We start from the raw sequence: 57,671 nt of genomic DNA, 5'->3' as shown, positions 1-57,671 counted from the left end.
CCTTGACTTCAGCCTCTTTCTTCACACTGAAAACGGGTTTCCAGCATATAGACATAGTCATCCCCGAATAAGAAATTTTTTTAAAGTGTCCATTATTCGGGTATAGTTCATACATGACCGTTACCAGCCTTTTTTGTATCGATTTTTAAATAATGAAAGGAAAAAATCATGGAATAAATGTTATTTGCAGTTTTTATAAAAACTCTTTATATCTCTTTCAGCATTTAGGGCATTCTGATTAATATGTGGTTGCAGAAAAATAATCTTCTAAAACTTATTACCTTTCGAAACCATTCTTAGACGAGCTTTTGTGTTACTTTTATAAAATATGGGCAAAATATCCATTGTAATCACAAATAAAAGAGGTTACTATTCTAGCGGTAACTTTACTAGTGGCAAATTCACTGGAAGCGTGCCCATATTGTCTAAATTCATCAGGAGGTTACATATGCGATATGTTATTTCTATCTTAGGTATTTTTGTTGTATTGTTTTTGGCTTGGTTGGCAAGCTCCAATCGAAAAGAGATAAAATTCAAACCAATTATTACGATGATTGTCATTCAAATTCTTTTATCATTGTTGCTGTTAAATACAGAATTTGGCTTAATCATCATCAAGGGCATAGCTGCTATTTTTAACAAATTGCTTGAATTCGCGAGTGAAGGGATTTCCTTTGTATTTGGCGGCATGGCGAACGAGGGAGAGGCTCCTTTCTTTTTAAATGTATTGCTGCCAATTATATTTATTTCTGCATTAATTGGGATTCTTCAGCATCTGAAAATCTTGCCATTCATTATGAAGGGAATCGGATTTTTATTAAGTAAAGTGAACGGAATGGGCAAACTTGAATCATATAATGCAGTTGCTTCACTGATGGTCGGGCAATCGGAGGTTTTCATCACATTAAAAAAACAACTTGGCTTGCTTTCGAACCAGCGTTTGTATACTCTATGCGCTTCAGCGATGTCGACTGTATCGATGTCTATAGTTGGTGCTTATATGACGATGCTGGAGCCAAAGTATATTGTCACAGCTTTAGTTTTAAATTTATTTGGGGGCTTTATCATAGCAACCATTATTAATCCGTACGAGATTGATCCAAGTGAGGATATATTAGAAATACAGGAGCAGAAAAAGCAATCCTTCTTTGAAATGCTCGGTGAATATATCCTTGATGGTTTTAAGGTAGCTATTATCGTCGGGGCTATGCTGATTGGGTTCATTGCATTAATGGCGGGATTCAATTATGTATTTGAGCTAATATTTAATATCTCTTTCCAAAAAATATTAGGTTATCTATTTGCTCCAATTGCCTTTATTATGGGAATTCCTTTCTCAGAAGCGGTTAGTGCCGGGGGGATTATGGCGACTAAACTGTTGACCAATGAATTTGTCGCGATGCTGGATTTATCCGGAGGCAATTATCACTTTAGTGACCGAACAATGGGAATTCTTTCTGTATTCCTGGTTTCCTTTGCCAACTTTTCGTCTATTGGTATTATTGTCGGGGCTGTCAAAAGTCTGAATGAAAAGCAGGGGAATGCTGTTGCACGTTTTGGCTTGAAGCTGTTATATGGCGCCACACTTGTAAGCATCCTTTCAAGTATCATTGTTAGTTTCGTTTTATAAAACATGCTAGGTAATCACGACGTGTTGGTCGTTGAAATGGAAAACAACGGCCGTGGAAAAGCAATCTATCCTCAATAATATGGTACTGGTTGCATTATAAATCCTTATGAAAAAGGCAGTGGGAGCGAACCACTGCCTTTTGCTAATAATGTAACCTCATTAACAGATCTTTAATTTTCTTATTAATTATTAATGTATCCTCAAATTTTTTCCTACTCTCTGCTAAAGCAATATCATGATAAAAAAGCAACTTTCATAAAAAATGCCTTTACGAAACACAGAGACAATTTAATACCCATTTACAAAGTCGGCGATTGTTTCTCTTTCATCTTCTGTAAGTTTCCTTTTTACGCACTTTTCGTATTCTGCGATGATTTTCTGTTTATCACCACCGCAAATATCTGTATATTTCGCAATGGTTCTAAGCTTAGCAGCTTCCTTATTAAATTCCTCTTTTGAAATCGGCTTTTGATGCGAAGGTATATATGTATCCGCGTCAAATGATTCTAACTCATCTAATAGCCGCAGCGTTTCCTTGATTGTATAGTTTTCTTTTGCGGAAAAAATATCAGGATAAATACAGTCACCAAGAAAGAGAATCTTTTCTTCTTCGATATACACGATTACTGAATCTGCAGCGTGGTCCCCTCCGACGTGTTGGACGATACAAGTTATCCCACCAAGGTCCATTTCCACTCGTTTTTCAAAAGTTAAATCCGGCAAGACAATCGTGATATCTCGGTGATCCGTGAATTCCTCCTTGATGGCCTTCGCACAAAATTCAATTTCCGATCCTTCTTTCACTCGTGCATCTAATGCCTCGTCTGACCATGAAAGCGGAATGAGCTTCTCCATTTCTTTTTTCGTTTTTTTGGAAGCCATAGAAACTGTATGAGATAATGCTGACAGACCAAAAATATGATCCCAATGCCAGTGAGTAAGAACCACCATATCAGGAGCAGGGACCCCTCTTTTTAAAAGTTCTTTCAGAAAGTAATTTGCATGATCTTCCGAGTTGCCTGCATCAATCATTAATGTCTTGTTATTGCCTACTACCATCCCTAGAATGGGCCGGTCGGTTAACGATATTGGAGTAATGTACCAAAAACTCTTACCTATTTTTTTAATTGAATGCATAACGGGTGCCTACTTTCTTTTATACTATTTTAAATCGAATAGCAGTTGTTTACTCATGGGAGAATCTTTCAAAAAACGGCCTCTATCTATGGTAAGGAGATCTGTGGAATTTTGTATTTCAACTCTTAGATATTAATATGCTTTAACGTATTTATTTACAAAATTAGCAAGATCCTTCAAGAATGATTTACTTTTAACTGTCGTGCACTGGGAAATTGTATAAAAAAATAAATGGGTTCGAGAGTCTTTTATCAATTCCCGAACTCATTTATTCTTGTTAATATACCCTATCTTTCCAACCTGCTTCGCTCTAATACAAAAATATAGAAACGATTATTGGGACGAAACCAGGCTGAAAATTTCATCTTCCTTTATTTCGTCGATTTGATAAACAGCTTGACCGAGTAACTTTGATGACTTTTGGTTATAACTTGCTTTTGTATGTGCATCCTCAACGATAATCGATTTATTTTTCATACGTTTCCTTTCAAGAACCGTTTTCACCATTTTATAAGTCCACATCTATGAAACCGTTATGCTTTCTTCAGTTTCCCCTGAATCATACCGATAATGGCTGGCAGCACAGAAATGAAGATAATGGCTAAGAGAACTGTTGAAAAATTGTCTTTGATAATCGGAATATTGCCAAAGAAGTAGCCTAATATCGTACAGATGCCTACCCATAATGCGGCACCAACCACATTATAAATCAAGAAATAACGGTAGTTCATCCGGCTCGCTCCTGCAATAAAAGGAATGAACGTACGAATAAACGGCATAAAACGGGCGATCAAAATTGTTTTTCCCCCATGCTTGTTAAAGAATTCCTCAGCTTTCATCATTTTATCTTGGTTAATCAATTTTCCCATAAAACTTCCATTTGAGATCGTAGTCCCTACTTTCCTGCCGATATGATAATTTACAGTATCCCCAATTACCGCTGCGGCAAAAAAGATAATGAATAATAAAATAATGTTAAATGCCCCCATCGCAGCAAGAGCACCGCTAGCAAACAGTAAAGAATCACCCGGTAAGAAAGGGAAAATCACAATTCCCGTTTCTACAAATACGATTAAAAACAAAATTCCATATGACCACCCGCCAAAGTTTTTGATGATTTCAACTAGATGTTCATCAATATGCAGGATGAAATCAATAATATTTTGAATGATTGTCAAAGCTGTACCCACTTTCATAGTAATGTAGTCTTTTTTATTTTCATCTACATATTATCAGAAACACATAAAAAATGTTTAATAAAGGAACACTTATTTGTATTTTTTATAGTAAAAATCGAAACAATTTTTCTCTGGCTCAAGCAAAGTATCATTCTATTTCGCACAAAAAAATGCTGCATTTTTAATCCCACCAAAAATACCATACGGAAGAATGAATAAGTGTTCCTGCAAGTGAATTTACTGTTCCCACCCCTTGCAGGACTATATCACCACAAAATCCAAACTGTTCCCACGCAAGTAATTCTGATTCTTCTTGTGTCTTAGGAGGATTTTCGACAAAAAATTCCCATACATCTGTGGTTACTAAAGCCGGAATAGCTCCATATTTTTCATACCAATATTTGAATACTGCCACTTGTTCCTCTGGCATAGGACATTCATTAAACCCTCCCATTGGAACCCATGCAGCTACCTCCCAAGGATGATCCGTGGGAACCTTTGCGATAATTATTTTCTTATTTATTACCTCTTCTATTGATAGAAAATGATCCGGCTGTTCCTCTAACGAGAACTCGCCAGTAATATCATCGTCATCTTCTTCCATGGACATCGCTTCATCAAGAAGTCTCTTTAACAAAGCCTTTACATCAATATCCTTTGATTTCTTTATGATACTCTCTCGGTCATCCTTTGAGTATCCTTCATCCGCCTCGGTATCAACGATTTCTAGCATCATCTCTGAAGGGATAATGATAAGTGGTGTATATCCTTCTTTCTTGCCTTCCTGGAGAGCTTGATGATAATTTTTCATAACACTTTTAACATCCTTCTCTTCAATTACCGAACAGTCGCAACCCAATTTAGCCTTTATTTTTTCAATATAAGCTTTCTCTTCTGCTTTTTCCTGAATTTGTCAAATATACTCACGTTCTTCATCTCCTATAGGCTTTGTTACCGGATAAAGATAATCATATTTATAAATCCATTGAAATACAAATATTTCCTCTAAGAAAGGAAACAATCTAAAAATGTTCGGTAGCTTTTTGGGGATAAAAAGATCACTAATGATGGTAATAGCGAATCGGATATATTTTTAAAAGCAAAAGCTAAAGATAGCATTGATAAAATTAAAATACCTGCTAAGAAATGGATAGTTTTTTCCTATTAGTTATTGACAAAAAACTAAAAAAATACTAAAGTCTTATATTGATAATGATTATCAATATCATTTTCAAGAAGATTGAGATGATACCTATTATTAAGGAGGATCCTAAGTTGAAAAAATTAATTATACCTTTCATTTTAATTTTGTTTCTTGTTCTTAGTGCCTGTGGCCATAGCACAAAGAGCGAGTCAGCAGGGGCTGCAAGTAAAGAGGACAAAAGCAAAACGATTACATACCAATCTGAAAATGGCCCTATTAAAGTACCTGCTCATCCAAAAAGAGTAGTTGTTTTGACTGGCAATGCAGGCGATTTAATTGCACTTGGTGTTAATATCGTAGGGGTGGATGAATGGGCTAAGAAAAGTCCATTATTTAAAGATCAATTAAAAGATGTTCCAGCCGTGTCAGATGAGAATTTAGAGAAAATTATTGAATTAAAACCAGATTTAATTATTGGATCAAATGATAATAAAAACCTGGATAAATTGAAACAAATTGCTCCGACAGTTACCTATACTTATAATAAAGTAGATTATTTAACACAGCACTTAGAAATTGGCAAGTTGGTAAATAAAGAAAAAGAAGCTCAAAGCTGGATTGATGACTTCAAAAAACGTGCAAATACTGTAGGAAATGAAATTAAAGCAAAAATTGGCGAAGATTCAACGGTAACTGTAATGGAAAGTTATGATAAGGATATGGGTATTTTGGGTGATAGTTGGGGAAGAGGCACAGAAGTTCTTTATAAAGCAATGGGTCTGAAAATGCCTGAAAAAGTAAAGGAGATGACAAGTAAAGAAGGATACTACATGATTTCTTTTGAGGTATTACCTGACTATGTTGGGGACTACCTAATTGTTAGTAAATACAATGATCAAGATAATTCCTACCAACAGACGGATCTATATAAAGGAATGCCCGCTGTGAAGAACGACCATGTAATTGAAGTGGATGGAAATGCCTTTATGTTTAACGATCCCATATCTTTAGATTACCAATTGAAATATTTTGAAGAGCACTTTTTAAAATAGTCAGAGAACCGTATGGACAGTTCTGGAAGTGACATTCAAATAATAAATTTTGTGTTATGGACCACTAGGTACGTCCTCGTGGTCTTCCTTGGATAGGTATTCTGTATGATTTAATTTAACCGTCTTACCCCTTCATCAATCATTTCATTCATATCTAAACTTCATTCAGCTGTAGATGAAGCAGTTGCCTAATTCATTACACAAGTAGGATTTTCCTTCCTAAATAACCTCGAGCTTCTATAAATAATCCTTTTTATTTCCCGTAAATTTTCCAATATTCCATCTAAAAAACCCCTTTTACTTATGGTAAGGCTCACCATTGAACTAAAGTGCCTGTCACTGCCCGCCTAATGTCGATAAATTCGAAAAAATACGTGTGGGTGACAGGCACATATTTTATTGACTCTTGATACGGATACTTGTTTTACGGGATGGCTTAATTTCTTCCTCCGCGAGCATTTGATCTGCCTTTCTTTTGTCTTTGTTCATTTGGCTGCTTATTCGTATCATTTCTTTTTTCTTTGTGCGCATTCGAGTCTTTTACCATATTTATTCCCTCCGCTATCCCTTAAAAATGTTATTCAGCAACAGCAAGTATTATCATAACCGAAATATGTTTGATTATTCAGTGGCAAGCAAACGTTTAGTTTAGCGAAATTTTAGCTCACAGCACTTTTTCTTCGGATACACCAATGACTTCAACACCATAAATAATAAAAAGCAAGCCAGTTTTTGTTTAATCAAAATTGGCTTGCTTTTACTATACTAGAAAAACTGCACTTACTTATGGTACGGTTCCCCCCGATTAATCCGAAAGCTCCGGTAAATCTGCTCCACTAAAATCAGCCTCATAAGCTGATGAGGGAACGTCATTTTTGAGAAGGACAGTGTATCGTTCGCCCGGTTCATCACATCTTTGTGAAGGCCGAGGGAGCCACCGATGATAAAGGCAATTTTACTTTTGCCGTATGTCGCAAGTTGGTCGAGATTTTTGGCGAGTTCCTCGGATGTTTTCATTTTACCTTCAATAGCCAGCGCAATGACATGGGTGTCTGGGCTGATTTTGGCAAGAATTCGTTCACTTTCCTTTTGTTTGACTTGCTCCATTTCTGTTATACTTAGTTCTTCGGGTGCTTTTTCGTCTGCAACTTCAATGATTTCGATTTTAGCGTAAGCAGAAAGACGTTTAATATATTCGGCGATTCCTTGCTTTAAATATTTTTCCTTCAGCTTCCCAACAGTTACGATTGTAATATTCACAGCATTTCCTCACTTTACAAACAGGTTGTCCACAAAACTATCCACATATCCACAAATCTGAATATTCCCTTTTATTTCAGACTGAAAATTTAGTCAAATTTTCTTTTTTACGCAAAATGACGACTTATAGCAAAAAAAATCGAACCATCTTGCATCAAATAGCCTAAAAAAAGAGTGAACCTGTGTATAAGTCGCCTTTTTTGACTTATCCACAGGTTATTTTTCTATTTTTCCGAAAAGTTATGCACATACTCACAATAACTATCCACATCTTGTAGGGGAATATTAGTTTGCTACTACATATTCTGCCTCGTTTTGACAATATTCACACGAGCGCTTTTCGCCTTCTAGCTTTTCAATTTTCGGAGCCGTTTCATATTCATCTACGATAATATCCAGTGCTAGCTCTGTATGTTCTTGACAGCAATAAATCATTCTATCCGCTCCTTTGCTTGTATAGTTTACCATGAAAAAGCGCAGAAAAGCATTGGGCTTTTCTGCGTCTTCTACTTACATAGACCCCTCAGTAGTGAGTGTCGTTGTCTCTTGGTGCAGTTTTCCATCTCGATAAAAATGCACGACCATTTTGTCGCCGACCTTTTTCTTTGTATACATATACTTACGAAGCTCTAAAATATCATGTACCTTTTGATCGTCGAGCTGCACAATAACGTCAAATTCCTGCAGTCCAGCTTTTGCAGCTGGTGTATTTGGATACACCTGCTCGACCATTGCCCCATCTGTAATATTTTTTGGGAGCTTCAATGTTTCCTGCTGATGATATGCTGGTACTTCATTTACATTTCTGAGCGTTACGCCCATCGCCGGACGAACCATTTTTCCTTGCGTTTCTAAACTATTGATAATTGGTTTAGCAAAATTAATGGGGATCGATAATCCAATTCCTTCTACCGACTGCTCGGCAATTTTCATAGAGTTAATGCCGACAACCTGTCCGGCAATATTCACAAGGGCCCCTCCGCTATTACCCGGATTGATGGCCGCATCTGTCTGGAGTACTTCCGCCTGCCAATCAACTTGCCCATCATTATTAATATCAACTGGGATGGCACGCTCCAGCCCTGAGATGACTCCCTGTGTCACTGATCCGGAAAATTCCAGACCGAGCGGATTTCCGATAGCAATGACTGGTTCTCCAATTTTCAATGCGTCTGAGTCACCAAATTCCGCTACTTTCTTTACACTTCTTGCGTCAATTTCAATAACGGCTAAGTCACTCCAAATATCTGTTCCACGAAGTTTTGCAGGGACTTTCGTTCCGTCTGCCAATGTAACTTCAAGCTGCTGTGCACCTTGGACAACGTGATTATTCGTGACTATGTAGGCTTTGTCACCGGCTTTTTTATAGATAACACCAGAACCTGTCCCGGCCGGCTGGTTAGATTCACCTTCCCAGAAGCTACCGGATTGAATATTTGTAATCCCGACGACTGCATCCTGTGCTTTATCAACGGCTTTCGTCACATCTGTGGTGACGTTAAGCGAAACATTTTGGCCTTTTGGCTGCTCCTTATTCGGTTCAATTTGAACGTTTTCACTTTGTTGTTCGTTTGGTAATACATCATAATCGGCCAGCTTAGGAAGCGCTAAAATTACAAGCAGTGCCCCTATAATAATTCCGGCCAAGCTGGCTAGGAAGTAGCCGCTCTTTCTAGGGCCTCGCTGATATCGACCATCAGCTCTGCCATCATCATAATAGCCCAAACACCTCACCCTTTCCAATACATACTCTCAGTTATTTTCCCCATGTAGCACAAATTATAACGTTCCCGTTGAAAAATTCAACAAAAATGCAATACAAAGAGGCCTGTCTGACAAATCTTCAGGCAGGCCTTTTTCATTAAAGCTCTGTTAATACAGTTGGCACTTTCGGATCGGTGTGTAAGAGCTCAAATTGCTCTCCGACCGGCATATCCTTCATTTCAAGCGTTTGTGTCACACTCATTTTTGCTAAATCTTTCATATTATTATCCTGGCTCAAATGGGCGAGATAAATACGCTTTGTCCGGTCCCCGATTACATCGCTCATAGCAACGGCAGCATCTTCATTAGATACATGGCCAAAGTCGCCTAAAATGCGGCGCTTAATATTCCACGGATACCGACCTACACGCAGCATTTGAACGTCGTGATTGCTTTCAAATACGTAGGCATCCGCATTGTTAATCACGCCTTTCATCCGATCGCTGACATAGCCTGTATCTGTAATTAATGCCAGCTTCCTGCCTTCATGGTGGAAAACATAAAACATTGGTTCGGCTGCATCATGAGACACACCGAATGACTCAATATCCAAATTCCCAAAGCTTTGCACCGTTTCCATATCAAATGTAAATTTCTGTTCCGTATCAATATTTCCCGTCAGCTTGTCCATTGCCTGCCACGTCTTTTCATTTGCATAAATCGGCAGTTTATACTTTCTAGCTAGCACACCTAGCCCTTTAATATGGTCACTATGTTCATGTGTTACGAGAATGCCCGTCAAGTTTTTAATTTCGCGGTCAATGGATGCAAACAGCCCTTCCATTTGTTTGCCGCTTAATCCGGCATCTACTAAAAACGCCTGATCTTCCGTTTCCACGTAGAAAGCATTTCCTGTACTACCGCTTGCCAGAACGCTAAAACGCAAAGTCATGTTGCTTCACTCCATCTATCATCAGCTGTTTTCCTCATTCTTATAGATCGATCCGTCAAAAGCATTTACAAACATTTTTTCTGTTTTTTCGCCGTTTTTAATTTTAAAGTACCAAGTAGGTGTCAATACTTGTAGTTCCGTCAAATGTACAAAAGTGTAATAACCGAGCTCTACATCAGAAATTTTGCTGTTAGGCTTAATTAAACCATTTTTATAAAGCGTTTGAATGGCCTGGTGGGCAGATATAATACTCTCCTCTTGACCATTCTCTTTCAGGTCCTCCAACATGGTCTGCTTATAGCCGATAATTTCGTTATTGCTGTTCAACTGAACTTCAAGCCTGCCATTTTTAATTTCAAACAGCTTCTTATCCTTATAGTGCTGATAAAAAATAGCCGTATTTTTTTCGCTATCAAGCTCCCAGTATTGATATTGATCACCGAAAATAACCTCTGTTTCAACAAATGCTTTAAGGTCTTCCAGCTTCTTCTCCCCCAGCTTGATTGGCTTTTGCAGATGGCTTTCTAAAACAGTTTGATTGTCCGGAAACTTAACCGTCTGGTTCTGCAAGAGACTGACCTCTTTTTTGGTAAAGCTTTTTGTTTTTGCCGTGAGAATCGTTTCTTCGCTTACTTCTTCGGGTAATTTTCCATATTCAATATTGTAAGATTTTAATTTATCTTCAATTGAAGCTTCCTTAATAAATTCAAATTGGCTGGCACTATGCTTATTAAGAAACACGGCTAGAAGGAAGATGTCCAAAATGAGGAAAACAGTAATGAAGATTGTTTTTGTTTTACTCCAATCCATGGACTTTTCCCTCCGTCTTCTCAGTGAATGAAAGATGCTTCCAGCGCCCTCCATACTTATAAAACCAGGAAGGCTCAAGAACGAGTATTTTGGATGATTCCGGATCTGGAAGCAGCTGGTATCCTACCGCCATATCTTCTAGCAATGCGGGTTTAAAGTGCTCCAATTTTTTTACTTGTTTTAATGCAGATGCGCTGTCCGGCAGTGTAACCTCTTCTCCTTCGGATGGCAAGGAGATATCAAGCGTAAAATAAGGACGGGTATACTTATAAATTTTGTCTTGTCCCCATACTTGTACGATTTCTGCCATGTCTTGATCTGCTGACATGCTTTGGCCGTCAAACACCGGTAATCCATTTTTAAACAAACGGTAACCAATTTCAGAAGACCCTGGAGTCGCCTTGAACAGTCGATATTGATCCGTCCATCCGCTATGCTCATTAATAAATTTAATACTTTTATCTAATAGGTCATGCAAACTTCCGGGATTATTAATTTCAGACTCTTTGGCTGGATTGACATAGAAAATCATCCTCTTAAGGTAATCAACCTTCATTAATGTAGAGCCGTCTGTGTATTCTTCACCATTAGTTTTTAAGCCTTTTTTTACTAAACTCGGATCACTAAACAGCAAATCCTTAAAGTCCTCTATATCAATTTCATCCGGCAAGTATTTATAACTGGATAGCACCGGCTGCTTTTCTGGAAGGAACAATTGTTCATTTGCGGCAAGCGGATAATGAACATATGGCTCCCACTTTTCCGCATCCTTAATAAATTGCTTTTTAAATGCTGAAAGGTTTGTTGAGGAGGCTTCACTTCGAAAAACAAGACGCTCCTTTGTCGATACGAAATAGACAGTTGCCTGCTTCTCTCTCGTATTTATATTAGTGATAATAATTCGGTCAAACACCGCATTCGGTACAGAGTCATCTTCAAATGTCGTAATGGTGCTCATTGTGTAAAAAGGAATAAAAGCAGGAAACAAGAGTTCCAGGCGATTTTCGCCATGGAGTAACTCACCAAATTCCTTTTCTGTTATTCTGCTTGATACATCTACGGTGTTTGTAAATGTCCATGTTTGTATTTCTTTCATGATTTCATCTACTTCTATATCTCTTGTAGAACCATAATGCTCATCATCCTTATGAAACAGCACGGTAGACGGCTTAACTAAGTGAGAAGCTTCTTTTGTCTCACTGATTGAAGATACTTCATGAATATTATCTCTTTTGATAGTGTCGTAATTTGGTTGGTAACTCCATATACTCAAAGTCAGGATAATGCTGATTGCCACAAGCAGCGCTAACCCGATTGATTTTATTTTTTCATAGTTCATGACCAATCATCCTCTTGAGACAGTTCGTATGGAAGCGTAAAGAAAATCGTTGTTCCCTTGCCTTCAGCACTCGTTGCCCAAATGTGGCCTTCATGGGCAGTAATGATTTCTTTCGCAATTGCTAATCCGAGGCCAGTTCCGCCCATTTTACGGGAACGCGCCCGATCAACACGGTAAAAGCGCTCAAAAATCCTCTCAAGATTTTTCTTCGGTATCCCCATTCCCTGATCGCGGATACTAATTTCAATCTGATCGCTTTTTTCTTCAACTTTAAAAGTAATCTGTCCGCCTTCAGGTGAATACTTTAATGCGTTAGAAATAATGTTATCAATTACCTGTGTTAATTTATCGGTATCAATTTCGACATAAATGGGATAGCGAGGTAATTTGCGTTTAAAGGTAACATCCTGCGACTTCGTCATCTCAAACCGGTCAATAATCCGGTTAAAGAACTCTGTGAAGTCCACGTCCTTTTTCGTTAGCTGATAATCGCGGCTGTCGAATTTCGATAGCTGCAACAGATCATTAACGAGACGAATCATCCGCTCTGTTTCAGTCTGGGTGACCTCAAGAAAATGAGGAGCAATATCCGCATCCTGCCATGCTCCATCCGCCAGAGCTTCTAAATAACTTCTCATCGTTGTAAGCGGTGTTCTTAATTCATGAGATACGTTGGCAACAAACTCACGGCGATCCATCTCAATTTTTTCCTGTTCGGTTATGTCATGAAGAACCGCAATCAAACCATTGACAAATCCGGTATCTTTTTGAATAACGGAAAAATTGGCACGCAAAACATACGGCTGGTCATCGTTGCTGTAATCTAAAATGACTGAATCTTGCTCGTTAAGTAAATCATCAAACGTATATTCCTTTTCAAGGCCGAGCAAATTAGTGATCGTCTGTGAAATAACTGTTTCACGTGAAACATTTAACAGCTTTGCAGCCGGCTCGTTAATTAAAATAACTCTTCCTTTTCGATCGGTAGCAATAACCCCATCAGTCATATAAGAAAGCACTGAAGACAGCTTTCTTCTTTCTCCTTCAGTCGTCGCCTGTGCTTCCTGTAGACGCTTCGTTAAATTATTAAATGTAATCGCCAGTTCACCAATTTCATCCTGTCCATATACTTTTACCTTGCGGGAAAAGTTCCCCTTTCCGAGTGCCACAGCCTGACGGCGCATGTCACTGATCGGACGGGTAATTGTCCGTGCCAGCAAAATTCCAAGAATAGCTGTTAATCCTAAGGCAAGAGCAGTAGCTGAAAACAAGATTTCATTAATGTCTTCCAACTGGCCAAACACGGTTTCCACTTTGCCAATTAAATAGACGGCTCCAATAACTTCTCGATTGGAAATGATCGGAGAGGTATAGACCCAAATCCGTTTATTCGATTGCTGGTCAATATACATTTTATCTTCTTCAGCGCCGAGAGAAAGCGTCCGCTTCACAGAAATGTCAGTAATTCTCTGGCCAATGATCCCCTGCCTATTGGAATCAGAAGTGCCGATAATACGGCTACGGTGGTCAATAACACGTACTTCTGATACGTCTGGTCCTGCAAAATCATCCAGTATTCTCCGGATATCCTGCTCAAGAGTCGGGGTTTCTTCTGTCCGTTCCTTCAGCATTTCTTCCCTTAAATTATATTCAAGAAGATTGACTCGTTCTTGAAGGGAGGTTTTAAAATTTGTAAGAAGCTTTTCTTCGAGTTCTCTTACAAAATACACTCCGATAATTTGCATAGCAAACAAAATAAGCAATACATAAATTAATACAAACTTCAGTTGTATCGACTGAAAAAAGCCAACTCGTTTCATGTACGTTACTCCTGTTCAGGATTGCGCAAGTAATAGCCTACTCCTCGCCTTGTCACAATCCATGAAGGATGACTTGGATTATCTTCAATTTTTTCACGGAGACGGCGAACGGTTACGTCGACTGTACGGACATCTCCATAGTAGTCGTAACCCCATACTGTTTGCAGCAAATGCTCTCTTGTCATTACTTGTCCAATATGCTTTGCTAAATAATGAAGCAATTCAAATTCCCGGTGCGTCAATTCAATCGTTTCACCGCGTTTAGAAACAACGTAAGCATCCGGATGGATCGTCAGGGTTCCCACTGAAATCTCATTCGTGTCTTCTTCTTCTTCCGATTGTGGTGGTGCCGCCTGGTGTCGACGCAAGTTAGCTTTCACACGGGCGATCAATTCCCTGGTGCTGAATGGCTTTGTTACATAGTCATCTGCACCTAGCTCAAGGCCAAGCACTTTGTCAATTTCCGAATCTTTCGCTGTCAGCATGACAATCGGCATCTCGTGTTTTTTTCGCACTTCCCGGCACACTTCCATGCCATCCCGTCCCGGAAGCATAATATCAAGCAATATTAAATCAGGCTGCAGTTCCTCCACCATTTCTACCGCTTGATCGCCATCATAAGCACAGTGGACATCATAGCCTTCTTTTTTAAGATTAAACTGCAGAATATCTGCAATCGGCCTCTCATCATCGACAACTAATATTTTCTTTTGCATGTTCTTCTCCTCACTTCTTCATTCTAAAAACATTCAATTTAAGAAAAGATGATTCTACTATTTTAACATATTTCCTATAGAAAGCTGTTTGTTCTATCCGTTTAAGAAAAAAATGGTAAATACTACTGCAAACAGGCCGTTGTGAAAACAAACGACCCGGTATCTTTACACTATTAAAATGGCTCCTCAATAACTTTATCATGAAAAGCTTTGGTTTTCATCTTTTTCAGGCAACTGGATTTTTTTTCTTTACAATAAAAAAAGCACCGCGAGAGTTATCATCGTCGCAATGCTTCTTTGATGGCTCAGGACGGAATCGAACCGCCGACACATGGATTTTCAGTCCATTGCTCTACCGACTGAGCTACTGAGCCATAATAAAATATTTCACATACTCCTATTCATTTGTCCATCCATCCGCTTTCAACAAGTAAAAGCAAGCGGCAAACTCAAGGGTTTGCTAAAGCATCGCTTCGGAGTTTACTCCATCGTGCTTTACGATTGAGCCCTAATAAAAAATGATGCGGCCAACATTGAAGTCGATTCAGGAAGTTTTGGCCGTCATCTGGGAAAATAGGATTCATTAAATTAAACGGTTATTAAAATGGCGGTCCGGACGGGACTCGAACCCGCGACCTCCTGCGTGACAGGCAGGCATTCTAACCAACTGAACTACCGGACCACTTTAAAGAATAATGGGTTGTCTAGCTACAGGCGCTAGTGGCGTACATTAATTCACTCTTTCTTGAGAGAGTTCTCATCGAAAGCTCTAATGCATTAACGCACTGAACGAGCGCCTTTCGCTTTTCTCCAAATGACCCCTACGGGATTCGAACCCGTGTTACCGCCGTGAAAGGGCGGTGTCTTAACCGCTTGACCAAGGGGCCACTTTACATAAAAATGGTGAGCCATGAAGGACTCGAACCTTCGACCCTCTGATTAAAAGTCAGATGCTCTACCAACTGAGCTAATGGCTCGCAGTTATGCTTGTTCTTAACAACGTTGTTAATATTATCACATAGTTAAATAGCTGACAACAGGTTTTTGAAAAAAATTGTCGAAAAAAATAAAGTGATTTGAAAACAATTAAAAAACCTAATAAACAATCATTTAAATGAGCAAGAGAAGCCTAAGACCTGTTTTTTTGTTAAAATAAGTAAAAAAATCCCTTCAATTATCTTGCAAAAAAATCCGTTTTCTCTCTTGAGAAAACGGATTTTTTGTACGCTTACTTTCTTTATCTAAAGAAGTATATGTCGAAAATAAGCGATTTTAAGGTTTTTAAATTCAGAAATGGACAGCTATTTTCTTCTTATGCCCATACACTGCGAATAACATTTGTCTGGTTGCGATCCGGACCTACTGAGAATGTAGACAATGGAATACCGGTAAGCTGAGATACACGCTCTAAATAATGGCGTGCATTGTCAGGAAGTTCACTCAACGCTCTGCAGCCAGTAATATCTTCCGTCCAGCCTGGAAGCTCCTCATAGATTGGTGTGCATTTAGATAAAATGTTCAAGTTTGCTGGATACTCTTCAATCACTTTATCTTCGTAACGGTAAGCAACACAGATTTTTAATGTTTCAATACCTGTTAATACATCAATGGAATTAAGAGAAAGATCTGTCAAACCACTGACGCGGCGGGCATGACGCACAACTACGCTGTCAAACCAGCCAACACGGCGTGGACGGCCTGTCGTTGTTCCATATTCGCGGCCTACTTCACGGATCTGATGACCAATTTCATCATGAAGCTCCGTTGGAAATGGGCCATCTCCTACACGGCTTGTGTAAGCTTTCGCTACTCCTACCACATGATTAATTTTGGTTGGGCCGACACCGGAACCAATAGTTACACCGCCCGCAACTGGGTTAGAAGAGGTAACAAATGGATATGTACCTTGGTCAATGTCCAGCATAACGCCTTGAGCGCCTTCAAATAATACACGGCGTCCGTCATCTAAAGCATCGTTTAAGACAACTGATGTATCGCATACATATTGTTTGATTTGCTGGCCGTATTCATAATATTCATCAAGAATATCTGCCATTTTGAACCCTTCCGTTTCATAGAAACGCTCAAGCAAGCGATTTTTCTCTTCTAAGTTGCGAGTTAATTTTTCCTCAAACGCCTGGCGGTCTAATAGATCCGCTATACGGATGCCTACCCGAGCCGCTTTGTCCATATAAGCAGGGCCAATGCCTTTTTTAGTCGTGCCGATTTTGTTATCACCTTTGCGTGCTTCTTCCACTTCATCAATTTTTAAGTGGTAAGGAAGGATCACATGTGCACGGTTGCTGATACGCAAATTATCTGTAGAGACATTATGGTCATGCAAGTACTTTAATTCCTGAATTAATGCTTTCGGATCAACGACCATACCATTGCCGATTACACAAATTTTATCGCTATAGAAGATACCAGATGGAATCAAATGAAGCTTATACGTAACATTATTGAATTTAATTGTATGTCCTGCATTGTTACCGCCTTGGTAACGAGCTACTACTTCTGCATTTTCTGAAAGGAAATCAGTAATCTTTCCTTTTCCTTCATCGCCCCACTGTGTTCCAACAACTACTACTGACGACATAATAAGCACCTCCGAAGGGTCCATTAGTTTGTTAATTTTTTATACCAGATTTATTTTAACAGGTTAAAACTAAAGAAGTCAATCGAAGAACACGAACGTTTTCTTAGACAAAAATCAATTTGTTCGTAAAAAAGAGAACCGGCAGTCGGTGCTGCCAGTTCCTCCTTTCGTTACCCTGTTTCATCAAAACGCCGTTCCAGGTTGACGAACTTGTTATACTCTTTAACAAAAGCGAGCTGAACAGTGCCAACTGGGCCATTCCGCTGCTTTGCTATAATGATTTCGATAATATTTTTGTTTTCCGATTCTTTATCATAATAATCATCTCGATACAAGAAAGCAACAATATCTGCATCTTGCTCAATAGATCCCGATTCACGGATATCAGACATCATCGGACGCTTATCCTGACGCTGCTCCACGCCACGAGAAAGCTGGGAAAGAGCAATGACCGGAACTTCTAGTTCACGGGCAAGCGCCTTGAGGGAGCGCGAGATCTCTGAGACCTCCTGCTGGCGGTTCTCACCTGAACGACCGCTGCCCTGAATAAGCTGCAAGTAATCTATTAAAATCATACCCAGGCCATGCTCCTGCTTTAAACGACGGCATTTTGAACGGATTTCTCCAATGCGCACGCCCGGTGTATCATCAATATAAATTCCTGAATTCGACAAACTTCCCATCGCCATTGTCAGCTTGCGCCAATCTTCATCTGTCAAGGAACCTGTACGCAAGTTTTGAGCGTTAATGTTGCCTTCTGCACAGAGCATCCGCATAACAAGCTGCTCCGCTCCCATCTCCAAACTGAAAATCGCCACGTTTTCATCTGTCTTTGTAGCAACGTTTTGGGCAATATTTAACGCAAACGCCGTTTTACCGACGGAAGGACGCGCTGCTACAATAATCAGGTCATTGCGCTGAAAACCGGCAGTCATGTGATCAAGTTCAGCAAATCCAGTCGGGATTCCAGTCACATCCCCCTTCCGGTTATGAAGCATTTCAATATTATCATACGTACGCACGAGTACATCTTTTATATTATGAAAAGCGCTTGTATTTTTTCGCTGAGCCACTTCCATGATGCTTTTTTCTGCTTCATTTAATAAAGCATCTACTTCATCTTCACGGTTATAGCCTTCTTGAGCAATTGTTGTGGCCGTACGAATCAACCGTCGTAAAAGCGACTTTTCTTCGACGATGCGGGCATAATATTCAATATTGGCTGCCGTTGGCACCGATTCAGCCAGCTCCGTTAAATAGGTTACACCGCCAACATCTTCCAAGTCTTTGGCTGCAGCCAGCTCTTCTGTCACGGTAACAACGTCGACTGCTTTTCCATGATCATTAAGCTTGAGCATCGTATTATATATTTTTTGGTGAGCAGTCCGGTAGTAGTCTTCTGGAATGAGAATCTCAGAAGCTACTGTTAAAGCTGCAGGCTCCAAAAAAATAGCACCAAGTACCGCTTGCTCCGCTTCAATGCTTTGCGGCGGGATCCGGTCGGTTAACAACTCACTCATCACTTAAACCTCCTTGCAGGAAGCGTTGTTTCTTTCTTCGCTAACTGTCTATTTGTCAAAAAAAAGTGACCAGAAAGATCCGATCACATGTTTTCAACCTTATTATTTTAGCATGAAATGATTTATTTTTCTTCAGTAACATGAACTTTTAATGTGGCAGATACTTCATTATGAAGTTTAACCGGCACATTTGTATAGCCAAGCGCCCGAATTCCTTCAGGTAGATCCATTTTACGCTTATCAATTTTTATATTGTGTGTCTTTTTCAGTTCTTCTGCAATTTGCTTTGTTGTAACAGAACCGAACAGCCGGCCGCCTTCGCCAGACTTTGCTTTAATTTCTACTGTTAATTCTTCCATTACCGCTTTTAATTTCTTCGCTTCTTCCAACTCTTGCTGAGCAAGCTCCACTTCTTTTTTCTTCTGGGCTTCCAGCGTCTTTTTGTTCCCTGCCGTCGCTTCCACTGCCAATCCGTTTTTAATTAAAAAATTATGGGCATATCCATCCGCCACATTTTTTACTTCGCCCTTTTTTCCTTTTCCTTTTACGTCTTGTAAGAAGATTACTTTCATTCTTCGTTGCCTCCTTCATATAAATCAGTTATAACCTGCTGAAGCATTTCTTCCGCTTCTTCAACAGTCACATCTTTTAATTGAGTGGCCGCATTCGATAAATGGCCGCCACCTCGTAACTGTTCCATAATTACCTGCACATTTACTTCTCCAAGTGAACGAGCACTGATTCCTACTGTATCCGGCTCTCTCCTGGCGACAACAAACGAAGCTTGCACTCCATCCATCGCAAGCAATGTATCGGCTGCCTGAGCAATTAAAACAGAGTCGTATACTTGAGCTTGATCTCCTTTGGCAATCGCGATGCCATCCTTATAGAAATAGACGGTCTCAATAATTTGTGAACGTTGAATATACGTATCAATATCTTCCTTCAGGAACTTTTGGACAAGCACTGTGTCCGCACCTCGGGCGCGCAAATAAGACGCAGCATCAAAAGTTCTTGAACCGGTGCGCAACGAAAAGCTTTTCGTATCTACAATAATACCGGCTAATAGTGCAGTTGCTTCGAGCATCGAGAGCTTGCTGACCTTCGGCTGATACTCAAGCAATTCCGTAATAAGCTCTGCAGTGGAAGATGCGTACGGCTCCATGTAAACGAGCAGCGGATTCTTCACAAACTCTTCTCCACGGCGGTGATGGTCAATAACGACTACTTTGTCCACTTTTTGAAGCAGCTTCTCCTCAATAACCATGGATGGTTTATGAGTATCGACTACGACAAGGAGAGTATTTTCCGTCGCTAGATCGAATGCTTCTTCTGGAGCAATAATGCGCGAGTAAAGATCCGGGTTCTTTTTTGTTTCTGCCATTAACCGCTTGACAGCCGTGTCCATCTCAGAAAAATCAAGGACAATATATCCTTCGCGATCGTTCATTTCTGCTACACGCCGAATTCCCATGGAAGCGCCCAGCGCATCCATGTCTGGATATTTATGGCCCATGACAATCACTTTGTCGCTCTCCATTACGAGCTCACGCAGAGCATGAGAAATGACTCGTGCTCTGACACGTGTTCTTTTTTCCATTGGATTGGTCTTGCCTCCATAGAACTTTACCTTTCCATTGAGTTGCTTCAAAGCAGCCTGATCTCCACCGCGACCAAGAGCAAGATCCAGACTAGATTGAGCAAGGGTTCCCAGTTCAGGAAGAGACAGCTCTCCGTGACCGACACCAATGCTTAACGTCAATGACGCAGCCTGCTTCGCTGTGCGTTCTCTTACTTCATCTAAAATCGAAAACTTTGTTTCTTCGAGCTTCCGCAGTATTTTTTCATTGAGTACAGCAAAAAAGCGCTCTGAAGAAATCCGTTTTAAAAAAATCCCGTGCTCTAAGGCCCAATCATTTAAAATAGAGGTTACCATACTATTTAAGCTGCTTCTTGTCTGATCATCCATTCCCTGTGTTAAATCGTCATAGTTATCTAAATAAATAATCGATAAAACGGTTTGCTCCTCCAAAAACCTTCTTGCAGTTTCCTCTTGCTCAGTTACATCGAACAAGTAGAGAAGCTTTTCTTTCGGCTTGATGATCACGTCAAACTTCCGATCGTGCAGCTCTATCACATCGCCCTTTTCGTTTTTAATAATGGTAATGAGAGAATCGGCAAGCTCATGCAACGATTTCCCTACCAATGCTTCTTCCTTAAAGTAAGAAGAGAAAAAGGTGTTAGCCCACTCTATGTAGTAATCATCATTATACAGAAGGATTCCAATCGGCATCTCCATGAGTGCCTCTTCCCCTACACGCTTTAATCGGTAAGAGAGAGTCGTAACATGGCGCTCAACCTCTCCGTGTATACTATCCTCCGCTTTGATCAGCAGAAAAAGCAGCCCCCCGCTTATAATAAACCCCGCGAGTGCTACCGGCCAATTATAAGTAGCAAGTACGGCAAAAACAATAATTAAAACTGCCAGTAAACCATATAACGGAAATTGTATTTTCCGCCTGCTATAATAAGAAAGCATCATTTCAGCTCCTAGAAATAAAAGTAGCCTAAACAAATTATCTTTTCCGTTGAAGGCGTTGCCGCAAGTCGAATCCTAAGTCAATTATACCTAATAATCTCACAATATAAAGGAGCGGAAGGAAGAGAATTGAAAAAACTGTTAGCAAAATTGGAAGAATCTTCGGCCATTTTTTCAAATGAGCTATAAAGTAAAGAAATGATAATCCTTGAAGCAGCAAACAAAATTGCAGCATAAACATAATATTTATGTAGGAAAAGTACCACATGCTTCCCTTCTCTGGTACTGCAACCAAGCTCATCACCAACAAGATAATATAGTACCATAAAATACTTTTCGGCACGTGCCATTCTCTAAAAGGCTTAAACTTCGGCACATCCACACCCATTTTCTTGGCAATTGGAAAGTTAATAGCCATGAGAATTAATATGGAACCTAACGAGAAAAGCACAAGCAAACTCGGCATCAGTGCGGTCAAGTAATCAAATACTTCTTGGGCCTGCTCGATTGCCGCTTCCGGGAGAGGATTTCCCATGCTTTCCATTAACTTGGCAGAATCCTCATAGGATTGTTTGAATGACGCGCTTATATCAACCGCTTGATCTCCTGCCACACCCATAATCGTTACATATAAAACAACTATATTCAGCAAAAAAATTAAACTTCCTGCCATAAATATAGAAAATTTGTCCCGATTTTTTTGAATCATATTTCCCATAATTGTTCCTGTCATAATAAACAACAATGCAAATGGCACTGCTGGCAGACCGCCGAGTAGCAAAGAAATAATCAAACAGATGGCGGCAAAGCTTATAGCCGTTCGTGCTGGATACTTAGCACTGTACGCTAAAAAAGGAAGAAGAAGAAAAAGACTGGCTATCATCCCCAAACCTGGAATATACAGCGTTAGTGTGAATAAAACGGCAAAAATAATGGCCCTTTTTACTCCTTCGGTTATCATTTTTTTATTGTCCACTCAAACACCTCATTAACAATCTCTTTGCTGTCATCGAGTAACTTTCCTCTATTATTACATGATTGACATCCTTATTATTTTATCCTGCTTTGGTCATTCATTCAACTGTTCGGACCTGCACAAAAGACTGCCGCAATCTTTTCCGGCAGTCTTTTTCGCACCTATCAACTTTTATAAGTTAAAGTGATGAATAGATTCTAGCAGTTCCCGATTCAATTCATTCAGCTTCTCGGCTGCTGTTGTAACGGATTGTACGGTCTGCATCTGGTTATCCGTATGATTCCTAACCTCCTCACAAGCTGCGACAGCATATGAGGAAAGTTCAGCCATATCACCAACTAAAGACAACAGTTCATCCTTTTTTCCTGTAACTTGCTGAATATCTTGATGAACGTCCGAAACAGCTTCCTTCATTTTATCCATAAGGGCAGAGTTTTTCTGAAAAATAGCATTTGCTTGTTTAACTGCTTTTGTTTGTTTAGAAAAGTTTTCCTTTGTTTGGTAGATTTGCGCAATAGCCTGTTCGGAGCCCTCGTGAATATTGACAATCCTTCCTTTAATTTCTTGTGCTGCATAGTTAGATTGTTCAGCAAGCTTGCGAACTTCTTGAGCAACGACAGAAAAACCCTTTCCATGCTCACCAGCTCTCGCTGCTTCAATGCTGGCGTTGAGTGCAAGCAAATTTGTTTGAGAAGATATATCAGTGATGGCTTGAACAATATTTCCAATTTCCTCGATTTTATAACCAAGCTCTGTTATTACCTCTTCTGTTGTATCAATAAACCTTTCAGATATATGATTTGATTCTTGTAAATATTGAATTTGATCAAAACCGGCCCGGTTCGCCCGCCCGGCATCTTCAGCAAAAGCTGCCATGATCTCTGCTTTTGCTGAAACAGCATTAATAATTTCTCCAAATTCCCCCGACTGTTCCTTTGCCTTTCTTGCTTCCTCTGCTGAACGCACAGCCCCTGCCGCAATTTCATTAATAGCTGCAAATGTTTGCTCACTGGCCCGACTGGAGTCTTCAGCTGTTAATGTTAATTCATTCATGGATTCTCTTACATTATGAGCTGACTGTGAAACTACTACGATAATATGGCTCATGCTGTCGATCATGTTGTTAAAGCTATAACCAAGTTGTGCAACTTCATCCCGGCCTTTTACTTTTACTTTCGTATGTAAGTTTCCTTTAGCTACCTCACCAACAGACTGATTCAGCTTCTCAATTGGTTTGGTGATTTTGGAAGATAAATAGTAAATAAAAACGATAATAACGAGCAATATAGAAAGAGCAGTAACAATTAATATATCTCGGATCCCCTTCGAAACGCTCAATAATTCGCTTTTCTGGTAGACAGCGCCTGCCTTCCAATGTGTGCGGTCAATCGTCTCATAAACAAATAATTCTTTTCCCTTTTCATCCCCCACAATGCCGCTTTCCTTCCCGCTGTCAGCCACTTGCTTAAACAAAGGGAAGTTTGTTAAGTTCTTGCCTTTTTCTTTTGGATGCACAATGGCATCCCCGTTTTTTCCATAATAATCGGGTAACCCTCATAGCCAATTTTTAAATCATTAATATGGTTAGTTAAGCTTGTCAAATTAATGTCTGCGCCAATGACTCCCAGCCATTGATCTCCCCTATACACTGCTTTAGAAACAGTAATTACATACGCACCGGATTTATTTTGATAAGGATCACTCCAAGCGGTCAACTTCGGCTTTTGTTTAGCAGCTTTAAACCATTCTTCTACAGTAGGATCGTAATTTGCCGGCAAACTAACTGATGGAGCCATTTTAAATTGCTTGTCAGGGGATACATAATAAACAGTGAGTACATCCTTATATAAATAAGTATATTCATTTAAAATTTCTTGCAGCCCTCTCTCTGCTGCCTGCTTCTCTTTTATTGCAGCAGAATCTGTTATGCTTTCTCCGTAAGCTGTTACTTGTTCGCTTGCTGAAAGCAGCTGAATGCTTTCCTCGTACTTTCTTAAGAATTGCTGAATAGAATGCTCCAGTTCCTTCACAATGCCTTTCGTCTGCTGCATTACATCCCCTTTAGTCTTTTCTTCTGCTTGCCATCCAATAAAAAAGATCAGGAAAGAAAAAGAAAGAATTATCAAAATAGAAATAGGTACAATGAACTTCAATCGAATGGATTTCAGTTTCAGCCCCACCTTCCCTCGCATTATTCTTCGATTATAGTCTTTTGTACCCAAGGTAATATTAACTGGTTGTAAAACTATTATTAATTTTATAAAGGGAGGGTTCATTAATAGAAAGTAGTTTTAAATAAAAAAGACCCGCCCTAAAAAGGCGAGTCGCAAAATGTATAGAACACCCACTTTAAAGACAGTCAAGAAGCGCTCTTTTAGCTGTGCAGCTTAAAGCGATTAACCGTCTTTTTTAATTCGATGCTTAATTCCATCAACTGCTCAGAAGACATAGCCACCGACTGAATGGCATGCAGTTGCTCGTCAGCTGAAGCGCTGATTTCTTCACTTGCAGCTGCTGATTGTTCCGAGGAAGCAGCAATTTGCTCCATCACTTCCAACACTTCATTCTTCGTACTGGCTACTCCAGATATCTCCTCATTAATAGCCGAAATAGAGACTTCCATTTTCTCTACCAGCGAAGACAACTTCTTGAAAATAACCTCTGTCTCTTCCACTGCCGCTGTCTGGCTGTCAAAATTCGTCCGTGTTTTCGCCATCTGCTCGACTACTTGCCCTGATCCTTCCTGAATATCGCTAATCGTTTCCTTCACCTGATCAGTTGCCCGCGCAGACTGCTCAGCGAGCTTCCGGACTTCTTCAGCGACAACAGCAAAGCCTTTGCCGTGTTCTCCTGCCCGCGCTGCTTCAATCGAAGCATTCAAAGCCAACAGGTTCGTTTGTGAAGAAATATCGGTAATCGTCTGCATAATCAATTCAATTGATTTCACTTTTGCCTCTAAAGCAAGAATGACTTTCTCCATTTTATCAATATACATGTTTGTTTCTGTACTGGAGGAGCTAAGCGTCTCCACTTGTCCCAGTCCTGCCTTTTGTACATTTTCTGTCTGGCGGGCTGCTTCCCGTACTTCACCAGCCTGATTGGCAATTTGATTAATTTGCTCACCAAGATGGCGAGAACGTTCGGTTGCCTCGCTGGACTCTTCTGATGATTTAGCCGCTCCTTTGGCAATCTCGTTAATGGCGACAGCAATTTGTTCGCTCGAAGCATTTGTCTCTTCCGAAACAGCACTTAAGTTCTCTGCCGCTTTTGTGACATTGTCAGCTGAATGGTTAACAACCGAAATAATTTCCCTCATACTAGTGACCATTTCATTAAATGTCTTCGCCAGTTCGCCAACTTCATCTTTAGTTGTAACAGGCACCTGTACGCTTAAATCTCCTCTAGCCACTTCTTTAGCTAATTTTCCAAGAGAGAGAATTGGTTTGATTATTTGATTGAGTATATAAAGAATGGCACCAATCATGACAAGCAGCAGAATGACGCCGGTAACTGCCAGGTATTTTCCGATTGATTTGGATAAACCAAGCAATGAATCGTACTTGTAGGCAGCTCCAATCTTCCAACCTACTTCTTTTACGGTATCATATACAAGAATGCGTTCTTGCTTGTCCTTCTTGTATCCCACAGTTCCCTCCTCTTGATTGTTATCAAGAATAGATTGAACATAGTCGTATTTAGTCAAATCTTTTCCTTCCTCGGTCGGATGGACAATACCAAGCCCTTGCTTGGAAATAATGGTTGGCTCGCCGTTGTAGCCAATATGCATTTGATCCATTTGACTTGTCATGACGCCTAAGCTGATGTCAGCTCCAATGACACCAATTTTTTTGTTTTGCATTGTTACCAACTGAGACACAGTCACTACATATTCTCCAGTGGTCGCATCTATATACGGTTCACTCCATATAGCTTTCCCCTCTGACTCCATCGCTAACTTGTACCAATCTCTTGTTGTTGGATCAAAATTGTCTGGAACTTCAGCAGGATAAATATCTACTGTCCTTTTTGGTGTAGCAAAGTAGATATTCAATACATCTTTATAGGAGGTTAAATAGCGCTTGAGCGAGTTCATGACAGCTTCCTGATTCTTTATGTCCTCCTTGCCGCCCGCCAGGTTTACTCCCCGTTGGACAACCACTGGATCTTTAGCAATTAATTCAATACTTTTTCTATGCTGATCTAAAAATAAAGAAACTGAATCGCTCATTTGCTTTACAATTCCTTTTGTTTGCCCAATGACTTCTTCTTTCGTTTGCTTTTCAATTTGATGACCAATAAAAACAATAATAAAAGCAAAAGATAAAATGAGCAGTAAAGTAAGAGGTATCATTAATTTAGCCTTAATTGACCTCAAATCTATCACCCTCCTGTACATAATTGATAATGGGAGTACGGATGCGCGCCTTAGCACCGTACAATTTCCTTCTTTTTCATCGGTCGTTTTATAAAAATATAGATACTTTTATAAAATATTTATATTTTCAAATAATTGATCATAAAAAAAGACCCGCCGGTCAAGGCGAGTCTTTCGTTAAATTATTCTCCAGCTACGAATGGAAGAAGAGCTACCTGACGAGCACGTTTAATTGCAATAGTTAAACGGCGTTGGTATTTAGCGCTTGTTCCAGTTACGCGGCGTGGAAGGATTTTTCCACGTTCAGAGATAAACTTTTTCAAAAGTTCTACATCTTTATAGTCGATATGCGTAATGCCGTTAGCTGTAAAGTAACATACTTTCCGGCGCTTACGTCCGCCTCTGCGTCCTGCCATGTCGATTCCCTCCTCTTTTAGTAATGATTAGAATGGCAAGTCATCATCTGAAATATCGATCGGCTGACCGTCATTTGCAAATGGGTCTTCATCCATTCTTGTATAACCTGAATTGTTGTTACTGTTATTATTATTATTGCGTTGATTCTGTTGTCCAAACGGAAAGTCCTGGTTTCTTTGTCCGCCGCCGTATGCGTTATTTTCATTGCCACGCTCGCTTGAAGCAGCACTGCGTGGTTCTAAAAATTGTACGCTTTCAGCTAAGACCTCGGTTACGTACACACGCTTTCCATCTTGTCCTTCATAATTACGTGTTTGAATACGGCCATCTACGCCAGCTAAGCTTCCTTTTTTCAGAAAGTTTGCTACGTTTTCTGCTGCCCGGCGCCAAACGACACAATTGATGAAGTCCGTTTCACGCTCGCCCTGCTGATTAGTGAACGTACGATTCACGGCAAGTGTAAAGGTAGCAACAGCTGCTCCGTTCGGTGTGTAACGAAGTTCCGGATCTTTAGTTAAACGGCCTACTAAAACGACTCGGTTCATCATCAGAATCAACCCCCTTTAGTTCAAAATGTCCTTAAGCAGAACATTTTGAAAGATTGTTTATTTAAACGATTTATTTGTCATCTTCGCGTACTACGATATGGCGGATGATGTCGTCGCTGATTTTTGCTAAACGGTCAAATTCTTGAACCGCTGCAGCATCGGCGTTAGCATGTACTAATTGATAGAAGCCTTCACGAAAATCGTTGATTTCGTATGCTAAACGACGTTTACCCCAATCTTTAGAATCGATGATTTCCGCACCGTTAGAAGTTAAAATTCCGTCAAAGCGCTCAACAACCGCTTTTTTCGTATCTTCATCAACGTTTGGGCGGATAATGTACATAAATTCGTACTTTCTCATCTTTCTTTCACCTCCTCATGGTCTATGCGGCTCTTTTTCTTTGAAAAGAGCAAGGAGTAACTGTTTCATTACTCACAAGATAGAATTATATCATGATTGTCTCTTAAATGCAATACGATCAGCTGGACAGTTGTTGATCCAATTTTTTAAAATAAAAGCTGATCAGAAAAGAAATAACAGCGGCTGCCAATGTGACGAAAGGAGAAAGAGGGGCAGATAAAGACACCCCAAACCACTCTACAGAACTAAGGAAGGCCAGGCTGACTACAAGCAGAGTGACACAGACACCAATTAATCCGGCTATCATAACTGGGCGCTTTGCGTAAACGGTCCATTTTACCCCTCTTACAATAAACATGACTATCGCAGCTATTCCTATAAAACTTATCATAACAGGGAGCAGTGTCATCGTTTTCGTTTGAATATTCATCGTCCTCAACAAAATGTTCATTATTCCATCTGTTATTAATAGCCAGGCCGCCCCTAAAAAAGATATATACAAGTAAAAACTGATTCTTTCTTTCCATCCTGGCTTTGGCAATCCGGTAATTAAACGTTCGCAATAATCTTTAGGGTGCTTGCCGAATACGTCTTCTGCTGTTTTCCCTTGTGTTTGTGCTTCAATCAAATGCTCTAGAAGCTCCAAAAGCAATTCTTCTCCCGCTTTTTCAGCAATCCTGCTCGTGCGGATATATACTAACATATCTGAATAGTATTTCTCATTTTCCTCTGATAGACATCGTCTTCTTTCATTGTTTACATTCACCATTTCCTTGGCATTCATTTTCTTTTTCCCCTCCATCTAAAAGCTGTTCAACCGGTTTTTTTATGGCTTCCCATTCTTTTTGAATCGTTTTTAAGTTCTCTTTGCCTAAAGCAGTTAAATAATAATATTTTCTGTTGGGCCCTTGGGAAGATTTTCGCATTTCTCCTGTGATCAACCCTTCTTTTTGAAGTCTCAGCAAAATAGGATAAATAGATCCTTCACTTACCATGGATAGTCCTTGATCTTGCAGTAAGGCAAAAAGCTCATAACCATATGTTGGCTGACGGTCAATTAATGCTAAAATACAGCCCTCCAACACCCCTTTTAACAGCTGACTTTTTGTGGACAACGTTCTCTTCCTTTCAAGTAGGTTGCATAACAAGTTACTGGAACAAAAATTACTACCTTGTTTAGCAAAGTAGCTCTCTTTTATTTTACTTTCTTTTCCTTCTCTGTCAACTATACGAAAAAGAATTATATTATGAGAAATTAAAAGCCGCATTATCCTAAAAAATAAGGGTAATGCGGCTTTCCTCTATGGATTCTATTTATTTCATGCTTTTTTCGTCTTATACATTAAATCTAAAATGAACAACGTCTCCATCCTGCATAATGTATTCCTTGCCCTCCAGACGAACCTTTCCAGCTTCTTTAGCAGCTGTCATAGACCCGGCTGTCATCAGATCCTCATAGGAAACCGTTTCAGCCCGGATGAATCCACGTTCGAAATCGGAATGGATAATGCCTGCACATTGCGGGGCTTTCATTCCTTTACGGAATGTCCATGCGCGCACTTCCTGAACGCCAGCTGTAAAGTACGTAGCCAGTCCAAGTAAGGAGTAGGCAGCGCGGATCAATTGATCTAAACCAGACTCTTCAATCCCAAGTTCTTGCAGGAACATCGCTTTTTCCTCCTCATCAAGCTCAGCGATTTCCTCTTCGATTTTTGCACAGACAACAATGACTTCTGCATTATCTTCTGCAGCAAATTCGCGAACCCGTTGAACGTATTCATTATCTGATGGATCAACGATATCTTCTTCACCAACGTTTGCTACATATAACATTGGCTTAGCTGTCAATAAATGAAGCTGCTTGGCGATGCGGCTCTGTTCTTCAGAAAGTTCTACTGTGCGAGCCGGTTTATTGGCTTCTAACGCTTCCTTTAATTTGACTAGAACATCGTTTTCCGCAACGGCTTCTTTGTCTTTTTGCTTGGCTAATTTGGCCACGCGCACAAGACGTTTATCAACCGTTTCCAAATCGGCTAAAATTAATTCCAGGTTAATGACTTCAATGTCATCAATCGGATCAACTTTTCCGGATACGTGTGTAATATTATCATCAGCAAAACAGCGAACTACCTGGCAAATGGCATCTACTTCACGAATATGAGCGAGGAACTTATTGCCAAGCCCTTCTCCCTTGCTCGCACCTTTAACGATGCCGGCAATGTCTGTAAATTCAAAAGCAGTAGGAACCGTTTTCTTCGGTTCTACCATTTCAGTTAACTTATTTAAACGCTCATCAGGCACTTCTACAATGCCTACATTCGGATCAATGGTACAAAAAGGATAGTTAGCAGATTCTGCGCCTGCTTTCGTAATTGCATTAAATAACGTTGATTTTCCCACATTCGGCAAACCAACAATTCCAGCTGTTAAAGCCATTTCGGTCACTCCTCTATCGTAAACTCTTCTATTGCTTTCGCTCTAAACCTTTCACAATTATAAGTTTAGTCAAAGAAAAAGGCAATTGCCGCTTTTCCTATGGTTCTCCTTAATTTTTGCTATACTGTTAAAAATTTCATAATTAGGAGTGGATTCTATGCAGCGCATTGATCACTTACTTCGCGAGCACAAATTGTCTCATAAAAAATCGGCTATTATGACATCTCTGCGAAATTCCATTGGTATTGAGAAAAAAGCAATAAAAGAAGAAGAGATTCCAATTGGCACTTCAAAATTAGGCGGCCTGCCGGATATGCCGGATGGAATGGAATTTCCCTCGTATGAAAACGGATATCTCTGGTTCATCGGGCAATTTAATTTAAAAGAAGCAAAACCGTATGATAAAGATAACTTGCTTCCTGAGAAGGGAATTTTATATTTATTTTATGATGCTCATGAACAGCCTTGGGGCTTTGAAGAGGATGAAGGATGCTATAAAGTTCTTTATTTTGATGGAGATGTCTGTGAATTAAAAAGAAGAGCATTTCCCGGGGAAAGTGAAGGTGACTATTCTTTAGACGCCTATAAAATAGCATTCAGGAATATATATACCATTTCCGAGCACCCTGAAAATCTGCCATTTGAAGATGAAAACGAAGAAGATCGCTTTTGGAATTTTCGCCAGGAATTAATGCAGCCGGAAGATGAAAACGGCTCTATTGTCCCAGCTCATTACATGTTAGGAGAACCATTCAACGTTCAAAATGATGTATTTGAGGAGCTATATGATAGCAGCAAACACCCTGTATTATTGTTCCAAATAGATTCTGATGAGCAGGACTTAGGTGTTATGTGGGGTGATTCAGGACTCTTATACTTTTGCATAGAAAAAGAAGAATTACTCGCTAAACAATTTGATAAAGTTACTTTTACTCTGCAATGTTTTTAATCCATTGCAAGTTTTCTGCTAAAAAACAGCAGCGTTATGCTTCGCTGCTGTTTTCAACTGGATGAATCACTTTCTTCATTTTTTTAACAAATTCTCTTCTCGGTAAAATAACGCTATGCCCGCATCCTTCACATTTTATTCGGATGTCCATACCGAGCCTAATTATTTTCCAGCGATTTGTCCCGCATGGGTGTGGTTTTTTCATTTCGACGACATCATTCAATTCAAATGTTTTTTCCATACGCTCACCCCCTGCTTATGTTTTCATTCTTTTTATGCGCCACTGCTTCTTCTTGCTCTGTACGAGAATACATAACAAGCCGTGGGAATGGTATTTCAATTCCATTTTCATCCAAACACAATTTCACTTCTTTACGAATCATCCGGGCGATGTACCAGTGATTCATCGGCGTAGTTTCAGCAGCTATTCTTAAGATAACATCTGAGGCCGCCAAATTCTGTACACCGAGCAAGGTGGGCGGTGCTACAATTTCTTCGTACTTATCCTGCAGCGTCCCCAATAACGCTTCAATGGCTTTTTCTGCTTCTTCAATATTTTCTTCATAAGCGATACTCACATCTACCACAGCCATGCTGTTATGAATAGAAAAGTTGGTGACTTCCGTAATGGAACCATTCGGCAAAATATGAAGTTCTCCTGTCCATTGTTTAATTTTTGTTGTTCTAAGACCAATTTCTTCGACAGTCCCCTCAAAATTACCGATACGAACAAAGTCTCCTACTGAAAACTGATCCTCAAAAATGATAAAGAAACCGCTAATTACGTCACGCACAAGGTTCTGAGCGCCGAAACCAACCGCAAGGCCGAGAACCCCGGCTCCGGCAATTAGCCCTTTCACATTGAAAGTTAAAATCGAGAGAATATTAAGGAGTGCAACGAAATATACAACATAGGAAACTATATTTTCCATTAATTTTAACAAAGTGGTTTCTCGCCGTTCTGAATATCTAAGAGGGGCTTTTGCACGCAAATGGAAAAAGTTGCGGATGGCTGTTTTAGCTACTTTTACAAGAATAGCTGCCACAATCATCGTCAGGATGATTTTTATTGCTCCTCCTCCAACAGCAAGCCACGTCTCTTCATTTGTTAATTTATCCCACGTTTTATCAAGCGTGCGCTGAAATGTAGACATGAAATTCCTCCTTTACGGTCTTTGCTTGAAGGACAATCTTCATTTTAACAAGAATAGCAAAGAATTTGTAGCCGGGCACATTGAATAGAAACTTTTTCTTTTTCCCGGGAGCATGTATAGAATCGCTCAAAAATCCGTATACTTTTACTATTATCCAGCAGGAGGTAGCTTATGAATCTTAAAAATTTGTTTGATCGAAAGCCTGATTCATATAGTGTTTATTATGAAGAGCAGCAGGCGGCTTCCACATTTGCTGACTACTTGCTGACGCTGCTGCCGCCTCCGGGAAGCTGTCCGGTTGTCTTTACTTTTATTGGTACCGATCGCTCTACCGGGGACGCTCTTGGCCCGCTTGTCGGCACGTTGCTTCAGGAAAAGAATGTACCAGCCTTTCATATGTATGGCACACTTGAAGATCCCGTTCATGCAGTAAATCTTGTAGAGAAACTTGCCCTCATAAAGAAAGAACACGAGCGCCCTTTTATTATCGGAGCAGATGCTTGTCTAGGCAGGTTGAAAAGTGTCGGACGTATCCAAGTAGGCAAAGGGCCCGTTAAACCAGGGGCCGGTGTTAACAAACAATTACCGGCCGTAGGAGATGCCCATATAACAGGCATTGTAAATATTAGTGGGTTTATGGAATTCTTCGTATTGCAAAATACACGATTACACCTTGTAATGAGCATGGCTCGTGTTATAGCCGAAGGGATCGCCAAAGCTTCCATACGATATTCGGCCTCTGCCATCTTGCAAGAAAGCATGGGCTCATCCGATTCGAATATAAAGAAGCAGGCATCCTTATACTCTAAGCAGCTCTTTAAAAAAGATATTGAATCGTAATAATCGCTCCGACAACTAAAAGGCTTGGCAGTAAATTTGCTACTCGCACTTTCGTCAAGCCAAGTAAGTTGAGCCCAATAGCTAAGATCATGATTCCTCCGGTTGCGGTCATTTCGACAATAAAGGCGTCCATCCACTCTTTCGGTACAAACCGGTCGATTTGAGTAGCAAATAAAGCAATGATTCCTTGATATAGAACAACCGGCACAGCGGAAAAGATCACACCAATTCCTAAAGTAGTCGTTAAAATTAAAGCAGTGACACCATCAATAATTGCTTTTGTCAGGAGCACTTCATGGTTGCCGCGGATGCCGCTGTCAAGCGCCCCGATAATTCCCATTGCTCCGATAACAAAAATCAGCGTTGCTGTTACGAAGCCTTGTGAGATACTTGTTTCATCTGTTTCTTTGCCGATTTTCTTTTCTAGCCATAGACCGATTCGGTTCAATCGTTCATCTAGCATTAAAATTTCCCCGATGGCTGCTCCAATAACAAGGCTAATAATGACAGTCAAAAAGTCTTCACTTTTTAGTCCCATCTGTAATCCAAGTACGACAACCGCTAGCCCGATTGCTTGCATCACGGTTCCTTTAATCCCTTCTGGAATACGATTTAACCACTTGCCAAGCATAGCTCCCAGAACAATTGTTAAACCATTTACAATGGATCCATATAACACCATTTCCCTTTTCTCCTTTAATTTCACTTATGAAAAAGGAGCTGACGGTAACCGACAGCTCCCTGATTAATTCTTCTTTAATAAATCAAGTATTCTGTTTAAGTCTTCTACCGATAAAAACTCAATTTCAATTTTTCCTTTTTTCTTGTCTTTTGCTTGTTTTATATGAACCGATGTGCCAAAATGCTCCCTTAATACTTCTTCTCGCTCTTTTAAAAATATGTCTTTTGTTTTTTTGGAGCTAGACGTTTCACGTGAAACATTATTATTCAGCTGTTGAATCCACTTTTCAAGCTGCCTTACATTCAATCCTTCTGCCACTGTCTTTTTGGCGGTCTCTATCATTTGTTCTTTTCTTTTCAAACCAAGAAGTGCCCGGCCATGTCCCATTGTTAGCTTGCCTTCATTTATCAATTGCTGTACCTCTACCGGAAGTGAAAGCAGCCGCAAGTGATTGGCGATATGGGAGCGGCTTTTTCCCATTTTTAACGCTAATTCTTCTTGTGTCAGATTTAACTTTTCAATGAGAGACTGATAAGCTGCCGCTTCTTCAAGTACGGTTAAATCCTCTCTTTGAAGGTTTTCAAGAAGTGCCATTTCCATCATTTGTTCGTCGGATAGCTTGCGAACAACAACAGGAACCCTCTCCAGCTTTGCAGCCTTTGCCGCCCGGTAACGCCTTTCCCCGACTACAATCTCGTAGCCTTTGATGCTCTTGCGGGCAATAATCGGCTGCAGAATCCCATATTCTTGAATGGACTCTTTTAATTCTTCAATTGTTTCTTCATTAAAGATTTTACGCGGTTGATAAGGATTAGGACGCAATTCCTTTAATTTTATCTCTTTCACTGCTTCTTCATTTTCTAATTCAAGATCTTTGAAAATAGCATTAATGCCTCTTCCCAATCCTTTAGCCATTAGCTGCCACCTCCTTCGCAAAATCTAAGTACATTTCGGCTCCTTTTGAGCGAGGATCATATAGAATGATTGGTTTTCCATGGCTCGGCGCTTCACTGAGACGAATATTCCGCGGAATGATGGTTCGGTAAACCTTATCCTGAAAATACTTTTTTACTTCCTCAATTACTTGCAATCCGAGGTTTGTCCGAGCATCAAGCATCGTAAGCAGAACACCTTCGATGGCTAATTCTGTATTCAAGTGCTTTTGCACGAGACGGACTGTGTTGAGCAGCTGGCTTAATCCCTCAAGTGCATAATACTCGCATTGAACAGGAATGATAACAGAATCGGCTGCTGTTAAAGCATTAACGGTTAACAGTCCAAGGGAAGGAGGACAATCTACTAAAATATAATCGAAATTGTTACGCACTCCTTCAAGTGCTCTTTTTAAACGCAGTTCCCTGGAAATCGTCGGTACCAATTCAATGTCTGCACCCGCTAGTGAAATGGTTGCCGGCGCTACAAACAAGTTCTCTATAGCAGCTGGTTTAATAATGCTCGCCATCTCTATATCATCGACTAAAACATCATACATGCATTGGTCGACATCTCCCTTTTCAATGCCGATCCCACTCGTTGCATTTCCCTGTGGATCAATATCAACCAACAATACTTTTTTATCTAAAGAAGCTAAACAAGCTCCGAGATTAACAGAGGTAGTTGTTTTTCCTACGCCTCCTTTTTGGTTAGCTATCGCAATGACTTTTCCCATCCGGCCCACCTGCTTTCTTCTATCCTAGTAATTTTTGTATTTCTATTTTAACAAAAATAGCCTCTCAGTTATCAATCCTGCTGAAAATACTTTTTAAGAATACGCACACAAATAATTGGATGGCAGCTTATTTTTAGCAAACATACGTATTGGCCTGCGATCCATGCTTTGTAATAAAAAAGCGAGAAACCGTCAGCCGGCTTCTCACTTCATTTCTTTTTCGGTATCTTAATTGTAATCTGATAGAAGTCATCAAATTCCTCTTCTTGCGACTTTAAATCAATGCCATTGTCACTCACCATCGATAGCGATTGGCGAATCGTATTAACGGCAATTCTGACATCCTTGCTAAAAGCTTTGCGGCGGGGTTTAGGCTTTTGCTTCGGTGTGTCCAGCAGTTGAATGACTCGGTCTTCTGTTTGTTTGACATTGAACTGTTTTTCTATAATCTCATTCATAACCTGCACTTGTTTTTCCGGATTTTTTAATGGAATCAGTGCTCGTGCATGACGCTCAGTAATTTTCTTTTGGGCCAAAGCTTCCTGAACTTCTTGCGGCAACTTTAACAGCCGTAGCTTATTTGCTACAGTCGACTGGCCCTTTCCGAGACGCTGGGCAAGTGCTTCCTGAGTCAAACCGTGAAGTTCAAGCAATTTCCCGTAAGCAATCGCTTCTTCAATCGGCGATAATTCTTCCCTTTGCAAGTTTTCTATTAAAGCAACCGAAGCAGTCTCGGTATCATTTAAGTTATTAATAATGGCCGGAACGGTCTCCCATTTCAATGTTTGGACTGCCCGCCAACGCCTCTCACCGGCAATTAGCTCATATTTCCCATCCTCTGTTTCTCGGACAACAATTGGCTGAATAATACCGTGAATGTGAATGGTTCTAGCTAGTTCTTCTATCTTTCCATCATCAAAAACTGTTCTCGGCTGGAAGCGGTTCGGCATAATCAAGGACACCGGGATTTGTTTAACTGCCTCTCTCTCCGCTGCTGATTCTTCTACTAACGCTATGTCTCTTGGCTGCTCTTCTGCTGCTTTTTCCCCCATGTTAAAAAAACGAGAGAAACGACGCTTCATGATCCCTACACCACCTTTAACGGACTCCCTTTAATACCTATTCTCTCTTTAACAGTCTTGTTCCTTCTTCCAAAGACTGCTTTTTTGCACAATCTCAAAAAAGTAAAGTTATCCACAAGTGGATAACTTCAAAATGAAGACGATACTTTATATGCCCTAGGCTGCCTGGAAACGTTTAGCTTTCAGAATGCTTCTCTAGCGGGGAACACCATAGCTAGGAAAGCTATAAAGAAAGCGGGTGTTTATCGGCAGACCAGAGGTTTACTCAATCGGCGACTTATTTGGCGTTCCAGGTTTTCTAGGGTACTTTTTGGGTGTTATTTTCGTCTTATCAACTACCATAATAGCCCGTTCGCTCTCTTCCATTGGGAGCAAAAATGAATGTTCTTCCCGCAAACGGCCACCGAGTACCGTGAGTGCTTTATGACTGTTTTTTAATTCATCTTTTGCATTGGCCGCTTTCATCGCTAAAAAGACTCCGCCCACTTTGACGAGTGGCAAACACAGTTCACTCAGCACAGACATCCGGGCAACTGCACGGGCCATCACCACGTCATATTGTTCTCTGTGCTCCGGAAGCTTCCCAAATGTCTCCGCGCGGTCATGATAAAAGTGCACATCATTTAACTGCAGTTCACTCGCCAGATGATTTAGAAATGTAATCCGTTTATTGAGTGAGTCAACGATCGTCACCTGAATATCCGGAAAAGCAATCTTTAACGGAATGCTTGGAAACCCGGCTCCTGCCCCTACATCACAAATAGCCAGGCTGCCGGAGAAGTCAAAATAGAACGCTGCAGACAGCGAGTCATAGAAGTGCTTTAAATACACCTCTTCTTTATCAGTAATCGCTGTTAAGTTCATCTTTTCATTCCATTCAACGAGCAATTGATAGTACAAATCAAATTGCTCAAGCTGGGAAGGAGAAAGATGAATCCCTTTCTCCGCAAGCTGTTGCTGAAATTGTTCTTTATTCACTTGCCTACCATCCCTTCAACTAGACTCAATTCGCTGTGCGGGCGATGCGCCCCTGTTCAATATAAACAAGCAAAATGGAAATGTCAGCCGGGTTGACACCTGAAATTCGGGAGGCTTGGGCAATAGAGAGCGGTCTGACTTCTTTCAAGTTATGACGCGCTTCTGTAGCAAGGCCGTTAATCGCATCGTAATCGATGTTTTCCGGTATTTTTTTGTTTTCCATTTTCTTTAGCTTTTCCACTTGTTGAAGAGATTTTTCAATATATCCCTCATATTTAATTTGAATTTCCACTTGTTCCTCTACTTCAGTATCCAATTCATGAGGAGCAGGAACCAGTTGCTTTAAATGATCGTAATGCATTTCGGGACGTTTTAAAAGGTCAGTAGCCCGGATGCCGTCTTTTAACTCACTGCCGCCAGCTTCACGAATAATAGCTTGTGTTTCTGCATTTGGTTTAATGATTATCGATTGCAAACGCTCTATTTCCCCGGCAATAGCCGCTTTCTTTTTCAAGAAACGCTCGTATCGTTCTTGCGAAATCAAACCGATGCGATAGCCGATTTCCGTCAGACGCAAATCAGCGTTGTCATGGCGTAGCAGGAGACGATATTCTGCACGCGAAGTGAGCAAGCGATATGGTTCGCTTGTTCCTTTCGTCACTAGATCATCGATCAGCACACCAATATAGGCATCAGAGCGGCTTAAAATCACTTCTTCTTTGCCAAGAATACGGCAAGCAGCATTGATTCCAGCCATCATGCCTTGTGCAGCCGCTTCTTCGTAACCGGATGTTCCATTAATCTGACCTGCTGTATAAAGATTTTTCACTTTTTTCGTTTCCAATGTTGGCCATAACTGTGTCGGTACGATTGCATCATACTCAATTGCATAACCGGCGCGCATCAGCTGAGCTTTTTCCAGGCCTGGAATCGTGCGCAGCATCCGATATTGAACATCTTCTGGCAAGCTGGAGGACAAGCCCTGTACATAGACTTCTTCCGTATTGCGGCCTTCTGGCTCTAAAAAGATTTGATGGCGCGGCTTGTCATTGAAGCGAACAATCTTATCTTCAATGGATGGGCAATAACGTGGGCCTTTCCCCTTAATCACCCCAGAAAACATTGGAGAGCGATGAAGGTTTTCATTGATAATGCTATGAGTTTCTTCATTCGTATAAGTCAGCCAGCAAGGGAGCTGGTCTGTAATAAATTTTGTTGTCTCATAACTGAAAGCACGAGGTTCTTCATCACCGGGTTGAATTTCTGTTTTGCTGTAGTCAATTGTCCGGCTGTTGACACGCGGCGGCGTCCCCGTTTTAAAGCGAACAAGGTCAAAGCCAAGTCTCTCTAGATTTTCTGACAGACGGATTGATGGCTGCTGGTTATTTGGCCCGCTTGAATATTTCAAATCACCAATGATAATTTCACCGCGCAAAAATGTTCCAGTCGTAATAATAACTGCTTGTGAACGATAAACTGCCCCGGTTTGTGTGACGACACCACGGCATTCTCCCTCTTCAACGATAAGATCTTCAACCATTCCCTGGATCAGTGTTAAGTTCTCTTGATTTTCAATTGTTTTTTTCATTTCCTGTTGATACAGTACTTTGTCGGCCTGTGCGCGCAATGCCCGCACGGCTGGGCCTTTCCCTGTATTCAGCATGCGCATTTGAATATGCGTTTTGTCGATGTTCTTGCCAATTTCACCGCCAAGAGCATCCAGTTCCCGAACAACAATTCCTTTAGCTGGGCCACCAATAGATGGATTACATGGCATGTAAGCAATCATATCGAGGTTAATCGTGATCATTAACGTCTTTGCCCCTGCTCGGGCAGATGCCAGCCCTGCTTCTACACCAGCATGTCCGGCGCCTACAACGACAACATCATATTCGCCAGCTTCATATTGTAGCATGTTTTTTCCTCCTTATTTTATTATTTTCCAAGACAAAATTGTGAAAATAACTGATCAATCAAGCTATCATGGACACTCTCGCCGATAATTTCGCCCAATAGCTCCCATGTTCTTGTTAAATCAATTTGAACAATATCAATTGGTGTTCCCGACTGTGTATTTTCAATCGCATCGGTAATAGCTGTTAATGCTTGGTGAAGCAAAGCAATATGACGGGAATTTGAAACATACGTCATGTCTCCTGCTTCAATGGAGCCAGAGAAAAACAAGGAAGCAATCGCTTCTTCCAGCTCATCAATTCCCTTTTCCTCCAGCAAAGAAGTAGTGACTAGCTGCTTCCCTTCCGCCAGCTTTTGCACCCGGTCTATATTAATTTTCTGTGGCAGGTCTGTTTTATTCACGATGACGATCACATCCATGCCAGCTGTCGCTTCAAATAATTTTTCATCTTCTGCTGTCAACTCGTCAGAATAATTTAGAACAAGCAAAATCAAATCTGCTTCCTTTAGCACCTGACGAGACCGTTCCACGCCAATTCGTTCAACGATGTCTTCCGTTTCACGAATTCCTGCTGTATCAACAAGACGGAGAGGCACGCCTCGTACATTGACGTATTCCTCAATCACATCACGCGTTGTTCCGGGAATGTCGGTGACAATCGCTTTATTCTCTTGCACAAGCGCATTGAGCAAAGACGATTTGCCGACATTCGGACGGCCAATGATCACTGTTGATAACCCTTCCCGCAAAATCTTACCTTGTTCTGATGTGCGCAGAAGCTTTTCTATTTCTTTTTGAACAAGTTCTGCCTTTTCCAACAGAACATGATGAGTCATTTCTTCCACATCATCATATTCAGGGTAATCAATATTCACTTCAATGTGAGCGAGTGTTTCTAAAATTTCCTGGCGCAGTGTACGAATAAGCTTTGAAAGACGGCCTTCCATTTGGTTAAGCGCCACATTCATTGCTTTATCCGTCTTTGCCCGAATCAAGTCCATCACCGCTTCTGCCTGCGACAAATCAATCCGGCCGTTAAGAAAAGCTCTTTTCGTGAATTCACCTGGTTCTGCAAGGCGTGCTCCTTCGCTTAAAACGAGCTGTAATACCCGGTTAACAGAGACGATACCTCCATGGCAATTGATCTCTACCACATCTTCCCGTGTGAACGTTTTTGGTCCTCTCATGAGCGAAAGCATTACTTCTTCTACGACCTGCCCCGTCTTTGGATCAATCAAGTGGCCATAATGGATCGTATGACTGGCCATCTCTGTTAACGACCTTTTCGACGGAGTCTGAAAAATGCGGTCAGCAATATCTACTGCTTCTTCACCGCTAAGGCGGACGATAGCAATCGCTCCTTCTCCCATCGGTGTCGAAATAGCGGCAATTGTATCAAGATCCAACTTTTCTCACCTCTTCCTTCAACATACTATCTATAAAAAAGTGCATGATCTTTATTCTCAAATCATTAGATTAACACACGCAAGACGATTTAAAAAGAAGGCTGGATTGTCCACAGCCTTCTTTTTAATCTTATCCATTTTAACTTATTCACGTGTGGATAACAATAACTACGCAGTCTCATTTATGGAATAAAAAGTAATAAACTACTAATTAAAAGTAAATAAATGGTATATATATGCTCTTTTTCTGAAAAAATAAATTTATCCACATGTGATTAATTGACTCTCACAATAAAAAAGGCCTTCCCGATCCTTCTTTTCTCCTGAAGAAAAGAATTTTTCGGGAAGGCCTCTATTTGTTTTTAGGCGCAATGACTACATAGCGGTTTGGTTCTGTGCCTTCTGAAAATGTACGTACCTGAGAGTTACCAGCAAGTGCAGCATGGATAACTTTTCGCTCGGCAGCTGGCAATGGTTCGAGACGAACAGGCTTTCCTGTTGATCCTGCTTTCTCAGCCATTCGTCCTGCCAGAGTAGTAAGCGACTCTTCTCTTCTTTTTCGATAATCTCCAGCGTCAAGCTTAAAATGTATAAACTCTTTTGAATGATGGTTAATGACGAGCTGGGTGAGCTGCTGCAAAGAATTTAATGTTTGTCCTCTTTTTCCAATTAACAGGGCAATTTTTTCACCGGAAAGTGAAAAAGTAACTTGTTTTCCTTGCTTTTGCACATGGATGTTTGGATGTACGCCTAAATGGGCTGCAATAGATAAAATGTAATCTTTCGCTTCACTGATCGGATCTGGCTTGCGTCTTACTCTCACGGAAGCTGGGCGCTGACCGAACAGGCCAAACAATCCTTTTTTTCCTTCGTCCAAAATGTCAATTTCAACTTGTTCTTCTGTTGCTTTTAATTGCTTTAAAGCAGACTGAAGAGCTTCTTCAACAGTTTGACCGACAGCCGTAATCTCTTTCATCCATCCCCCTCCTAGTCATTAACTGAAGTGGTCTTACTAACACCAGGCCGGTTGATAATCAATGTTTGTACGATCATAAACACGTTACCTACTACCCAATACAACGACAAAGCAGCTGGTAAATTGACAGCAAATACAATAATCATAATTGGCATTAGCCAAAGCATCATAGCCATTTGTGGGTTCTGGTTCATTGCTCCAGCCATCATCAACTTTTGTTGTAGGAACGTTGTGATTCCCGCAACAAGCGGAAGGACAAAGAAAGGGTCTGGAGAACCTAAATCAAACCATAAAAAAGTATCTTGTTTAATTGCCTCTGTACGCATGATTGCCTGATAAAATCCAAAAATAATCGGCATTTGTATAATCAGCGGAAAACAGCCGGCGAGAGGATTTACCCCATGCTTTTGGAAAAGTGCCATTGTTTCCTGCTGCATTTTTTGCTGGGTCACAGCATCTTTTGACTTGTACTTTTCTTTGATCTTTTGCATTTCAGGCTGTAAAATTTGCATGGCTTTCGTATTTTTCGTTTGTTTGATCATCAGTGGTAAAATAATAAGTCGAATGATGATTGTAACGATAACGATCGCCCAGCCATAGCTGCCAACTGCCTCGGCAGTCTTTGTAATAACGACTGAAAGCGGATACACCACAAACTCATTCCAAAAACCTTTGCTGTCCGGCGTAATTTCTTTATTTACCTCTGTACAGCCGGCAAGCAGTACGGTGGTCACTGCTAAAAGAATTAGAGTGATCATCTTTCTATTCAAACGCTTCTCCCCCCCTGTCAGTTCTATACGGCGCCCCTTTTCTAAAAAGCCACCCATTTATTCTATTTTATTTTTTTACAATTTTTACTCATGTCGTTGTGTTCTTTGGTTGATTGCCTTTGCCCGCTTCAGCACATGAATGAGACTTTTTTTTACTTCCTTGCTATTCATCTCAGCAGCTGGCTTGCGGGCAATGACAATAAAATCGTATCCCGGCAGAATTTCTTCTTTTAATTCTGTAAAGCTTTGTCTGATGTATCGCTTAATCCGGTTGCGTATAACTGCATTGCCAACCTTCTTGCTGACCGACAACCCGATCCGGAAAGGAACAGCTAAATCTTTTCTATACATGTACACCACAAATTGACGATTGGCAAAAGACTTTCCGCCCTTGAAAACGGATTGAAACTCACTGTCTTTTTTTATGCGGAATGTTTTTTTCATTAGTCTATCACCTTTTCTTCGCCATTTTTTCTAAAAAAAAGACCACTGAGATTTTTCAGTGGCTTATGCAGATAATACTTTTCTTCCTTTAGCACGACGGCGAGCTAGAACGCGACGGCCATTTTTAGAGCTCATACGGCTGCGAAATCCGTGAACTTTACTTCTTTTACGTTTATTTGGTTGGTAAGTTCTTTTCATTATAAAACACCTCCCTGAGGAATGGAAAATTTAACGTTAAAGACAGTCTTTTTGATTATAAAGATGAACTCTTTTCCTGTCAATACCTAAACACAAAGCAAAAAATACCTCTTTTCCCCAAAAAGTCATTCTTCTTGCCATCATTTGATCTTATTTTTTTATTTAAGAAGACACTTAAGACACTTAACCAGGAAAACAGGCTTGTCCATAAGTCCACAAGCACTTTTCGAACAGCTGTGGATAAATTTCGACAGTTTTTTCTTATACACAGATGTTGCTGACAAGTTTTACACAAATGCGCCCCCTGTGGAAAAGTTTTTTTGCACAGGATGTAGTAGTTGTGGATAAATTTTATAGAGCATTGCATGAAAGCTCTTTTTCTGCTATCATTACTTTGTTTTCACTCTGAATAAGTATTTTTATAGTCTGACTTATCCACAATTGTGAATAAAGTGTTGATAAGTTATTCAACCTCTTTGTATAAAAATGTCCACAAGCTGTTAACAATGTCGAAAAACTATTTTTTTCTTATTTATATATTTAACCACTCTCAAACGATTGCATAAATATAAATTCAGATAAAAAACTGTTATATAACAAACAAATTTTATCAGGAGGAGGGGGCCTCATGGAAAATATCGATGATCTGTGGAATAAAGCGTTGGAAAACATAGAGAAAAAAATTAGCAAGCCCAGCTTTGATACGTGGCTGAAATCTACAAAAGCACATTCCTTGCATGGTGATTCTATTACTATTTCAGCTCCAAACGATTTTGCAAGAGACTGGCTCGAAGGGCATTATTCGCAATTAATCTCAGGCGTTCTTGGTGAAATCACTGGAGAAGAGCTGTCCGTGAAATTCATCATTCCGGAAAATCAGGCGTCTGAAGACTACGAAATGCCGATGCCTAATAAACCAAAAAAGAAAGAAGAAATACACGACTTTCCACAAAGCATGCTTAATCCCAAGTACACATTCGACACTTTCGTTATCGGCTCGGGCAACCGTTTTGCTCATGCCGCTTCGCTTGCTGTAGCGGAAGCGCCAGCAAAAGCTTATAATCCACTGTTTATTTATGGGGGAGTGGGACTTGGCAAAACACACTTAATGCATGCGATTGGCCATTATGTACTTGAACATAATCCTAACGCCAAAGTCGTTTACCTATCTTCTGAAAAATTCACAAATGAATTTATTAATTCAATCAGGGATAACAAAGCAGTCGAGTTCCGGAATCGCTATCGCAATGTAGATATATTGCTAATAGATGATATTCAATTCCTTGCCGGAAAAGAATCCACTCAAGAGGAATTTTTCCATACGTTTAATACACTTCACGAAGAAAGCAAACAGATTATCATTTCCAGCGACCGGCCGCCCAAAGAAATTCCGACGCTTGAGGACCGCCTGCGCTCTCGGTTTGAATGGGGATTGATTACTGATATTACACCGCCGGATTTAGAAACGAGAATTGCGATTTTGCGCAAAAAAGCGAAAGCAGATAACCTTGATATCCCTAATGAGGTTATGCTTTATATCGCTAATCAAATTGATACTAATATTCGAGAGCTTGAAGGCGCGCTCATTCGCGTAGTCGCCTATTCTTCGCTGATTAATAAAGATATTAACGCGGATCTTGCAGCAGAAGCGCTCAAAGACATTATTCCTAGCTCAAAGCCAAAAGTGATTACCATCCAGGAAATCCAAAAAGTAGTCGGTGAGCAGTACAATGTTAAGCTTGAAGATTTTAAAGCTAAGAAGCGGACAAAATCCATTGCGTTCCCAAGGCAAATCGCCATGTATTTATCTCGTGAGCTGACCGACTTTTCCCTTCCTAAAATCGGTGAAGAATTTGGAGGAAGAGATCACACAACCGTTATTCATGCCCACGAAAAAATTTCTAAGCTGCTCGATACTGATAATCAGCTACAATCTAAAGTGAAAGAAATACAAAGTATTTTAAACTCTTAATAGTGTGCATAACTTTTCATAGGTTACAAACAGTCTGTCCACATGTGGATAGACTGTCTTGCTTTTGTTTTTTTGGATTATCCACATATTCACAGGACCTAGTACTATTACTATTATTTTTTTAAATATAAAATTATTATTATATGCAGCAGCTATAAACATTATGCTTGAATAATGAAAGGAGAAAAAAATGAAGTTTGCTATTCAAAAAGACCGCTTTGCTCAAAGCGTTCAAGACGTTTTAAAAGCCATTAGCTCCAGAACAACGATTCCGATTTTAACTGGGATTAAAATTGATGCGACTGAAGAAGGAATTAAGTTAACTGGAAGTGATTCTGACATTTCTATCGAATCTTTTATTCCAAAAGAAGAAGAGGGAAAGATTATTGTAGAGATTCAGCAAACAGGTTCCATCGTGCTGAATGCCCGTTTTTTCAATGAAATCGTGAAAAAACTGCCTTCTGAAAAAGCTGAAATTGAAGTAGTTTCTTCTTTTCAAACAGTCATTCGCTCCGGCCAGGCTGAATTTAATTTGAACGGGCTTGATCCTGATGAGTATCCTCATTTGCCTCAAATTGAGGAAGGGGAAGTCTTTAAATTGCCGACCGATTTACTTAAAGCCTTAATTCGACAAACTGTCTTCGCAGTGTCCACCTCAGAAACACGCCCAATCTTGACAGGTGTCAACTGGAAGATGGAAGAGGGACAATTAATTTGCATTGCAACAGACAGCCATCGGCTTGCTTGGAGAAAAGCATCAGTAGAAACCAATTCGAATGCTGAATATAACATCGTGATCCCAGGAAAAAGCTTGAATGAGCTAAGCAAAATCCTTGATGATTCACAGGAGCTTGTAGAAATTGTTATCACAGACAATCAAGTTCTTTTCCGGGCCAAGCATCTATTGTTCTATTCCCGTCTACTCGAAGGGAACTATCCGGATACTAGTCGCTTGATTCCAACCGACCACAAAACAAAGCTCGAGTTAAATACAAAAGATTTTTTACAGGCTATTGATAGAGCCTCCTTGTTGGCAAGAGAAGGACGCAACAACGTTGTTAAATTGTCAATGATTGATGAAGGAATGATTGAGATTTCTTCTAATTCTCCAGAAATCGGCAAGGTAACAGAGCAAGTAAAAAGCCGTGAAATGGAAGGGGAAGAAATTAAGATCTCTTTTAGTGCCAAATACATGATGGATGCGTTAAAGGTATTAGAGGGGACAGAAATCAATATCCAATTTACCGGAGCTATGAGACCATTTGTGATTCGTCCTGAAAATGATGATTCTATTTTGCAGCTTATTTTGCCTGTTCGTACGTATTAATTTGCTGCATAGAGTGAACAATAGGAAAAACTGAGAAAGAAGAGGCTGTTTCATGAAATGGGCAGCCTTCTTTCGTTTGTTTCTTCTTTGTGTTAAGGGCAAAAATTTAGTAAAATAAAGTATTAGAGAATTCATTCGAAAGCAGTGAAAAAAATGGATAAAAAAGTAGCCATCGAAACAGAATACATTCCTTTGGGCCAATTTTTAAAGCTTGCGGATATCATTCAAACAGGAGGTATGGCCAAATGGTTCTTAAGTGAACATGAGGTTTATATCAATGGAGAACTTGACCAGCGAAGAGGAAGAAAACTGCGTGTAGGCGACCGGGTGGAGATTCCAGGGACTGGCAGTTTTGAAGTTGTTGGTTTATAAAACAAAAGGATGTTTTGCATATGCACTTAACGGATTTGTCTTTGGAAAACTACCGGAACTATGCTTCTTTAAATATTGAATTCGAAAATAAGGTAAATGTTTTTCTCGGAGAAAACGCTCAGGGGAAAACAAATGTGATTGAATCGATTTTTGTGCTGGCTATGGCCAAATCTCATCGTACCTCTAACGATAAAGATTTAATTCGCTGGGAGACAGAGTATGCTAAAATAAAAGGAAGAGTGGAAAAAACTCAGGGTTCTGTGCCGTTAGAGTTAATCATTTCAAAAAAGGGCAAAAAAGCAAAATGCAATCATCTTGAGCAGCAGCGTCTAAGTCAGTATATAGGCAATATGAATGTTGTCATGTTTGCCCCTGAAGATCTTCACCTTGTCAAGGGCAATCCCCAAGTGAGAAGGCGTTTTATTGATATGGAAATAGGCCAGGTATCTCCTGTCTATCTTCATGATATCAGCCAGTATTACAAAATATTGCAGCAGCGGAATCGTTACTTAAAGCAGCTGCAAATAAAGAAAACGAGTGATCTAACCATGTTGGAGGTTTTTACAGATCAGCTAATACAGCTGGCTGTAAAGATTGTCAGAAAAAGATTTGATTTTATTCAGTTGCTGCAAGGCTGGGCACAGTCGATTCATTCAGGCATCTCCCGTGGAGGAGAAACGTTAAATATTTTGTATGAGCCGTCTATTAATGTATCAGAAGAGGACGATCCGTCTAAAATGATTCATATGTTCGAAGAAAAGTTTCATATGCAGCAGCAAAAAGAAATAGAGCGGGGAATCACAATGTTTGGCCCGCATCGCGATGATCTTATCTTCCAGGTCAACGGAAAAAATGTGCAAACATTTGGCTCCCAAGGCCAACAGCGAACAACGGCTTTGTCTGTCAAGCTGGCGGAAATCGAACTGATTCATTCTGAAATCAAGGAATATCCGATTCTTCTACTTGATGATGTTTTGTCGGAACTTGATGATTATCGCCAATCCCATTTATTGAATACGATACAAGGAAAAGTCCAAACCTTTGTAACGACGACGAGCACGGAAGGGATTCATCATCAGACATTGCAGGAAGCTTCGACATTTGCAGTGGAGAACGGAACGATCTCGCAAGTGAAGTGAACAGCATAGGAAACTCAACCTGGCTGTTAGTATAACCGAGAAACAGACCTTTATTCTTCGGATTGTTAACAATTATTTGATCAGCCTGACAGTTTAAGAAGCAAACTTTATCTATAATTTCAAAGAATAAGTTTTTATTCTTTTTATCTTATACATGAAGAAGTAAACATATGAAAATTATTTTCAAAAGTCTGTCGGTAAGCAATGGACCATTAGACTTTTGGAAGAAAGAGCAGGTGAACGGATTTGACTATGGAACAACCTAATACAGCTAACCAGCCTTCCTATGATGAGAACCAGATACAGGTACTCGAAGGCCTTGAAGCCGTTCGTAAGCGGCCGGGAATGTATATTGGTTCAACGAGTGGAAAAGGTCTTCACCATCTCGTCTGGGAAATTGTTGATAATAGTATTGATGAGGCACTCGCAGGATATTGTGACAAAATCCGAGTGATTATTGAAGAAGATAACAGCATTACAGTAAAAGATAACGGACGTGGAATTCCGGTTGGTATTCAGGAGCAGACAGGACGTCCGGCAGTAGAGGTTATTTTAACTGTGCTGCATGCCGGCGGGAAATTCGGCGGCGGAGGCTATAAAGTTTCGGGTGGTCTTCATGGTGTAGGGGCTTCCGTTGTTAATGCGCTATCCGAAGAACTTGAAGTGTTTGTTCACCTCAATAACAATATTTATTACCAATGCTACAAACGCGGAGTTCCACAAGAAGATCTTAAAATTATTGGCGAAACAGATTATACGGGAACGACTATTCATTTTAAGCCGGACAAGGAGATTTTTACGGAAACGACGGTCTATGAATACGATACGTTAGCGAACCGTTTGCGTGAACTTGCTTTCCTTAATCGTGGCATCACCATTATTATTGAGGATCGTCGTGAAGAAGGAAAAATGAATGAATATCATTATGAGGGCGGTATTAAATCCTACGTAGAGCATTTGAATCGGAAAAAAGAAGTCGTTCATAGCGAACCAATTTACGTGGAAGGCATGAAAGATGGAATTTCTGCTGAAATTGCTCTGCAGTACAACGAAGGGTTTGCGAGCAATGTATACTCATTCGCTAACAACATTAACACATATGAAGGCGGCACACATGAGTCGGGCTTTAAAACTGCTTTAACGCGTGTGATCAATGATTACGCGCGTAAAAACGGTTTAGTTAAAGACGGCGAAACCAATCTATCAGGGGAAGATGTCAGAGAAGGATTAACAGCCATTATCTCTATTAAGCATCCTGATCCGCAATTTGAAGGACAAACCAAAACAAAACTTGGTAACTCTGAGGCTCGTGCAGTAACAGATGCTGTTTTCTCTGCCCATTTTGAAACCTTTATGCTTGAAAACCCGGCAGTTGCCAAAAAAATTGTTGAAAAAGGCTTAATGGCTGCCCGTGCGCGGATGGCAGCTAAAAAAGCAAGAGAGTTGACGCGCAGAAAGAGCGCGTTGGAAGTATCCAGTCTTCCTGGAAAGCTGGCCGATTGTTCATCTCGTGATCCTGAAATCAGTGAACTGTTCGTAGTTGAAGGTGACTCAGCCGGTGGATCAGCCAAACAGGGCCGTGACCGTCATTTTCAGGCTATCCTGCCGCTTCGCGGAAAAATTATTAACGTCGAGAAAGCACGTCTCGATAAGATTTTATCGAACAACGAAATTCGCATGATTATTACAGCTCTCGGCACGGGAATCGGTGATGAGTTTGACATCTCCAAAGCCCGTTACCATAAGCTTGTTATCATGACAGATGCGGACGTTGATGGTGCCCATATCCGGACGCTGATGCTTACTTTCCTCTTCCGTTACATGCGTCAGCTGATTGAAGCGGGATATGTTTACATTGCTCAACCGCCGCTATATAAAGTGATGCAAGGTAAGCGTGTTGAATATGCGTACAATGACCGCCAGCTCGATGAAATTCTCGCAAGTCTTCCGGAAAATGCGAAGCCTGGACTGCAGCGCTATAAAGGACTTGGAGAAATGAATGCAGAGCAGCTATGGGATACAACGATGAATCCAGATACGAGAACCTTGCTTCAAGTTAGTTTGGAAGATGCCATTGAAGCAGATGAAACGTTTGAAATCTTGATGGGTGATCGTGTCGAGCCACGCCGGCAGTTTATCGAAGAAAATGCCCTTTATGTGAAAAACTTGGACATCTAATTTTGAGGAAAAGCCGTCCGTAAAAGAGAAAAAGGGAACGAGCAGGATAGATTTTTGTCTATCCTGTCTGTCTTTTTTCTAGCGGCCAAAGTTATTATTCATACATTAAAAAGTTCATTAAAGGAGGTTCTTTTACATGGCTGAAACGCCTCAATCCAGAGTAACAGAAATCAATATTAGCCAAGAGATGCGCTCATCATTTTTGGATTATGCTATGAGTGTTATCGTTGCCCGGGCACTCCCGGATGTTCGAGATGGCTTAAAGCCCGTTCATCGCCGGATACTTTATGCGATGAATGACTTAGGGATGACAGCTGACAAAGCATATAAGAAGTCTGCCCGTATCGTCGGGGAAGTAATTGGTAAGTACCATCCTCACGGTGACTCTGCTGTGTATGAAACGATGGTACGTATGGCGCAAGATTTTAACTATCGCTACATGCTTGTAGATGGCCACGGGAATTTCGGTTCGATTGATGGAGACTCTGCTGCCGCGATGCGTTATACGGAAGCGCGTATGTCTAAGATATCAATGGAATTATTGCGGGATATTACGAAAGATACGATTGATTATAAAGATAACTATGATGGTTCAGAAAGGGAGCCTGAGGTTCTTCCGTCACGTTTCCCTAATCTGCTCGTCAATGGTACATCGGGTATTGCAGTTGGAATGGCGACAAATATTCCTCCCCATCAGCTTGGAGAGATCATTGATGGGTTGATTGCTTTTAGTAAAAATGAAGACATGTCTGTGTTGGAAATTATGGAACACATTCCAGGTCCTGATTTCCCAACTGGCGGAATGATTATGGGAAGAAGCGGAATTCGCCGCGCATATGAAACTGGGAAAGGTTCCTTAGTTATTAGAGCAAAGGTAGACATTGAACAGCGGGCGAACGGCAAAGAAACGATCATTGTTAATGAGTTGCCTTATCAGGTGAATAAAGCAAGACTGATTGAAAAAATTGCTGAGCTTGTACGTGATAAACGCATTGATGGCATTACTGATTTGCGGGATGAATCGGACCGTAATGGGATGCGGATTGTGATGGAAATCCGCCGCGATGCCAATGCCAATGTTATCCTTAACAATTTATATAAACACACGGCTATGCAAACAAGCTTTGGTATTAATTTGCTGGCACTGGTCGACGGTCAGCCACGTGTATTAAGCATAAAAGAGTGCCTGCATCATTATTTAGAGCATCAGCGGGTAATTATTCGTCGCCGTACAGAATTTGAATTAAGAAAAGCGGAAGCAAGAGCCCACATTTTAGAAGGGTTGAGAATTGCTCTTGACCATATTGATGAAATTATCAGCTTAATTCGTAGCTCTCAAACGACTGAAATTGCTAAAAATGGACTAATGGAGCAGTTTTCTCTGTCAGAGAAGCAGGCGCAAGCTATTCTTGATATGCGTTTGCAGCGTTTAACTGGACTAGAAAGAGAGAAAATTGAAGAAGAGTATCAAAATTTAATTCAATTAATTGGAGAATTAAAAGCCATTTTAGCTGACGATGAAAAAATTCTTGGAATTATTCGTGACGAGTTATTGGAAATTAAAGAGAAGTTCAATGATACACGCCGCACAGAAATCATGGATGCCGGCGTGGAAGATATCATGGATGAAGATTTAATTCCTCGTGAGCAGATTGTTCTTACTTTGACCCATAACGGTTATATTAAGCGCCTTCCTGCTTCTACTTACCGCAGTCAAAGACGTGGAGGACGCGGTATACAAGGCATGGGGACGAATGAAGATGACTTTGTTGAGCATCTGCTGACTACTTCCACTCACGATACTATTCTTTTCTTTACAAATAAAGGGAAGGTCTATCGTTTGAAAGGATATCAAATTCCTGAATTTAGCCGCACAGCTAAGGGGATCCCAATAATCAATCTGTTGGAAGTGGAGAAGGATGAGTGGGTCAATGCGATGATCCGTGTCGAGCAATTTGACGCCGATGCCTTCTTATTCTTTGCAACAAAATCAGGGATCGTCAAACGTACGCAACTAACGGAGTTTGCCAATATCCGAACCAATGGATTACGAGCTCTTAATTTAAGAGAAGATGATGAGCTAATATCTGTGCGGCTGACTGATGGTCACCAGCACATCGTAATAGGTACGCGCGATGGCATGATGATTCGTTTTGAAGAAGAAAATGTTCGTCAAATGGGACGGGTGTCGACTGGAGTCAGGGGAATCAGATTGTCGCCTGACGATTGTGTGGTAGGCATGGAACTCCTCCATGAAAATGATTATGTTCTTATTGTGACGGAGAACGGTTATGGAAAACGGACGCCAGAAAAAGATTACCGCATCCAGACAAGAGGCGGTAAAGGATTGAAAACATGTAATATTACGAGCAAAAATGGACCGCTTGTTGCTATCAAAACAGTGAGTGGAAAAGAAGATTTAATGCTGATTACAGTTGGCGGTGTCCTTATTAGAATGGATATAGAAGATATCTCCATTACCGGCCGAAATACGCAAGGGGTGAAGCTTATCCGTTTGCAGGATGAAGAGACGGTAGCTACTGTAACAAAAATAGCTAAAGAGGAAGAAGAGGAATTAATGGATTCCCTTTCTGATCAAGATATAAATGAAACTCATAAAGAAGTGGAATAAAAGCCGGTTTTACCGGCTTTTTTTATTTCTAATCTATCCAATATTTGTTAGAATATAAGTAAAAAAACCTGGGGGAAAAGAAGGATGTACGTGAAGGTAGAGGATTTAAGAGAGGGAAACGTACTGCTGGACGATGTCATGGGGAAAACCCCTGTGCCGTTAATGGCAAAGGAAACCACTTTAACAAGCTGGCACATTAAAATACTTAAAGCATTCTTAATTAACGAAGTTGCCATTACAGAGGGACCTTCAATGGAGATGACTGTGGAAAAAGAAGTAACGGAAGAGAAAAAAGATTACCAAGCAGCCCCGCCTTCAGTCAAACAAACAGACTTCTTCCAGAATTATCTTCAAAGTGTAGAAGAGCATAATAAAGAATTTCAAAAGTGGCGAGCAGGGGGAGGGATAGACATTGTTAAAATCCGTGAAATTATCCTACCATTGCTCGAAAGGGTAATAAGCAACCCTGAATTACTTTTAGAGCTGATAAATTATGCGGAGAAAGAGAAGTACTTTTCCCACCATGCTATCTCAACTGGACTGTTAAGCGGTGGAATGGCTGTGCAGCTAAATTATGAAAAAGGAACGATTGTTCAGGCAGCTCTTGCCGGTACACTAGCTGATTGTGGAATGGCGAAAATTGACCCGCGCATTTTGTTGAAAGAAAAGGCATTAACGGCTGGGGAAAGAAAAGAAATTCATGATCATCCACTCGCAAGTTACAAGATGGTTAAAGATATTAGCCTCTTAAAGCCAGAGACCAAACTAGCTATTTTTCAACATCATGAAAGAATGGATGGGTCTGGGTATGTGAATGGGATAAAAGGAGACAAGCTGTTGCCGGTTTCACGTATTGTTGCTTTAGCAGATGTTTTTCATGCCATGACGACAGACCGTCCATATCGGAAAAGGCAGCTCCCGTTTAAGGTGCTCGAAATGTTCAGGGAGGATTTCTTTGGGCAGTTTGATTTGTCTGTGGTTAAATCATTAACGACTCTTTTTACTAAGCTTCCTGCTGGGACAGTTGTTCAGTTATCAGACGGACAAGTTGCTACTATTGTTTTTATGAAACAACAATATCCTACAAGACCGTTGTTACAGTTACAGAAGAGTGAAACGATTTTAGATCTTGAGAAAAGAAGAGATCTTTACATCGAAAAAATTCTTTAGTGCCACGACGACTGCTCTGAAAGCTAGCCTCAGCTTTCAGAGTCTTTTTTCTTCTTTGCTGGATTTTGTGCTGGCCTGAGTCTTAATTATTAATTATTTCCATGAAACGTTATCAAGAAAGTGCATATACTAAATAATTTATAAAAAAGTTAATGAATTGTATTGACCAACAAGTTTAAAGGTGATATATTATAAAAGTCGCTTGAGTGCGACGCAATAATTGAACATTGAAAACTGAACAAAATACATGCCAGTAAGTTAATTCTTATTTTTAAAACATGAGCAAGTCAAACATCTTTTTGGAGAGTTTGATCCTGGCTCAGGACGAACGCTGGCGGCGTGCCTAATACATGCAAGTCGAGCGGACTTGACGGAGCTTGCTCTGTTCAAGTTAGCGGCGGACGGGTGAGTAACACGTGGGTAACCTGCCTGTAAGACTGGGATAACTCCGGGAAACCGGGGCTAATACCGGATATTCTTTTTCTTCGCATGAAGAAGAATGGAAAGGCGGCTTTTAGCTGTCACTTACAGATGGACCCGCGGCGCATTAGCTAGTTGGTGAGGTAACGGCTCACCAAGGCGACGATGCGTAGCCGACCTGAGAGGGTGATCGGCCACACTGGGACTGAGACACGGCCCAGACTCCTACGGGAGGCAGCAGTAGGGAATCTTCCGCAATGGACGAAAGTCTGACGGAGCAACGCCGCGTGAGTGAAGAAGGTTTTCGGATCGTAAAGCTCTGTTGTCAGGGAAGAACAAGTACCAAAGTAACTGTTGGTACCTTGACGGTACCTGACCAGAAAGCCACGGCTAACTACGTGCCAGCAGCCGCGGTAATACGTAGGTGGCAAGCGTTGTCCGGAATTATTGGGCGTAAAGCGCGCGCAGGCGGCTTCTTAAGTCTGATGTGAAAGCCCACGGCTCAACCGTGGAGGGTCATTGGAAACTGGGAGGCTTGAGTGCAGAAGAGGAGAGCGGAATTCCACGTGTAGCGGTGAAATGCGTAGAGATGTGGAGGAACACCAGTGGCGAAGGCGGCTCTCTGGTCTGTAACTGACGCTGAGGCGCGAAAGCGTGGGGAGCGAACAGGATTAGATACCCTGGTAGTCCACGCCGTAAACGATGAGTGCTAAGTGTTGGAGGGTTTCCGCCCTTCAGTGCTGCAGCTAACGCATTAAGCACTCCGCCTGGGGAGTACGGCCGCAAGGCTGAAACTCAAAGGAATTGACGGGGGCCCGCACAAGCGGTGGAGCATGTGGTTTAATTCGAAGCAACGCGAAGAACCTTACCAGGTCTTGACATCCCGCTGACCGGTCTGGAGACAGATCTTTCCCTTCGGGGACAGCGGTGACAGGTGGTGCATGGTTGTCGTCAGCTCGTGTCGTGAGATGTTGGGTTAAGTCCCGCAACGAGCGCAACCCTTGATCTTAGTTGCCAGCATTCAGTTGGGCACTCTAAGGTGACTGCCGGTGACAAACCGGAGGAAGGTGGGGATGACGTCAAATCATCATGCCCCTTATGACCTGGGCTACACACGTGCTACAATGGATGGTACAAAGGGCTGCAAGACCGCAAGGTTTAGCCAATCCCATAAAACCATTCTCAGTTCGGATTGCAGGCTGCAACTCGCCTGCATGAAGCCGGAATCGCTAGTAATCGCGGATCAGCATGCCGCGGTGAATACGTTCCCGGGCCTTGTACACACCGCCCGTCACACCACGAGAGTTTGCAACACCCGAAGTCGGTGGGGTAACCCTTACGGGAGCCAGCCGCCTAAGGTGGGGCAGATGATTGGGGTGAAGTCGTAACAAGGTAGCCGTATCGGAAGGTGCGGCTGGATCACCTCCTTTCTAAGGAAATTGTGAACCGTGTCAGGCTTTTAGCCGCACGTAGTAGCAACAGAGAACGCTGTTCTCACAAACGAATTAACGGCACTGTTTTTTGTTCAGTTTTGAAGGTTTAATATGATCTTCATATGTGGAGTAAGGGCCTGTAGCTCAGCTGGTTAGAGCGCACGCCTGATAAGCGTGAGGTCGATGGTTCGAGTCCATTCAGGCCCACCATCCTTACTCTTTTTTTTACGTTGGGGCCTTAGCTCAGCTGGGAGAGCGCCTGCTTTGCACGCAGGAGGTCAGCGGTTCGATCCCGCTAGGCTCCACCAATTTGTTCTTTGAAAACTGGATAATATCGTATAAAAGTAACCAAGCAATAACCGAGTAATCGCCATTTTAGGTTAAGTTAGAAAGGGCGCACGGTGGATGCCTTGGCACTAGGAGCCGAAGAAGGACGGGACTAACTCCGATATGCTCCGGGGAGCTGTAAGTAAGCGTTAATCCGGAGATTTCCGAATGGGGAAACCCACTGTTCGTAATGGAACAGTATCCCTACCTGAATCCATAGGGTAGGAGAAGGCACACCCGGGGAACTGAAACATCTAAGTACCTGGAGGAAGAGAAAGCAAACGCGATTCCCTGAGTAGCGGCGAGCGAAACGGGAACAGCCCAAACCAGAAGGCTTGCCTTCTGGGGTTGTAGGACACTCTATACGGAGTTACAAAAGAACGGTGTAGGCGAAGAGGTCTGGAAAGGCCCATCAGAGAAGGTAACAATCCTGTAGCCGAAACATCGTTCTCTCCAGAGTGGATCCTGAGTACGGCGGAACACGTGAAATTCCGTCGGAATCCGGGAGGACCATCTCCCAAGGCTAAATACTCCCTAGTGACCGATAGTGAACCAGTACCGTGAGGGAAAGGTGAAAAGCACCCCGGAAGGGGAGTGAAAGAGAACCTGAAACCGTGTGCCTACAAGTAGTCAGAGCCCGTTAATGGGTGATGGCGTGCCTTTTGTAGAATGAACCGGCGAGTTGCGATTTCATGCGAGGTTAAGCCGTAAAGGCGGAGCCGCAGCGAAAGCGAGTCTGAATAGGGCGCATGAGTATGAGGTCGCAGACCCGAAACCAGGTGATCTACCCATGTCCAGGGTGAAGGTAAGGTAACACTTACTGGAGGCCCGAACCCACGCACGTTGAAAAGTGCGGGGATGAGGTGTGGGTAGCGGTGAAATTCCAATCGAACCTGGAGATAGCTGGTTCTCTCCGAAATAGCTTTAGGGCTAGCCTCAAGGGAAGAGTCTTGGAGGTAGAGCACTGTTTGGACTAGGGGCCCCCCTCGGGTTACCGAATTCAGACAAACTCCGAATGCCAAAGACTTATCCTTGGGAGTCAGACTGCGAGTGATAAGATCCGTAGTCAAGAGGGAAACAGCCCAGACCACCAGCTAAGGTCCCCAAGTATACGTTAAGTGGAAA

At 41.1% G+C, this 57,671-nt stretch carries 49 protein-coding genes, 6 tRNA genes, 2 rRNA genes and 1 pseudogene (1 of these 58 running past the window's edge); 15 read left to right on the top strand and 43 right to left on the bottom strand.

The features are described from left to right. The first annotated feature begins 448 nt into the window (after nt 1-448). Nucleotides 449-1,630, top strand: a complete 1,182-nt coding sequence (locus tag MKZ02_RS02865; protein ID WP_340851742.1) for a NupC/NupG family nucleoside CNT transporter — start codon at nt 449-451, stop codon at nt 1,628-1,630. A 288-nt stretch (nt 1,631-1,918) separates the two neighbouring features. Here the strand turns inward: MKZ02_RS02865 and MKZ02_RS02860 are convergent, their stop codons facing one another. From MKZ02_RS02860 to MKZ02_RS02845, 4 genes and pseudogenes are all read right to left on the bottom strand, one after another. Continuing rightward, nucleotides 1,919-2,767: an MBL fold metallo-hydrolase gene (locus tag MKZ02_RS02860; RefSeq protein WP_340851740.1), complete on the bottom strand. Its 849-nt coding sequence runs from the start codon at nt 2,765-2,767 to the stop codon at nt 1,919-1,921. Between the two features lie 375 nt (nt 2,768-3,142). Then, nucleotides 3,143-3,289 (bottom strand): annotated as a pseudogene (locus MKZ02_RS02855) (IS5/IS1182 family transposase); the annotation flags it as partial. Nucleotides 3,290-3,300: 11 nt separating this feature from the next. Beyond that, complete coding sequence (locus MKZ02_RS02850; protein ID WP_259455651.1) at nt 3,301-3,945, bottom strand: VTT domain-containing protein; 645 nt, start codon at nt 3,943-3,945, stop codon at nt 3,301-3,303. 181 nt (nt 3,946-4,126) lie between these two features. Further along, nucleotides 4,127-4,756 carry a DUF4253 domain-containing protein gene (locus MKZ02_RS02845; protein ID WP_340851738.1) on the bottom strand — a complete coding sequence of 210 codons (630 nt, stop codon included), beginning with the start codon at nt 4,754-4,756 and terminating at the stop codon, nt 4,127-4,129. Between the two features lie 464 nt (nt 4,757-5,220). Here MKZ02_RS02845 and MKZ02_RS02840 point away from each other — a divergent pair, with 464 nt between their 5' ends. Next, nucleotides 5,221-6,141 (top strand): iron-hydroxamate ABC transporter substrate-binding protein, encoded by a 921-nt coding sequence (locus MKZ02_RS02840; protein WP_340851736.1) that lies wholly within the window; start codon nt 5,221-5,223, stop codon nt 6,139-6,141. 780 nt (nt 6,142-6,921) lie between these two features. Here the strand turns inward: MKZ02_RS02840 and rlmH are convergent. The 26 genes from rlmH to ychF form a co-directional block, all read right to left on the bottom strand. After that, the gene (gene rlmH / locus MKZ02_RS02835) at nt 6,922-7,401 is read right to left on the bottom strand and encodes a 23S rRNA (pseudouridine(1915)-N(3))-methyltransferase RlmH (RefSeq protein ID WP_340851734.1); all 480 of its coding nucleotides are present in this window, start codon (nt 7,399-7,401) and stop codon (nt 6,922-6,924) included. Between the two features lie 285 nt (nt 7,402-7,686). Next, nucleotides 7,687-7,836 carry a CxxH/CxxC protein gene (locus MKZ02_RS02830; protein WP_120035734.1) on the bottom strand — a complete coding sequence of 50 codons (150 nt, stop codon included), beginning with the start codon at nt 7,834-7,836 and terminating at the stop codon, nt 7,687-7,689. Between the two features lie 75 nt (nt 7,837-7,911). Then, nucleotides 7,912-9,126, bottom strand: coding sequence for a S1C family serine protease (locus MKZ02_RS02825; RefSeq protein WP_120035736.1), 1,215 nt, complete (start codon nt 9,124-9,126; stop codon nt 7,912-7,914). Nucleotides 9,127-9,262: 136 nt separating this feature from the next. Then, a complete protein-coding gene (locus tag MKZ02_RS02820) occupies nt 9,263-10,057 on the bottom strand; it encodes an MBL fold metallo-hydrolase (RefSeq protein ID WP_120035738.1) in 795 nt (264 codons plus the stop codon). Nucleotides 10,058-10,078: 21 nt separating this feature from the next. Beyond that, complete coding sequence (locus tag MKZ02_RS02815) at nt 10,079-10,867, bottom strand: two-component system regulatory protein YycI (RefSeq protein WP_182917052.1); 789 nt, start codon at nt 10,865-10,867, stop codon at nt 10,079-10,081. Then, the gene (locus MKZ02_RS02810; protein ID WP_340851732.1) at nt 10,854-12,206 is read right to left on the bottom strand and encodes a YycH family regulatory protein; all 1,353 of its coding nucleotides are present in this window, start codon (nt 12,204-12,206) and stop codon (nt 10,854-10,856) included. Before MKZ02_RS02810 ends, MKZ02_RS02815 begins: the two co-directional genes overlap by 14 nt. Continuing rightward, a complete protein-coding gene (gene walK, locus MKZ02_RS02805; protein WP_120035744.1) occupies nt 12,203-14,026 on the bottom strand; it encodes a cell wall metabolism sensor histidine kinase WalK in 1,824 nt (607 codons plus the stop codon). Before walK ends, MKZ02_RS02810 begins: the two co-directional genes overlap by 4 nt. 5 nt (nt 14,027-14,031) lie before the next feature. Beyond that, on the bottom strand, nt 14,032-14,742 hold the full coding sequence (gene yycF / locus MKZ02_RS02800) for a response regulator YycF (RefSeq protein WP_120035746.1): 711 nt from the start codon (nt 14,740-14,742) through the stop codon (nt 14,032-14,034). A gap of 301 nt (nt 14,743-15,043) precedes the next feature. Beyond that, nucleotides 15,044-15,116: transfer RNA gene (locus MKZ02_RS02795), tRNA-Phe, on the bottom strand. Between the two features lie 231 nt (nt 15,117-15,347). Then, nucleotides 15,348-15,424, bottom strand: a tRNA-Asp gene (locus MKZ02_RS02790). A gap of 133 nt (nt 15,425-15,557) precedes the next feature. Beyond that, nucleotides 15,558-15,629 (bottom strand) — tRNA-Glu (locus MKZ02_RS02785). Nucleotides 15,630-15,643: 14 nt separating this feature from the next. Then, a tRNA-Lys gene (locus MKZ02_RS02780) sits at nt 15,644-15,719 on the bottom strand. 335 nt (nt 15,720-16,054) lie between these two features. Next, nucleotides 16,055-17,341: an adenylosuccinate synthase gene (locus tag MKZ02_RS02775; RefSeq protein ID WP_120035747.1), complete on the bottom strand. Its 1,287-nt coding sequence runs from the start codon at nt 17,339-17,341 to the stop codon at nt 16,055-16,057. Nucleotides 17,342-17,511: 170 nt separating this feature from the next. After that, nucleotides 17,512-18,861 (bottom strand): replicative DNA helicase, encoded by a 1,350-nt coding sequence (gene dnaB / locus MKZ02_RS02770; protein WP_120035748.1) that lies wholly within the window; start codon nt 18,859-18,861, stop codon nt 17,512-17,514. Between the two features lie 122 nt (nt 18,862-18,983). Further along, nucleotides 18,984-19,433, bottom strand: a complete 450-nt coding sequence (gene rplI, locus MKZ02_RS02765) for a 50S ribosomal protein L9 (RefSeq protein ID WP_340851730.1) — start codon at nt 19,431-19,433, stop codon at nt 18,984-18,986. Continuing rightward, nucleotides 19,430-21,400, bottom strand: a complete 1,971-nt coding sequence (locus tag MKZ02_RS02760) for a DHH family phosphoesterase (RefSeq protein ID WP_120035752.1) — start codon at nt 21,398-21,400, stop codon at nt 19,430-19,432. The genes rplI and MKZ02_RS02760 overlap by 4 nt, the downstream gene beginning before the upstream one ends. 37 nt (nt 21,401-21,437) lie before the next feature. Beyond that, on the bottom strand, nt 21,438-22,376 hold the full coding sequence (locus MKZ02_RS02755) for a YybS family protein (RefSeq protein WP_120035753.1): 939 nt from the start codon (nt 22,374-22,376) through the stop codon (nt 21,438-21,440). Between the two features lie 171 nt (nt 22,377-22,547). Further along, nucleotides 22,548-23,891 (bottom strand): methyl-accepting chemotaxis protein, encoded by a 1,344-nt coding sequence (locus MKZ02_RS02750; RefSeq protein ID WP_340851726.1) that lies wholly within the window; start codon nt 23,889-23,891, stop codon nt 22,548-22,550. Next, entirely contained in the window at nt 23,861-24,427 is a 567-nt protein-coding gene (locus MKZ02_RS02745) for a cache domain-containing protein (RefSeq protein ID WP_340851724.1), read from the bottom strand. The genes MKZ02_RS02750 and MKZ02_RS02745 overlap by 31 nt, the downstream gene beginning before the upstream one ends. Nucleotides 24,428-24,750: 323 nt before the next feature. Next, entirely contained in the window at nt 24,751-26,751 is a 2,001-nt protein-coding gene (locus MKZ02_RS02740; protein WP_340851723.1) for a methyl-accepting chemotaxis protein, read from the bottom strand. Between the two features lie 182 nt (nt 26,752-26,933). Beyond that, a complete protein-coding gene (gene rpsR, locus MKZ02_RS02735; RefSeq protein WP_041095655.1) occupies nt 26,934-27,167 on the bottom strand; it encodes a 30S ribosomal protein S18 in 234 nt (77 codons plus the stop codon). A 27-nt stretch (nt 27,168-27,194) separates the two neighbouring features. Then, nucleotides 27,195-27,716: a single-stranded DNA-binding protein gene (ssb, locus tag MKZ02_RS02730; RefSeq protein ID WP_120035756.1), complete on the bottom strand. Its 522-nt coding sequence runs from the start codon at nt 27,714-27,716 to the stop codon at nt 27,195-27,197. A gap of 70 nt (nt 27,717-27,786) precedes the next feature. Continuing rightward, complete coding sequence (rpsF, locus tag MKZ02_RS02725) at nt 27,787-28,077, bottom strand: 30S ribosomal protein S6 (protein ID WP_049665910.1); 291 nt, start codon at nt 28,075-28,077, stop codon at nt 27,787-27,789. 118 nt (nt 28,078-28,195) lie between these two features. Then, complete coding sequence (locus tag MKZ02_RS02720) at nt 28,196-28,861, bottom strand: DUF1129 family protein (RefSeq protein WP_182917055.1); 666 nt, start codon at nt 28,859-28,861, stop codon at nt 28,196-28,198. Beyond that, complete coding sequence (locus MKZ02_RS02715; protein WP_120035758.1) at nt 28,827-29,192, bottom strand: PadR family transcriptional regulator; 366 nt, start codon at nt 29,190-29,192, stop codon at nt 28,827-28,829. Before MKZ02_RS02715 ends, MKZ02_RS02720 begins: the two co-directional genes overlap by 35 nt. Nucleotides 29,193-29,412: 220 nt before the next feature. After that, the gene (ychF, locus tag MKZ02_RS02710; RefSeq protein WP_120035759.1) at nt 29,413-30,513 is read right to left on the bottom strand and encodes a redox-regulated ATPase YchF; all 1,101 of its coding nucleotides are present in this window, start codon (nt 30,511-30,513) and stop codon (nt 29,413-29,415) included. Nucleotides 30,514-30,670: 157 nt separating this feature from the next. Between ychF and MKZ02_RS02705 the strand changes: the two genes are divergently transcribed. Beyond that, nucleotides 30,671-31,462 (top strand): YwqG family protein, encoded by a 792-nt coding sequence (locus MKZ02_RS02705; protein WP_340851715.1) that lies wholly within the window; start codon nt 30,671-30,673, stop codon nt 31,460-31,462. Nucleotides 31,463-31,496: 34 nt separating this feature from the next. On the opposite strand, the gene MKZ02_RS02700 is transcribed toward MKZ02_RS02705, so the two are convergent. Both MKZ02_RS02700 and MKZ02_RS02695 read right to left on the bottom strand, forming a co-directional pair. Continuing rightward, complete coding sequence (locus MKZ02_RS02700) at nt 31,497-31,703, bottom strand: DUF951 domain-containing protein (protein ID WP_120035761.1); 207 nt, start codon at nt 31,701-31,703, stop codon at nt 31,497-31,499. A 4-nt stretch (nt 31,704-31,707) separates the two neighbouring features. After that, the gene (locus MKZ02_RS02695; RefSeq protein WP_120035762.1) at nt 31,708-32,616 is read right to left on the bottom strand and encodes a mechanosensitive ion channel family protein; all 909 of its coding nucleotides are present in this window, start codon (nt 32,614-32,616) and stop codon (nt 31,708-31,710) included. Nucleotides 32,617-32,787: 171 nt separating this feature from the next. Here MKZ02_RS02695 and yyaC point away from each other — a divergent pair, with 171 nt between their 5' ends. Next, nucleotides 32,788-33,456 carry a spore protease YyaC gene (yyaC, locus tag MKZ02_RS02690; RefSeq protein WP_340851711.1) on the top strand — a complete coding sequence of 223 codons (669 nt, stop codon included), beginning with the start codon at nt 32,788-32,790 and terminating at the stop codon, nt 33,454-33,456. Here the strand turns inward: yyaC and MKZ02_RS02685 are convergent. From MKZ02_RS02685 to rpmH, 11 genes are all read right to left on the bottom strand, one after another. Next, nucleotides 33,434-34,138: a DUF554 domain-containing protein gene (locus MKZ02_RS02685; protein WP_120035764.1), complete on the bottom strand. Its 705-nt coding sequence runs from the start codon at nt 34,136-34,138 to the stop codon at nt 33,434-33,436. The genes yyaC and MKZ02_RS02685 overlap by 23 nt on opposite strands. 63 nt (nt 34,139-34,201) lie before the next feature. Beyond that, on the bottom strand, nt 34,202-35,053 hold the full coding sequence (locus MKZ02_RS02680) for a ParB/RepB/Spo0J family partition protein (protein WP_120035765.1): 852 nt from the start codon (nt 35,051-35,053) through the stop codon (nt 34,202-34,204). Continuing rightward, entirely contained in the window at nt 35,046-35,807 is a 762-nt protein-coding gene (locus MKZ02_RS02675) for a ParA family protein (RefSeq protein WP_120035766.1), read from the bottom strand. The genes MKZ02_RS02680 and MKZ02_RS02675 overlap by 8 nt, the downstream gene beginning before the upstream one ends. Nucleotides 35,808-36,016: 209 nt before the next feature. Beyond that, entirely contained in the window at nt 36,017-36,889 is an 873-nt protein-coding gene (gene noc, locus MKZ02_RS02670) for a nucleoid occlusion protein (RefSeq protein WP_120035767.1), read from the bottom strand. A gap of 261 nt (nt 36,890-37,150) precedes the next feature. Further along, nucleotides 37,151-37,867, bottom strand: a complete 717-nt coding sequence (gene rsmG, locus MKZ02_RS02665; protein ID WP_120035768.1) for a 16S rRNA (guanine(527)-N(7))-methyltransferase RsmG — start codon at nt 37,865-37,867, stop codon at nt 37,151-37,153. A gap of 25 nt (nt 37,868-37,892) precedes the next feature. After that, the gene (gene mnmG / locus MKZ02_RS02660) at nt 37,893-39,782 is read right to left on the bottom strand and encodes a tRNA uridine-5-carboxymethylaminomethyl(34) synthesis enzyme MnmG (protein ID WP_340851698.1); all 1,890 of its coding nucleotides are present in this window, start codon (nt 39,780-39,782) and stop codon (nt 37,893-37,895) included. Between the two features lie 20 nt (nt 39,783-39,802). Then, entirely contained in the window at nt 39,803-41,188 is a 1,386-nt protein-coding gene (gene mnmE, locus MKZ02_RS02655) for a tRNA uridine-5-carboxymethylaminomethyl(34) synthesis GTPase MnmE (protein WP_120035770.1), read from the bottom strand. A gap of 352 nt (nt 41,189-41,540) precedes the next feature. Further along, a complete protein-coding gene (gene jag / locus MKZ02_RS02650; protein WP_120035771.1) occupies nt 41,541-42,164 on the bottom strand; it encodes an RNA-binding cell elongation regulator Jag/EloR in 624 nt (207 codons plus the stop codon). Between the two features lie 11 nt (nt 42,165-42,175). Beyond that, a complete protein-coding gene (spoIIIJ, locus tag MKZ02_RS02645; protein WP_340856308.1) occupies nt 42,176-42,922 on the bottom strand; it encodes a YidC family membrane integrase SpoIIIJ in 747 nt (248 codons plus the stop codon). A 96-nt stretch (nt 42,923-43,018) separates the two neighbouring features. Continuing rightward, nucleotides 43,019-43,378 (bottom strand): ribonuclease P protein component, encoded by a 360-nt coding sequence (rnpA, locus tag MKZ02_RS02640; RefSeq protein ID WP_340851695.1) that lies wholly within the window; start codon nt 43,376-43,378, stop codon nt 43,019-43,021. A gap of 63 nt (nt 43,379-43,441) precedes the next feature. After that, a complete protein-coding gene (gene rpmH, locus MKZ02_RS02635) occupies nt 43,442-43,576 on the bottom strand; it encodes a 50S ribosomal protein L34 (RefSeq protein ID WP_049665949.1) in 135 nt (44 codons plus the stop codon). Between the two features lie 628 nt (nt 43,577-44,204). Between rpmH and dnaA the strand changes: the two genes are divergently transcribed. From dnaA to MKZ02_RS02580, 11 genes are all read left to right on the top strand, one after another. Then, nucleotides 44,205-45,548, top strand: a complete 1,344-nt coding sequence (gene dnaA, locus MKZ02_RS02630) for a chromosomal replication initiator protein DnaA (RefSeq protein ID WP_120035774.1) — start codon at nt 44,205-44,207, stop codon at nt 45,546-45,548. 190 nt (nt 45,549-45,738) lie between these two features. Beyond that, nucleotides 45,739-46,875 carry a DNA polymerase III subunit beta gene (dnaN, locus tag MKZ02_RS02625; RefSeq protein ID WP_120035775.1) on the top strand — a complete coding sequence of 379 codons (1,137 nt, stop codon included), beginning with the start codon at nt 45,739-45,741 and terminating at the stop codon, nt 46,873-46,875. A gap of 153 nt (nt 46,876-47,028) precedes the next feature. After that, complete coding sequence (gene yaaA, locus MKZ02_RS02620; RefSeq protein ID WP_120035776.1) at nt 47,029-47,247, top strand: S4 domain-containing protein YaaA; 219 nt, start codon at nt 47,029-47,031, stop codon at nt 47,245-47,247. 20 nt (nt 47,248-47,267) lie between these two features. Continuing rightward, on the top strand, nt 47,268-48,386 hold the full coding sequence (gene recF / locus MKZ02_RS02615; RefSeq protein WP_120035777.1) for a DNA replication/repair protein RecF: 1,119 nt from the start codon (nt 47,268-47,270) through the stop codon (nt 48,384-48,386). 252 nt (nt 48,387-48,638) lie between these two features. After that, entirely contained in the window at nt 48,639-50,564 is a 1,926-nt protein-coding gene (gyrB, locus tag MKZ02_RS02610) for a DNA topoisomerase (ATP-hydrolyzing) subunit B (protein ID WP_340856307.1), read from the top strand. Nucleotides 50,565-50,700: 136 nt separating this feature from the next. Then, nucleotides 50,701-53,196: a DNA gyrase subunit A gene (gene gyrA / locus MKZ02_RS02605; RefSeq protein WP_340851682.1), complete on the top strand. Its 2,496-nt coding sequence runs from the start codon at nt 50,701-50,703 to the stop codon at nt 53,194-53,196. A gap of 84 nt (nt 53,197-53,280) precedes the next feature. Next, nucleotides 53,281-54,366, top strand: a complete 1,086-nt coding sequence (locus MKZ02_RS02600) for an HD-GYP domain-containing protein (protein WP_340851681.1) — start codon at nt 53,281-53,283, stop codon at nt 54,364-54,366. 296 nt (nt 54,367-54,662) lie between these two features. Beyond that, nucleotides 54,663-56,216 (top strand): 16S ribosomal RNA (locus MKZ02_RS02595). A 136-nt stretch (nt 56,217-56,352) separates the two neighbouring features. Further along, nucleotides 56,353-56,429: transfer RNA gene (locus tag MKZ02_RS02590), tRNA-Ile, on the top strand. Nucleotides 56,430-56,451: 22 nt separating this feature from the next. Continuing rightward, a tRNA-Ala gene (locus MKZ02_RS02585) sits at nt 56,452-56,527 on the top strand. A gap of 70 nt (nt 56,528-56,597) precedes the next feature. Next, nucleotides 56,598-57,671 (top strand): 23S ribosomal RNA (locus MKZ02_RS02580); it runs 1,858 nt beyond the window's last position. Together the 16S and 23S rRNA genes with 2 tRNA genes alongside form the textbook arrangement of a ribosomal RNA operon.

This window comes from Pseudobacillus sp. FSL P4-0506 (assembly GCF_038003025.1).
GTDB lineage: Bacteria > Bacillota > Bacilli > Bacillales > Domibacillaceae > Pseudobacillus.
Note: the sequence above shows the minus strand (reverse complement) of the source record. Positions and strands in the feature narration are given on the sequence as shown.

Coding starts and splice junctions, on each gene's coding strand:
- MKZ02_RS02865 (WP_340851742.1), top strand. CDS start 449: ATGCGATATGTTATTTCTATCTTAGGTATTTTTGTTGTATTGTTTTTG.
- MKZ02_RS02860 (WP_340851740.1), bottom strand. CDS start 2,767: ATGCATTCAATTAAAAAAATAGGTAAGAGTTTTTGGTACATTACTCCA.
- MKZ02_RS02845 (WP_340851738.1), bottom strand. CDS start 4,756: ATGAAAAATTATCATCAAGCTCTCCAGGAAGGCAAGAAAGAAGGATAT.
- MKZ02_RS02830 (WP_120035734.1), bottom strand. CDS start 7,836: ATGATTTATTGCTGTCAAGAACATACAGAGCTAGCACTGGATATTATC.
- MKZ02_RS02820 (WP_120035738.1), bottom strand. CDS start 10,057: ATGACTTTGCGTTTTAGCGTTCTGGCAAGCGGTAGTACAGGAAATGCT.
- MKZ02_RS02815 (WP_182917052.1), bottom strand. CDS start 10,867: ATGGATTGGAGTAAAACAAAAACAATCTTCATTACTGTTTTCCTCATT.
- MKZ02_RS02810 (WP_340851732.1), bottom strand. CDS start 12,206: ATGAACTATGAAAAAATAAAATCAATCGGGTTAGCGCTGCTTGTGGCA.
- walK (WP_120035744.1), bottom strand. CDS start 14,026: ATGAAACGAGTTGGCTTTTTTCAGTCGATACAACTGAAGTTTGTATTA.
- yycF (WP_120035746.1), bottom strand. CDS start 14,742: ATGCAAAAGAAAATATTAGTTGTCGATGATGAGAGGCCGATTGCAGAT.
- MKZ02_RS02775 (WP_120035747.1), bottom strand. CDS start 17,341: ATGTCGTCAGTAGTAGTTGTTGGAACACAGTGGGGCGATGAAGGAAAA.
- dnaB (WP_120035748.1), bottom strand. CDS start 18,861: ATGAGTGAGTTGTTAACCGACCGGATCCCGCCGCAAAGCATTGAAGCG.
- rplI (WP_340851730.1), bottom strand. CDS start 19,433: ATGAAAGTAATCTTCTTACAAGACGTAAAAGGAAAAGGAAAAAAGGGC.
- MKZ02_RS02760 (WP_120035752.1), bottom strand. CDS start 21,400: ATGCTTTCTTATTATAGCAGGCGGAAAATACAATTTCCGTTATATGGT.
- MKZ02_RS02745 (WP_340851724.1), bottom strand. CDS start 24,427: ATGCAGCAGACGAAAGGCATTGTGAAGGAACTGGAGCATTCTATTCAG.
- rpsR (WP_041095655.1), bottom strand. CDS start 27,167: ATGGCAGGACGCAGAGGCGGACGTAAGCGCCGGAAAGTATGTTACTTT.
- ssb (WP_120035756.1), bottom strand. CDS start 27,716: ATGATGAACCGAGTCGTTTTAGTAGGCCGTTTAACTAAAGATCCGGAA.
- rpsF (WP_049665910.1), bottom strand. CDS start 28,077: ATGAGAAAGTACGAATTTATGTACATTATCCGCCCAAACGTTGATGAA.
- MKZ02_RS02720 (WP_182917055.1), bottom strand. CDS start 28,861: ATGAATGCCAAGGAAATGGTGAATGTAAACAATGAAAGAAGACGATGT.
- ychF (WP_120035759.1), bottom strand. CDS start 30,513: ATGGCTTTAACAGCTGGAATTGTTGGTTTGCCGAATGTGGGAAAATCA.
- MKZ02_RS02705 (WP_340851715.1), top strand. CDS start 30,671: ATGCAGCGCATTGATCACTTACTTCGCGAGCACAAATTGTCTCATAAA.
- MKZ02_RS02700 (WP_120035761.1), bottom strand. CDS start 31,703: ATGGAAAAAACATTTGAATTGAATGATGTCGTCGAAATGAAAAAACCA.
- MKZ02_RS02695 (WP_120035762.1), bottom strand. CDS start 32,616: ATGTCTACATTTCAGCGCACGCTTGATAAAACGTGGGATAAATTAACA.
- yyaC (WP_340851711.1), top strand. CDS start 32,788: ATGAATCTTAAAAATTTGTTTGATCGAAAGCCTGATTCATATAGTGTT.
- MKZ02_RS02685 (WP_120035764.1), bottom strand. CDS start 34,138: ATGGTGTTATATGGATCCATTGTAAATGGTTTAACAATTGTTCTGGGA.
- MKZ02_RS02680 (WP_120035765.1), bottom strand. CDS start 35,053: ATGGCTAAAGGATTGGGAAGAGGCATTAATGCTATTTTCAAAGATCTT.
- MKZ02_RS02675 (WP_120035766.1), bottom strand. CDS start 35,807: ATGGGAAAAGTCATTGCGATAGCTAACCAAAAAGGAGGCGTAGGAAAA.
- noc (WP_120035767.1), bottom strand. CDS start 36,889: ATGAAGCGTCGTTTCTCTCGTTTTTTTAACATGGGGGAAAAAGCAGCA.
- mnmG (WP_340851698.1), bottom strand. CDS start 39,782: ATGCTACAATATGAAGCTGGCGAATATGATGTTGTCGTTGTAGGCGCC.
- jag (WP_120035771.1), bottom strand. CDS start 42,164: ATGAAAGAGATTACGGCTGTCGGTCAAACTGTTGAAGAAGCTCTTCAG.
- spoIIIJ (WP_340856308.1), bottom strand. CDS start 42,922: ATGATCACTCTAATTCTTTTAGCAGTGACCACCGTACTGCTTGCCGGC.
- rnpA (WP_340851695.1), bottom strand. CDS start 43,378: ATGAAAAAAACATTCCGCATAAAAAAAGACAGTGAGTTTCAATCCGTT.
- rpmH (WP_049665949.1), bottom strand. CDS start 43,576: ATGAAAAGAACTTACCAACCAAATAAACGTAAAAGAAGTAAAGTTCAC.
- dnaA (WP_120035774.1), top strand. CDS start 44,205: ATGGAAAATATCGATGATCTGTGGAATAAAGCGTTGGAAAACATAGAG.
- dnaN (WP_120035775.1), top strand. CDS start 45,739: ATGAAGTTTGCTATTCAAAAAGACCGCTTTGCTCAAAGCGTTCAAGAC.
- yaaA (WP_120035776.1), top strand. CDS start 47,029: ATGGATAAAAAAGTAGCCATCGAAACAGAATACATTCCTTTGGGCCAA.
- recF (WP_120035777.1), top strand. CDS start 47,268: ATGCACTTAACGGATTTGTCTTTGGAAAACTACCGGAACTATGCTTCT.
- gyrB (WP_340856307.1), top strand. CDS start 48,639: ATGGAACAACCTAATACAGCTAACCAGCCTTCCTATGATGAGAACCAG.
- gyrA (WP_340851682.1), top strand. CDS start 50,701: ATGGCTGAAACGCCTCAATCCAGAGTAACAGAAATCAATATTAGCCAA.
- MKZ02_RS02600 (WP_340851681.1), top strand. CDS start 53,281: ATGTACGTGAAGGTAGAGGATTTAAGAGAGGGAAACGTACTGCTGGAC.